The organism is Adlercreutzia shanghongiae (assembly GCF_035830635.1).
Taxonomy (GTDB): Bacteria; Actinomycetota; Coriobacteriia; order Coriobacteriales; family Eggerthellaceae; genus Adlercreutzia; species Adlercreutzia shanghongiae.
This window is the reverse complement of record NZ_JAYMFI010000001.1, coordinates 286,465-343,628: the sequence shown is the minus strand read 5'-3', so window position 1 is coordinate 343,628 and position 57,164 is coordinate 286,465. Positions and strand designations below refer to the sequence as shown.

General features: G+C 62.6%; 50 protein-coding genes and 1 pseudogene (1 of these 51 running past the window's edge). 31 read left to right on the top strand and 20 right to left on the bottom strand.

Going from position 1 to position 57,164, the window contains the following annotated elements; translation table 11 throughout:
• Window positions 1-232: 232 nt before the first annotated feature.
• Complete coding sequence (locus tag VJ923_RS01560; RefSeq protein WP_326437824.1) at window positions 233-1,738, top strand: helix-turn-helix transcriptional regulator; 1,506 nt, start codon at window positions 233-235, stop codon at window positions 1,736-1,738.
• A 289-nt stretch (window positions 1,739-2,027) separates the two neighbouring features.
• On the opposite strand, the gene VJ923_RS01555 is transcribed toward VJ923_RS01560, so the two are convergent.
• Entirely contained in the window at window positions 2,028-2,231 is a 204-nt protein-coding gene (locus VJ923_RS01555; protein WP_326437822.1) for a hypothetical protein, read from the bottom strand.
• A 160-nt stretch (window positions 2,232-2,391) separates the two neighbouring features.
• Between VJ923_RS01555 and VJ923_RS01550 the strand changes: the two genes are divergently transcribed.
• The gene (locus VJ923_RS01550; RefSeq protein WP_394355960.1) at window positions 2,392-2,988 is read left to right on the top strand and encodes an ATP-binding protein; all 597 of its coding nucleotides are present in this window, start codon (window positions 2,392-2,394) and stop codon (window positions 2,986-2,988) included.
• Window positions 2,871-3,290, top strand: a pseudogene (locus VJ923_RS12245) (DUF4143 domain-containing protein); the annotation flags it as partial. The gene VJ923_RS01550 and the pseudogene VJ923_RS12245, both read left to right, overlap by 118 nt.
• A gap of 333 nt (window positions 3,291-3,623) precedes the next feature.
• Here VJ923_RS12245 and VJ923_RS01545 read toward each other — a convergent pair.
• Complete coding sequence (locus VJ923_RS01545) at window positions 3,624-6,278, bottom strand: DEAD/DEAH box helicase (protein ID WP_326437820.1); 2,655 nt, start codon at window positions 6,276-6,278, stop codon at window positions 3,624-3,626.
• Between the two features lie 136 nt (window positions 6,279-6,414).
• Here VJ923_RS01545 and VJ923_RS01540 point away from each other — a divergent pair, with 136 nt between their 5' ends.
• A complete protein-coding gene (locus VJ923_RS01540; protein ID WP_326437819.1) occupies window positions 6,415-7,770 on the top strand; it encodes a Na+/H+ antiporter NhaC family protein in 1,356 nt (451 codons plus the stop codon).
• A 77-nt stretch (window positions 7,771-7,847) separates the two neighbouring features.
• Here VJ923_RS01540 and VJ923_RS01535 read toward each other — a convergent pair whose 3' ends face one another.
• Window positions 7,848-8,609 (bottom strand): DNA/RNA nuclease SfsA, encoded by a 762-nt coding sequence (locus VJ923_RS01535; RefSeq protein WP_326437817.1) that lies wholly within the window; start codon window positions 8,607-8,609, stop codon window positions 7,848-7,850.
• A gap of 8 nt (window positions 8,610-8,617) precedes the next feature.
• Window positions 8,618-9,556, bottom strand: a complete 939-nt coding sequence (locus VJ923_RS01530) for a gamma-glutamyl-gamma-aminobutyrate hydrolase family protein (RefSeq protein WP_326437815.1) — start codon at window positions 9,554-9,556, stop codon at window positions 8,618-8,620.
• A gap of 178 nt (window positions 9,557-9,734) precedes the next feature.
• On the opposite strand from VJ923_RS01530, the gene VJ923_RS01525 reads away from it, so the two are divergent.
• Entirely contained in the window at window positions 9,735-10,880 is a 1,146-nt protein-coding gene (locus VJ923_RS01525) for an aldo/keto reductase (protein ID WP_326437813.1), read from the top strand.
• Between the two features lie 181 nt (window positions 10,881-11,061).
• Window positions 11,062-12,576, top strand: a complete 1,515-nt coding sequence (locus tag VJ923_RS01520) for a flavocytochrome c (RefSeq protein WP_326437811.1) — start codon at window positions 11,062-11,064, stop codon at window positions 12,574-12,576.
• A gap of 365 nt (window positions 12,577-12,941) precedes the next feature.
• Here VJ923_RS01520 and VJ923_RS01515 read toward each other — a convergent pair whose 3' ends face one another.
• Both VJ923_RS01515 and VJ923_RS01510 read right to left on the bottom strand, forming a co-directional pair.
• Window positions 12,942-14,246, bottom strand: coding sequence for an ATP-binding protein (locus tag VJ923_RS01515; RefSeq protein ID WP_326437809.1), 1,305 nt, complete (start codon window positions 14,244-14,246; stop codon window positions 12,942-12,944).
• A 108-nt stretch (window positions 14,247-14,354) separates the two neighbouring features.
• Window positions 14,355-15,245, bottom strand: a complete 891-nt coding sequence (locus VJ923_RS01510) for a LysR family transcriptional regulator (RefSeq protein ID WP_326437807.1) — start codon at window positions 15,243-15,245, stop codon at window positions 14,355-14,357.
• Between the two features lie 131 nt (window positions 15,246-15,376).
• Here VJ923_RS01510 and VJ923_RS01505 point away from each other — a divergent pair, with 131 nt between their 5' ends.
• Genes VJ923_RS01505 through VJ923_RS01495 form a run of 3 tightly spaced genes read left to right on the top strand, consistent with a single transcriptional unit; the run spans window position 15,377 to window position 19,773 of the window.
• Window positions 15,377-18,271, top strand: a complete 2,895-nt coding sequence (locus tag VJ923_RS01505) for a molybdopterin-containing oxidoreductase family protein (protein WP_326437805.1) — start codon at window positions 15,377-15,379, stop codon at window positions 18,269-18,271.
• Between the two features lie 2 nt (window positions 18,272-18,273).
• Window positions 18,274-18,849 (top strand): 4Fe-4S dicluster domain-containing protein, encoded by a 576-nt coding sequence (locus VJ923_RS01500; RefSeq protein WP_326437803.1) that lies wholly within the window; start codon window positions 18,274-18,276, stop codon window positions 18,847-18,849.
• Between the two features lie 60 nt (window positions 18,850-18,909).
• Window positions 18,910-19,773, top strand: a complete 864-nt coding sequence (locus VJ923_RS01495) for a TorD/DmsD family molecular chaperone (RefSeq protein WP_326437801.1) — start codon at window positions 18,910-18,912, stop codon at window positions 19,771-19,773.
• A 79-nt stretch (window positions 19,774-19,852) separates the two neighbouring features.
• Here the strand turns inward: VJ923_RS01495 and VJ923_RS01490 are convergent, their stop codons facing one another.
• Both VJ923_RS01490 and VJ923_RS01485 read right to left on the bottom strand, forming a co-directional pair.
• Window positions 19,853-21,154: an ATP-binding protein gene (locus tag VJ923_RS01490; RefSeq protein ID WP_326437799.1), complete on the bottom strand. Its 1,302-nt coding sequence runs from the start codon at window positions 21,152-21,154 to the stop codon at window positions 19,853-19,855.
• A 210-nt stretch (window positions 21,155-21,364) separates the two neighbouring features.
• Window positions 21,365-22,258 (bottom strand): LysR family transcriptional regulator, encoded by an 894-nt coding sequence (locus tag VJ923_RS01485; protein ID WP_326437797.1) that lies wholly within the window; start codon window positions 22,256-22,258, stop codon window positions 21,365-21,367.
• 169 nt (window positions 22,259-22,427) lie between these two features.
• Here VJ923_RS01485 and VJ923_RS01480 point away from each other — a divergent pair, with 169 nt between their 5' ends.
• From VJ923_RS01480 to VJ923_RS01470, 3 genes are read left to right on the top strand one after another with little or no spacing between them, the layout of a single operon-like run.
• On the top strand, window positions 22,428-25,202 hold the full coding sequence (locus VJ923_RS01480) for a molybdopterin-dependent oxidoreductase (RefSeq protein WP_326437795.1): 2,775 nt from the start codon (window positions 22,428-22,430) through the stop codon (window positions 25,200-25,202).
• A 14-nt stretch (window positions 25,203-25,216) separates the two neighbouring features.
• Window positions 25,217-25,810: a 4Fe-4S dicluster domain-containing protein gene (locus VJ923_RS01475; protein ID WP_326437793.1), complete on the top strand. Its 594-nt coding sequence runs from the start codon at window positions 25,217-25,219 to the stop codon at window positions 25,808-25,810.
• A 24-nt stretch (window positions 25,811-25,834) separates the two neighbouring features.
• Window positions 25,835-26,485 (top strand): TorD/DmsD family molecular chaperone, encoded by a 651-nt coding sequence (locus VJ923_RS01470; protein ID WP_326437791.1) that lies wholly within the window; start codon window positions 25,835-25,837, stop codon window positions 26,483-26,485.
• Between the two features lie 73 nt (window positions 26,486-26,558).
• Here VJ923_RS01470 and VJ923_RS01465 read toward each other — a convergent pair whose 3' ends face one another.
• On the bottom strand, window positions 26,559-27,437 hold the full coding sequence (locus VJ923_RS01465) for a LysR family transcriptional regulator (protein ID WP_326437789.1): 879 nt from the start codon (window positions 27,435-27,437) through the stop codon (window positions 26,559-26,561).
• Between the two features lie 147 nt (window positions 27,438-27,584).
• Here VJ923_RS01465 and VJ923_RS01460 point away from each other — a divergent pair, with 147 nt between their 5' ends.
• Both VJ923_RS01460 and VJ923_RS01455 read left to right on the top strand, forming a co-directional pair.
• Window positions 27,585-28,568, top strand: a complete 984-nt coding sequence (locus VJ923_RS01460; RefSeq protein ID WP_326437787.1) for an alpha/beta hydrolase — start codon at window positions 27,585-27,587, stop codon at window positions 28,566-28,568.
• 113 nt (window positions 28,569-28,681) lie between these two features.
• A complete protein-coding gene (locus VJ923_RS01455) occupies window positions 28,682-29,269 on the top strand; it encodes a DapH/DapD/GlmU-related protein (RefSeq protein ID WP_326437785.1) in 588 nt (195 codons plus the stop codon).
• A 28-nt stretch (window positions 29,270-29,297) separates the two neighbouring features.
• Here the strand turns inward: VJ923_RS01455 and VJ923_RS01450 are convergent, their stop codons facing one another.
• The 6 genes from VJ923_RS01450 to nrfD form a co-directional block, all read right to left on the bottom strand.
• The gene (locus tag VJ923_RS01450; RefSeq protein ID WP_326437783.1) at window positions 29,298-29,534 is read right to left on the bottom strand and encodes a hypothetical protein; all 237 of its coding nucleotides are present in this window, start codon (window positions 29,532-29,534) and stop codon (window positions 29,298-29,300) included.
• Entirely contained in the window at window positions 29,524-30,084 is a 561-nt protein-coding gene (locus VJ923_RS01445) for a DUF3990 domain-containing protein (protein WP_326437781.1), read from the bottom strand. The genes VJ923_RS01450 and VJ923_RS01445 overlap by 11 nt, the downstream gene beginning before the upstream one ends.
• Window positions 30,078-30,302 (bottom strand): DUF3791 domain-containing protein, encoded by a 225-nt coding sequence (locus tag VJ923_RS01440; RefSeq protein ID WP_326437779.1) that lies wholly within the window; start codon window positions 30,300-30,302, stop codon window positions 30,078-30,080. Before VJ923_RS01440 ends, VJ923_RS01445 begins: the two co-directional genes overlap by 7 nt.
• Window positions 30,303-30,421: 119 nt before the next feature.
• Window positions 30,422-31,375 (bottom strand): slipin family protein, encoded by a 954-nt coding sequence (locus tag VJ923_RS01435; protein WP_326437777.1) that lies wholly within the window; start codon window positions 31,373-31,375, stop codon window positions 30,422-30,424.
• Complete coding sequence (locus tag VJ923_RS01430; protein ID WP_326437775.1) at window positions 31,362-31,922, bottom strand: GntR family transcriptional regulator; 561 nt, start codon at window positions 31,920-31,922, stop codon at window positions 31,362-31,364. Before VJ923_RS01430 ends, VJ923_RS01435 begins: the two co-directional genes overlap by 14 nt.
• Window positions 31,922-32,797: an NrfD/PsrC family molybdoenzyme membrane anchor subunit gene (gene nrfD, locus VJ923_RS01425; protein WP_326437773.1), complete on the bottom strand. Its 876-nt coding sequence runs from the start codon at window positions 32,795-32,797 to the stop codon at window positions 31,922-31,924. The genes VJ923_RS01430 and nrfD overlap by 1 nt, the downstream gene beginning before the upstream one ends.
• 247 nt (window positions 32,798-33,044) lie before the next feature.
• Here nrfD and VJ923_RS01420 point away from each other — a divergent pair, with 247 nt between their 5' ends.
• From VJ923_RS01420 to VJ923_RS01390, 7 genes are all read left to right on the top strand, one after another.
• Window positions 33,045-35,801 (top strand): molybdopterin-containing oxidoreductase family protein, encoded by a 2,757-nt coding sequence (locus VJ923_RS01420; RefSeq protein ID WP_326437770.1) that lies wholly within the window; start codon window positions 33,045-33,047, stop codon window positions 35,799-35,801.
• Between the two features lie 15 nt (window positions 35,802-35,816).
• Window positions 35,817-36,395, top strand: a complete 579-nt coding sequence (locus VJ923_RS01415) for a 4Fe-4S dicluster domain-containing protein (protein WP_326437769.1) — start codon at window positions 35,817-35,819, stop codon at window positions 36,393-36,395.
• A 68-nt stretch (window positions 36,396-36,463) separates the two neighbouring features.
• Window positions 36,464-37,300, top strand: coding sequence for a TorD/DmsD family molecular chaperone (locus VJ923_RS01410; RefSeq protein ID WP_326437767.1), 837 nt, complete (start codon window positions 36,464-36,466; stop codon window positions 37,298-37,300).
• A gap of 732 nt (window positions 37,301-38,032) precedes the next feature.
• Window positions 38,033-39,184 carry an ATP-binding protein gene (locus tag VJ923_RS01405; RefSeq protein ID WP_326437765.1) on the top strand — a complete coding sequence of 384 codons (1,152 nt, stop codon included), beginning with the start codon at window positions 38,033-38,035 and terminating at the stop codon, window positions 39,182-39,184.
• 765 nt (window positions 39,185-39,949) lie between these two features.
• The gene (locus VJ923_RS01400; RefSeq protein WP_326437763.1) at window positions 39,950-41,119 is read left to right on the top strand and encodes an IS110 family RNA-guided transposase; all 1,170 of its coding nucleotides are present in this window, start codon (window positions 39,950-39,952) and stop codon (window positions 41,117-41,119) included.
• Window positions 41,120-41,379: 260 nt separating this feature from the next.
• On the top strand, window positions 41,380-41,691 hold the full coding sequence (locus VJ923_RS01395) for a hypothetical protein (RefSeq protein ID WP_326437761.1): 312 nt from the start codon (window positions 41,380-41,382) through the stop codon (window positions 41,689-41,691).
• Complete coding sequence (locus tag VJ923_RS01390) at window positions 41,688-42,116, top strand: type II toxin-antitoxin system VapC family toxin (RefSeq protein WP_326437759.1); 429 nt, start codon at window positions 41,688-41,690, stop codon at window positions 42,114-42,116. Before VJ923_RS01395 ends, VJ923_RS01390 begins: the two co-directional genes overlap by 4 nt.
• 44 nt (window positions 42,117-42,160) lie before the next feature.
• Here VJ923_RS01390 and VJ923_RS01385 read toward each other — a convergent pair whose 3' ends face one another.
• Entirely contained in the window at window positions 42,161-43,051 is an 891-nt protein-coding gene (locus VJ923_RS01385) for a LysR family transcriptional regulator (protein WP_326437757.1), read from the bottom strand.
• 241 nt (window positions 43,052-43,292) lie between these two features.
• Between VJ923_RS01385 and VJ923_RS01380 the strand changes: the two genes are divergently transcribed.
• The 6 genes from VJ923_RS01380 (at window position 43,293) to VJ923_RS01355 (ending at window position 48,899) form a co-directional block, all read left to right on the top strand.
• Entirely contained in the window at window positions 43,293-46,019 is a 2,727-nt protein-coding gene (locus tag VJ923_RS01380; protein ID WP_326437755.1) for a molybdopterin-dependent oxidoreductase, read from the top strand.
• Between the two features lie 15 nt (window positions 46,020-46,034).
• Entirely contained in the window at window positions 46,035-46,613 is a 579-nt protein-coding gene (locus VJ923_RS01375; protein ID WP_326437753.1) for a 4Fe-4S dicluster domain-containing protein, read from the top strand.
• Window positions 46,613-47,269: a TorD/DmsD family molecular chaperone gene (locus VJ923_RS01370; RefSeq protein WP_326437750.1), complete on the top strand. Its 657-nt coding sequence runs from the start codon at window positions 46,613-46,615 to the stop codon at window positions 47,267-47,269. Before VJ923_RS01375 ends, VJ923_RS01370 begins: the two co-directional genes overlap by 1 nt.
• A 196-nt stretch (window positions 47,270-47,465) precedes the next feature.
• Window positions 47,466-47,879 carry a type II toxin-antitoxin system RelE/ParE family toxin gene (locus VJ923_RS01365; protein WP_326437748.1) on the top strand — a complete coding sequence of 138 codons (414 nt, stop codon included), beginning with the start codon at window positions 47,466-47,468 and terminating at the stop codon, window positions 47,877-47,879.
• A 10-nt stretch (window positions 47,880-47,889) separates the two neighbouring features.
• Complete coding sequence (locus tag VJ923_RS01360; protein ID WP_326437746.1) at window positions 47,890-48,219, top strand: helix-turn-helix domain-containing protein; 330 nt, start codon at window positions 47,890-47,892, stop codon at window positions 48,217-48,219.
• Window positions 48,220-48,344: 125 nt separating this feature from the next.
• Window positions 48,345-48,899, top strand: a complete 555-nt coding sequence (locus VJ923_RS01355) for a DJ-1 family glyoxalase III (RefSeq protein WP_326437744.1) — start codon at window positions 48,345-48,347, stop codon at window positions 48,897-48,899.
• Between the two features lie 38 nt (window positions 48,900-48,937).
• On the opposite strand, the gene VJ923_RS01350 is transcribed toward VJ923_RS01355, so the two are convergent.
• The gene (locus tag VJ923_RS01350) at window positions 48,938-49,633 is read right to left on the bottom strand and encodes a CPBP family glutamic-type intramembrane protease (protein WP_326437742.1); all 696 of its coding nucleotides are present in this window, start codon (window positions 49,631-49,633) and stop codon (window positions 48,938-48,940) included.
• 80 nt (window positions 49,634-49,713) lie between these two features.
• Window positions 49,714-50,040 (bottom strand): heavy metal-binding domain-containing protein, encoded by a 327-nt coding sequence (locus VJ923_RS01345; RefSeq protein ID WP_326437740.1) that lies wholly within the window; start codon window positions 50,038-50,040, stop codon window positions 49,714-49,716.
• Between the two features lie 75 nt (window positions 50,041-50,115).
• Between VJ923_RS01345 and VJ923_RS01340 the strand changes: the two genes are divergently transcribed.
• Entirely contained in the window at window positions 50,116-50,661 is a 546-nt protein-coding gene (locus VJ923_RS01340) for a hypothetical protein (protein WP_326437738.1), read from the top strand.
• 787 nt (window positions 50,662-51,448) lie between these two features.
• Here the strand turns inward: VJ923_RS01340 and VJ923_RS01335 are convergent.
• Both VJ923_RS01335 and VJ923_RS01330 read right to left on the bottom strand, forming a co-directional pair.
• Complete coding sequence (locus VJ923_RS01335; RefSeq protein WP_326437736.1) at window positions 51,449-51,736, bottom strand: hypothetical protein; 288 nt, start codon at window positions 51,734-51,736, stop codon at window positions 51,449-51,451.
• A 7-nt stretch (window positions 51,737-51,743) separates the two neighbouring features.
• Window positions 51,744-52,847, bottom strand: a complete 1,104-nt coding sequence (locus VJ923_RS01330; protein ID WP_326437734.1) for an endonuclease/exonuclease/phosphatase family protein — start codon at window positions 52,845-52,847, stop codon at window positions 51,744-51,746.
• A 325-nt stretch (window positions 52,848-53,172) separates the two neighbouring features.
• Between VJ923_RS01330 and VJ923_RS01325 the strand changes: the two genes are divergently transcribed.
• From VJ923_RS01325 to VJ923_RS01315, 3 genes are all read left to right on the top strand, one after another.
• On the top strand, window positions 53,173-53,811 hold the full coding sequence (locus VJ923_RS01325; protein ID WP_326437732.1) for a TetR/AcrR family transcriptional regulator: 639 nt from the start codon (window positions 53,173-53,175) through the stop codon (window positions 53,809-53,811).
• Between the two features lie 134 nt (window positions 53,812-53,945).
• Window positions 53,946-55,964 carry a glycoside hydrolase family 2 protein gene (locus VJ923_RS01320; RefSeq protein ID WP_326437730.1) on the top strand — a complete coding sequence of 673 codons (2,019 nt, stop codon included), beginning with the start codon at window positions 53,946-53,948 and terminating at the stop codon, window positions 55,962-55,964.
• Window positions 55,939-57,164 carry the 5' portion of a galactokinase gene (locus VJ923_RS01315; protein ID WP_326437728.1) on the top strand. The gene runs 163 nt beyond the window's last position, so 1,226 of the gene's 1,389 nt are visible here — the first part of the coding sequence; the start codon lies at window positions 55,939-55,941; its stop codon lies off the right edge, out of view. The genes VJ923_RS01320 and VJ923_RS01315 overlap by 26 nt, the downstream gene beginning before the upstream one ends.

Genomic DNA, 57,164 nt, shown 5'->3' with positions numbered 1-57,164 from the left:
ATGGCAGGCGCCGGAGGGAAAGTGCGGCGCCTATGGACCAAGCTAGCGCCGCAGCGTCCGCCATGCATCCCCGAATAGGTGCCATTGCTTATCCCCAAAAAGTGCTATTTTGAGAAAAGTCCAGATCAGGCTCATGGGCAAGAAAAGGTGCGGACAAGCTGCCATGGTAGAATGAACCGAGGGAGGCAGCGGGGCGCCGCGGCGTGCTTGCAGGCGGAAGGGTGCGGGAAACATGGCGATACGTGCGGCGAGGGAATTCGCATCGACGAGCTTGATGCTCGTGGGTCCGCTGGCGTTCGTCCAGACCCTCCTGTTCCGTCCGCGCATGCTCACTCCCTATATGTCGGGCGAGGAGCTCGTTGTCCCCATGGAGCTGCAAACGCTTGCGGCGGTTGTGGTATTTGCGGTGGCGTGCGTTCTCTCCGGTCGCCTTGCGCGGCATCCGCGGTTTGCTTCTGTGGTGCTCTGGGGCATCGCAATGCCCGCCGCCAGCGCGGCGTTGGTCGTGTCCGTGCGCTCGCTGTGGGTTCCCGTGGTGGTGGCCGCCGTGTTGGCGGCATCGTGCGGCGTCATGCTGCGCACGACCCTTGCCTGGCACTCGCTCGGTCGCGAGGCCACCTTGGGGGATTACGCCCTCAGCACCATTGTGAGCCTTGGGGCATCCTCGCTTCTCGTGCACGGGGGCTACATGGTGTCGGCAACCGATGCGGACGGCACTGTTGTGCTCGCGGTTATCGTGATGCTCTCGGGCGCGGTGGCCGCGGCGGCGCTGGCAGGCGGTCGGAACAATGCCGCGCCGTCTGCGTCCTCTGCTGAAGAGGGCGACGGCGCTTGCCCTGCGACGTCGCCGGGTACGGGGCGCGATTGGCTGGATGCCGCCCGTGCCGCCCTGCCCGCAGCTCCGGCGGGGCTTATCTGTTCTCTGAGCCTCGGTACGGCCTTGGCCGATCCTTCCGTGGAGGAGGCGGTGCGCTCGCTGACTCCGTTCACGGTGGGCGCCATGGCTGCGGTGGGCTTTCTCGCGGTTCTGGCTTGGCGATGGAATGCTCGCTCGGAAGAGCAGGCGGGCGAAGTTATCTTGTTCATGACGGTTCCCTGCGCACTGGGCGTGCTCGTGTCGATCGTGCTGCACGCGGCGCCGTTCTCGGTAGTCTATGCCGTTGTGGCGTGCTCGAACCTGCTGTTTTTGGCGCTGCTCTGGATCGACATGCTCTACCTCTCGGAGCGCCGGTTCTCCGGCTCGTCGGCATTGCCCGTCGTCGGCCTTGTGGCGTTGCTCGCGGTATTCTGCGCGGGAATGCTCGTGGCGCATCTTGTATCGCCTGCGGTCTATCGGCTGGCGGCTCCTTGCGCCGCGCTCGCTTACCTCATGTACCTGGTGTTCTACTTCCAAAGGGAGCAGGCGCTTCCGGCTCCGGCTGTCCGCGACGCATTCTCCGTCGCCGAGGGACGGAACAGCGATGGGTCGCCGCGCTCCTTCGCCGAGTTGCGCGCCGAGGCGTGCGCGGCCATGGCCGCCGATTTCGTCTTGTCGCCGAAGGAGGGGGAGGTCCTTCCGTTGCTGGTAACGGGGCTTTCCGCGGCGGCCATCGGTAAGCAGCTGTTCATTTCCCACGAGACGGTGAAGACCCATAAGTACCACATCTACCAGAAGTGCGGTGTGCACAATTTCGAGGAGATGCTGGTCCTGTTCGAGCGCTATGCCGATGAGGCGGGCGCCGATGGAGCCGAGGGCTGAGACGGGCCGACGGCATTAAGGGCACGGGCGTCGCCTGCGAACTCGATGCCTCCGAATTGCTTTAGAAATGACGGGTAGCGTAGTTTCTGCACAAGGTTTACGCGGTGCTGAAATTGCTGACCTGGGAAAACTTCTGAGTGCTGCCGCAATCCGCACCCCCAGGACTACGCTAACCGTCGTTTTGCAAGCAGAAAGTGGGTTGGGCTAAACGCCGGCATCGCCCGAGCTGGGAGAGAAGGCTCGGGCGATGCTTTCGGGAATGGGAGGGAGTTGATGTGGTGCGGAGAATCTACAGGTTGTCCTTGATGTGCAGGATGGCGTGGCGGGCGAAGGTGAGGGTTCGTCCCATGGCGTTGCTGATGTAGAGCTCCGGGTAGGTGGCCGCGTAGAAGCTGCCCGAGCAATTGCCGGCGGCGTACAGCCCTCGATGGGCTCGTTGGCCGCGTTCAGCACGCGCATGTCCGGGTCGATTTGCAGGCCGTCGAGCGTGCACAGCAAATGTCCGCCGAACAGATGGCAATCATCCAGTCCTTTTCTTGCTTTTCGTTTCGTGAGAATTAGATAGTTTCATACTTCCCATTTCGTAATGACCATCTGAAAACGAGGAGTTAGAGCATGCTTTTCAAACGGAAAGCCTACGAGGCGCTTTTGGATTGGAAAAAGGGCAACGGGGAATCTTCGATGAGGTGCAGCGCTTCCCCGTGGCTCGCAGCTATATCAAGCAGCTCGTGGCCGATGGCCGTTTCGATTACATGGAGACGGGCTCTCTCATCTCCATCAAGAAGAATGTCGAGGATATCATCATTCCCTCAGAGGAGGACAAGGTCGAGCTTGGTCCGCTCGACTTCGAGGGGTTCCTTTGGGCCACGGGCAACGCCGCCTTGGCCGATCTGATTGTTGGGTGCTTCCAATCCGGGCATCCGCTTCCCGATCCGCTGCATCGGAAGGCGGGTCAGCTGTGGCGCGAGTACATGCTCGTAGGAGGTATGCCCCAATCGATTTCCGCTTATCTTGAGACGAGTGACTTCGCCCAGGTGGATCGCGTAAAACGTCGTATTCTCGGCCTCTATCGCGAAGACATCATGAAGTTCGGGGGAAGCGATGCTTCCCGGGCCACCGCCATTTTTATGCCATTCCCGGGCAACTCGCCAAGCACGAGAAGAAGTTCACGCTTTCCTCGGCCTCGCCCGATGCCCGCTATCGCGAGTATGCCGGTGCTTTCTTCTGGCTCGCCGATGCGCGCATGGTGAACCTATGCGTTAACGTGACTGACCCCCAAGTCGGGCTCGATCTGTCGGCGGAGGAGTCAAACTTCAAGTGCTACCTCGGCGACACGGGACTGCTCTCGACGCTTGCTTTTGGCGATAGGAAAGAGACGAGGGACAACCTGTACCGGCATATACTGTCCGATAAGCTCAATATCAACGAAGGCATGCTCGTCGAGAACGTCGTGGCCCAGCAGTTGAGTGCCAATGGATACAAGTTGCGCTTCCATTCCCGTCGCGACGATACGTCGGCCGCCGATACCATGGAGATCGATTTCCTCATCGTCCGCGAGTACGTCAACGCCGGCTTGAAGCCGCGAATCAGCCCTCTTGAGGTGAAATCGTCGAATCGCTTCAGCACCCGGTCGCTTGACAAGTTCAAGGCGAAGTATGGCAAAAAAGTGAGAACTGAGTACATCTTAAGCCCCCGGCCTTTCTCCAAAGAGAGTGATCGCGTGCAGCTACCCCTCTACATGTCGTTCTGCCTGTGGCAGGTGCCCTCCCTGCGATGCTCGGTTTTCGCCATCGCTGTCACGCCCGTTTCGCTGGGGGACAGGCTGCGCCGACCTCTTTCTCCGCCAGTGCCAGGCCCGACTCGTGAAGGCGAGGACTCCCAAGTTCTACTCCGCCAGGTCCTCCACGAAGCCGACGCGGTAGTTCTTGAAGATGACTTCGCCCTCTTCCTGGGTGGCGTCCAGATCCACATCGGCCTCGATGCGGAAGTCGCCGGCGCCGTCCTCGTCCAGGAAGATTTGGCGCACATGCCACAGGTGCTCTTCCCGCTCCGGGCCCTCGTCGATGACCAGGTAGGCGGCGCTGCGCGCATCGCCGTCGATGCGGATCTCGCTGTGCTCGGCGAAGTAGTCGTCCAAAGCCGCGTCCCAGCGGCGCTCGCCGTATCCCCATTCCTCGTCCAGGTTGCCCAGCTCGCGGGTGCGCTCGAGCGCGGCCAGGCGCACGCGGGCGAACAGCGCGTTTCTCACCATGACCTCCATGCCGTGACGGTCGGCCACCACGGCGTCGGGTGCCTGCGGGGGCGCGCCGGCCCCGGGCAGCTCGCCGGCGCTCTCCCACGCGTCCACCAGCGACGAGTCGGTGGTGCGCACCATGAAGCCGAGCCAGGCGATGATGTCGCGCAGGCGCACGTCCAGGGTGTCGGGCGGCAGGGTGCGCACGAGCACGCGGAAGGCATCCGACAGGTAGCGCAGAAGCGTCCCCTCCGACTTCGCGATGCCGTAGCGGCCGATGTAGGTCTTGAAGTCGCTCGCCGTCTCCACCATGTCGCGCAGCACGCTCTTGGGCAGAAGCTCGTAGTCGCGCGCCCACGGCACGCCCTGGCAGTACAGCTCGAAGGCGTGGGCGAGAAGCTCTTCCAAGGGCTTGGGGTAGGTGATTTCGGCGAGGCGTTCCAAGCGCTCCTCGTACTCCACGCCGTCGGCCTTCATGGCGGCCATGGCCGCGTCGCGGGCCTTGCGCTCTTGGGCCCGCAGCACCTTTGCGGGGTTTTCCAGCGTTGCTTCCACCAGCGAGATGACGTCCAGCGCGTAGGTGCCGCTTTCCGGATCCAGCAGGTCCAGCGCCGCCAACAAGAACGGCGAAAGAGGCTGGTCCAGCGCGAAGTCCTCGGGTAGATCCACGGTGAGCACGTAGCTCGGCTCGCCGGCTTCGTCCTCTTCGCGCACCACCACGCCCGCTTCCAGAAGCGTCGCGAAAATCTCATCGGCCCGAGCGTTCAGCTTGACTTTCTCCTCAGGCGTCTGGGCCGAGTCGGCGATGAGCTCGTGCACGTTCTTCCAGGCGTCGCCTCCGCGCGATACCACGGAAAGCACCATGGAGTGCGTGATGCGCATGCGGGGCGTCAGCTTCTCGGGCGGCTTCTCGATGAGGTGCTCGAAGGTCTGCTTGTTCCAGCTGACGAAGCCCTCGGGCGGCTGCTTCTTCTTAATCTTCCGCAGCTTCTTCGGATCGTCGCCGGCTTTCAAGACGGCCTTGTGGTTCTCGATCTCGTGCTCGGGGGCTAATGCGATCACCATGCCCTCGGTGTCGAACCCGGCGCGGCCCGCGCGCCCCACGATCTGATGGAACTCGCGGCTGCGCAGACGGCGCATCTTTTGGCCGTCGAACTTCGTGAGCTGGGTGAGCACCACGGTATGGATGGGCACGTTGATGCCCACGCCCAGCGTATCGGTGCCGCAGATGACCGGCAGCAGCCCCTGCTGGGCCAATCGCTCCACCAGCAGGCGGTAGCGCGGCAGCATGCCCGCGTGATGCACGCCCACGCCTGAGGCGAGCAGGCGCTGCAAAATCTTTCCGAAGGGCGTGGTGAACTTCGTGCCCTTCATAGCCTCCTTGATGGCCTCGCGCTGGGCCTTGTCCGACACGCCGTAGCTGGCGAGGGACCGGGCGTTTTTCAGCGCCTCGTCTTGGGAGAAGTGCACGATGTACATCGGCGCCTCGTCGGCGCGCAGCCCCAGCTCGACGGTGGCCTCTAGGGTCTCGAAGGTGTACTCGTAGGAAAGCGGCACCGGGCGCGGGGCGTGCGCGACGCAATCGACGGGGCGGCCGGTGCGCTCTTCCAGGGCGCTTGCGATGTCGGTGACGTCGCCGAGCGTGGCGCTCATGAGCAGAAACTGGGCGCGGGGCAGCGTGAGCAGCGGGACCTGCCAAGCCCAGCCGCGGTCGGGATCGGCGTAGAAGTGGAACTCGTCCATGATGACGCAGGCCACCTTCGACGCGGGACCCTCGCGCAACGCCTGGTTCGCGAGAATCTCCGCCGTGCAACAGATGACCGGCGCCTCGGTGTTGATGGTGGAATCTCCCGTGATCATGCCCACGTTATCGCGGCCGAGTACATCCACCATGGCGAAGAACTTCTCGGACACGAGCGCCTTGATGGGCGCGGTGTAGTAGGCGGTACGTCCCGTGGCCACGGCCATGAAGCACAGGCCCAGCGCCACCATGGACTTGCCCGAGCCGGTCGGCGTGCCCAGGATGACCGAGTCGCCCACGGCCAGATCCATCAGGGCGTCTTCCTGGTGGGGCCACAGTTCGAGTCCGCGCGAGTCCACCCATTCCAAAAACACTTCTAGCGCTTCTGAGGGCGTGAGCAGCTCTCCCTCGCCGGTCTCGGCCCAGGGAAGGCGCCAGCCGAGCGAGCCGGGGGCGAAGGGGTCGTCGGGCGCGGCGCCGAAGCCGTCGTCTGTTGCGTTGGCAGGCTCCCCGAAGTCCTCGGGCAGCTCGTAGGTTTCCGTTGCGGGCGCGGTGGCAGGTTCCATGGCGTTCCTATCGTTGGTGTCTTAAGCCCATTATAGAGAAGGCGGGGCGGCACCGGGCGCGGCCTTCCAAAACACTGATATACTAGCGTTTCGCCTTTGGGCGGTTTTCGAAAACAACGAAGGAGTTTGGGACGTTATGGCGGATAAAAAGGGAAATGTGGCGGCGCTTTTGCCCATCGGCGTGTTTCTTGTGCTCTATCTGGGGCTCGGCATCATGTTCGAGTACGGCATGGGCATCTCCATGGGGTTCTACAACATCCCTATCGTGGTCATCTTCCTCATTGCGCTTCTGGTGGCGTGCTTTCAGAACCGCAAACTGCCCTTCGATGACAAGCTCGTGATTATGGGGCGCGGCATTGGCGACAAGACCATCGTCACCATGATTCTCATCTTCATGGCGGCCGGCGTGTTCGTCGGCACTGTGGGGCGCGACTCGGCGGAATCGGTGGCCTATCTCATGTTGTCGGTTATCCCGGCCGAGTACTCGGTGGCCGTGCTCTTCGCGGTGAGCTGTTTTGTGTCCCTTTCCATGGGCACCTCGGTGGGCACTATCACGCTCATCACGCCCATTGCCGTGGCGGTGTCCGCGGCCTCGGGCTTCTCCATGCCGCTGTGCGTGGCCTCGGTCATGGGCGGCGCCATGTTCGGCGACAACCTGTCGTTCATCTCCGACACCACCATTGCCGCCTGTCAAGGCCAGGGGTGCCAGATGAAGGACAAGTTCCGCGAGAACTTCAAGATCGCCCTGCCCGCGGCCATTGTGACGCTGGTGATCATCCTCGTGCTGTCCTTCGGCACCGACATCTCCGGCACGGTGCAAAACGACTACAACCTGCTCGAGCTCATCCCGTACCTCATTGTGCTCGTGGGCGGTATCGTGGGCATCAACGTGTTCGTCGTGCTACTGCTCGGCATCATCTCCGGCTCCATCATCGTGGTGGCCGAGGGGGCCGTGGCCGCCACCGACCTGCTCGGCAACATGGGCACGGGCGCGTCCGGCATGTTCGAGACCACCATGGTGGCTGTGCTGGTGAGCGCCATCTGCGCGCTCATCCGTGAGAACGGCGGCTTCGTGGCGCTCTTGAACGGCATCAAGCGCGCCTTCCGCGGCCGCAAGGGCGGCATGCTGGGCATGGGGCTTCTCGTGGGCGCCATGGACATCGCCACGGCCAACAACACCGTGGCCATCGTCATGGCCAACCCCATCGCCCATGAGATGGCCGAGACCTACGACATCTCCCGCCGCAAGACGGCGTCTCTTCTGGACACGTTCTCCTGCGTCTTCCAGGGAGTCATTCCCTATGGCGCTCAAATGCTCGTGGCCATTTCCGCCTGCACCGAGCTCGGTTTTGAGATTTCGGCGTTCCAAATCATGCCGTTTTTGTTCTATCCGTTCTTGCTGCTGGCCAGCTCGCTCGTGTTCATCTTCCTCGTGCCCGACAACCGCGGCTATGTGCCCAACCACACGGCCGCAGAGGCGGAAGAGGCGTAGGAGCCCGATAACAAAGATGCGCGGAAGCGGCGGGCTGGGCTCGCCGCTTTTTTATGGGGGAGGGGGCTTGGCGGCGCCTACCACCTTTCCAACTCGTAATAGCGCTTGAGGGCCACGCCTTCGGGCGTGACTTCGAAGTCGGCCTGCCATAGCTCCACGCCGGCGGCGCGGCAGGCGTCCACGGTGGCGAGCACTTCCTCGTAGGTGGTGCCGTGGTAGTAGCGGAAGCCGAAGTTGTCGTAGTAGAGGCAGTACAGGATGACGGCCCGCTCGTGGTTTGCCAGCGAGGCGGCCAACTCGCGCAGGTGGCGCATGGCGCGCTCGGTGGAGCTGAAGGGAACCTCGGGCAGGCGCGGCACGTAGGCGGGAATCTCGGTCTGCATCTGCACGAGGGGCGTCTTCACTTCCAGGTACAAATCGTCGTTCACGAGGAAATCGAGGCGCGACGAACCCAGGGGTACCTCGCGGCGCACGCTGGCAACAGGCCCGGTGATGGCCGCAAAGGCGCCTTCGCGCAGGTAGTGCTCCACGTAGCGGTTCGAGGCGTTCTGGTTGATGCCGATCCACTGCTTGGCCGCATCATGGGGCTGCTGCAGGGAATAGGCCTCCACGGTCAGCGGCATCTTGCGCTTGGAGTTGTGCGAGTCGGACACCAGGCAGGGGCGGCCGGTCAAATCGAGACCGCCGATGCGCGACACTGCCGGACAATGGCAGCGCACTACCTCGCCGCCGCCGAAATCCACGTCCATGATGAAGCGGTTTGGTCGCGTGAGAATGACGCCCTCGCGCAATGGCTCGGGGAAGCGCAGCGGCGGGACGTCGACGGCGAGGACGCTCATGGCGGGCGCTAGGCCTCGGCTTTGGCGCGGGATGCCGCGGCCAGGGCATTGAACAGGCCGCAATGGCGGTCGAGGTATTCCGGGTGCCATTGCACGCCCAAGAAGAAGGGCTTGGCGGGATCTTCCACGGCCTCAACCACACGGTCGTCGGAGCGGGCGGCCACAAGGAGGCAGGGAGCCACGTGGTCGATTCCCTGGTGGTGCATGGAGTTCACATCGAAGGCCCCGGTGGCGCCCACGACCGATTCAAGCAGGCTGCCCTGGGCGATGGTCACCTGGTGGGTGAGTCCGTAGTAGGGCGGCTGCTGGCGGTGGCGCTTTTCGGTGACGCCGCAGTTGTACAGGTCGCGGTAGAGGCTGCCGCCCAAAGTGACGTTCATCACCTGCATGCCGCGGCAGATGCCCAGTGTGGGCAGGTTGCGCTCGTGGGCGAGGCGGGCAAGCTCCAGCTCGAAGCCGTCGCGGTCCTCGCAGACAGCGAGCAGGCCGTCCAGGCAGGGGATGGGTGGACGGCCCGTGGCGGGCAGCACATCGCGGCCATCCAGGGACTCCACCACCTCCACCGACGAGGTGCCGTCCATCGCTTCTTGGAAGGTGCGGTCGGACACGTAGTGTCCGCAGAAGGGCACCTCGGCGCCGGTGGAGCGGCAGCGAGATGAGCAGCCGCAGCTCAGGCCCTCAAGATCATCGATGCCCATCTCGTCGCGGTTGGCGTTGGGGGCGGGCACGTAGTAGCGCGGGTGGATATCGCCGCCGCCGGAGATGACGAGTCCATCGAGCATGTCGATGACGCGGCGGGCGTGTTCGCGGTTCGCATCGGCCCCGCCCTCGATAGGCGTGAGCAGCACAGGCACCGCCCCCGTGGCGGCGACGCGGTTGATGTACTCCACGTTCACGCGCTGGAAGCCGTCGGCCTCGTTGAGCGTCGTTGTAATTCCGATAATCACAGGGGGTGTTCCTTCTTGCTCGTTTCGCATCTTCCGAAAATACCACCCTGAGTGGTGCGCTTCAACCGCCATCGGCCAAGCATGCGCAAAAGGTACGCCGAAAGGGGCGTTCCATTGACTTGGAGTTCGCTCTAAGTGTTTAATGGGCACAGGCAGGATTCCAAGGAGAGGAGCGTCTGTGGAGTATCGCGAGTTGGGCCGCACGGGCCTGAAGGCGAGTGTCATCGGGTTCGGGGCCGAGTGGATCGGCAAGATGGAGCAGGCCGAGGTGAACGCCATGGCCGCCCGCGGAGCGGCGGCGGGCGTGAACATCGTGGACTGCTGGATGAGCGACCCGGCGGTGCGCTCGGCTCTCGGCGAGGCGCTGGAGCCCACGCGCGCGCAGTGGATCATCCAGGGGCACGTGGGCAGCACCTGGCAGGATGGCCAGTACGTGCGCACGCGCGACCTGTCCCAGGCGCCCCCCGCCTTCGAGGACCTGCTCGCGCGCCTGCGCACCGACCATGTGGAAATCGGCATGATCCATTACGTGGATTCCTGCGACGAGTTCCGCTCCATCATGGCCGGCGACTTCATCGGCTACATGCGCGAGCTTAAGGCTGCGGGCAAAATCGGCCACATCGGGCTTTCCACCCACAATCCCGAGGTGGCCCTGCTGGCGGTGGACGAGCCGGAGATCGAGGTCATCATGTTCTCGCTGAACCCGGCCTTCGACATGATGCCCGCCTCGGAGAATTTGGACGACCTGTTCGGCGACTACGAGAATGTGTCCGGCGACGGCATCGAGCCTGCGCGCGCCCGCCTGTACGCCCGGGCCGAGGCGGCCGGCACCGCTATCACGGTGATGAAGGGCTACGCGGGCGGCCGTTTGCTGTCGGCCGCCTCGTCGCCCTTCGGCGTGGCGCTCACGCCCGTGCAGTGCATCCACTACGCGCTCACGCGGCCGGCCGTGGCCAGCGTCATGGTGGGCGTGGAAACGGTGGAGCAGCTGGACGAGGCCCTGGGCTACGAGGGCGCCTCGGCCTCCGAGCGTGACTACGCCAGCGTGCTGGCCGGCGCGCCCAAGCATGCCTACATGGGCCAGTGCACCTACTGCGGCCACTGCGCGCCGTGCGCCGTGGGCATCAACATCGCGCTCGCGAACAAGTTCGCCGACCTGGCGGTTATGGCCGACGAGGTGCCCGCATCGGTGGCGGCCCACTACAAGGCCATGCCTGCCACCGCCGCCGCCTGCATCGCCTGCGGCCAGTGCGAGCCCCGCTGCCCCTTCGGCGTGCCCATCGTCGAGCGCATGGGGGCGACCGAGCGGCTCTTCGGCTGCTAGACGATGACCGCGCGGTGACGGTTTCGCTTCGTTGCCATCGAGGTCATGACGGTCTGCCCGCGCGGTCTCAACGCTTGGTGAACAACTCATCTATCAGGTGTTTTCCCAACTAAAGTAGTTCCAGATCAAAGGACCTTGAAGGCTCTGATGCGCACAAGGCGTAATCGAGAAAGGAACTACCATGGCTGGGAATGCGAAAACATCGTCAGTGGCGGGAAGTGCTATTAACGGTGCCTCCGGTGCGCCGCGTCTGACGCGACGCGGTTTTCTGACAAGTGCCGGAGCCCTTGGCATACTGGGTCTGGCCGGCTGCGCGCCGCAAAACATCAGCTCGCCCGCCGATCGAGATCCGGTGGAGAACAACGACTACGATGTGGTCATCGTGGGTGCCGGCGGCGCGGGCCTGTCGGCGGCCATCGCGGCCCACGATGCGGGCGTTGAAAACGTCGTCGTGCTGGAGAAGATGGGCGTGAACGGCGGCAACACCAACTACTCGTCCAGCGGCATGAACGCATCCGAGACCAAGTTCCAGAAGGAGCAGGGCATCGAGGACAGCACCGACCTGTTCATCCAGGAAACGTTGGACGGCGGCCACAACGCCGGCGACGAGGAGCTGGTCACTTTCATGTGCGAGAATTCCGCCGGCGCCATTGACTGGCTGGACGGCCTGGGCATCACGCTGGACAACATCGGCCAGACCGGCGGCATGTCCGTCAAGCGCTGCCATCGTCCCACCGACGGCTCGGCCGTGGGCGCGACGCTCGTGCCCGGCTTGGTGGCAGCTGCTGCCGAGCGCGGTATTCCCATTCGCAACTTGTGCGAGGTCACCGAGCTCGTGACCGACGACGGTGCCGTAGTGGGCGTGGTGGCCAACGACAACAATACCCCCACCGTCTACAACGCCAAGGCCGTCATCCTTGCGGCGGGCGGCCTGGGTTCCAACCCCGAGATGATCGCCCAGTACCGCCCCGATCTGAAGGACTTCGTCAGCACGAACCAGCCCGGTGCCACCGGCGACGGCTATCGGCTCGCCGAGAAGGTGGGCGCCGAGCTCGTGCAGATGGACCAGATCCAGATTCACCCGACCGTGGAGCAGACGACCCATTCACTTGTGGCCGAGGGCATTCGCGGCTCGGGCGCTATCCTCGTCAACAGCGAGGGCAAGCGCTTCTTCGACGAGATGTCCACCCGCGACAAGGTGTCGGCTGCCGAGCTCGCCCAGCCGAACGGCGATGTGTGGTGCGTGTTCGACCAGCAGGTCTACGACGCGAACAAGGCCGTGACGAAGCTGGAGAAGCAAGGTCTCGTGACCGAGGCCGACTCGGTGGCCGGCCTGGCCGAGGCCATCGGGGTAGATGCGGCCGCCCTTGAGGCCACCATCGCGGCCTACGATGCCGTGGCCGGCGGTGCGGCCGACGAGTTCGGGCGCACCCAAGGCTGCATCGTGTTCGCTGACGGTCCCATGTACGCCATCAAGGTAGCGCCGGGCATTCACCATGAGATGGGCGGCATCAAGATCAATGTAAACAACGAGGCGCTCGACGCCGACGGCAACCCCATCCCCGGCCTGTACGCGGCCGGCGAGGTCACGGGCGGCATCCACGGTAACAACCGCATCGGCGGCAACGCCGTGTGCGACATCGAGGTGTTCGGCAAGAACGTCGGCGAAGTGGTGGCGTCGCGCGTGGTGGCGTAGAGCGCGCCAACGGGCTTTCCGCTGAGGGGCATTAACGTTCTCCCGCGCTTGTAAAACTCCTCAATTGTCGGCCTTCCGCGCGCTGAACAAGGGGCCCAGTCAATGAGCCGCCTCCCTTTCTGGACACGTGAACTGGGATGCGGTTAAGCACTGGGCCCCTCTTCGGTTTAATCCCGCAGCGCGCTTGCCTCGAGCACGAACGCAGTTAAACGCACTTTTGTATGGCTATCTTCCGCCGAAGATGGACTTCGGGGCAGTTCTGCATGGATTGCAAGAAGATAACCGCACTTTTGCACGGTTTGGGGAGGGCGGGGTACGTGCTGGTAGCGTTTGCTCGGATGATGTCGAGCTACGGGCACGGCCCTTTAGGCTGTGAGTGAGCGTATGGGAATAACGTAGATGCCCTCCTCGACAACGCGAGCGTATTTTCCAATGCCGACGATAACGGCCATGAATGATGGAAGCTTCGTCTGGGAGCGCGGGTTCTCACAAAGCTTTTTTCGAAGTCGCTTGAGGTTTTCAACGGCAGCGTCGACTTTGCTTTCGCTCGTTTTTATCTCGAAGGCGGCCCAGCGCCCATCTGCCAGCTCCACGATTGCGTCAGCTTCGAGCCCAGAGTCGTCGCGATAGTATCGGACGGGAACAGGGCGTGCGAGTTCGTGAGCTCGTGCATATACGGTGAGGTCGCGCATGCAGAGGTTTTCGAACACAAGCCCGAAGGTTTGCCAATCTTCCATAAGCGCTTGTGGAGACATGCCCAGCGCGGCTATTGCCAAAGAAGGGTCGGCCAGGTAGCGCTTGGGTTTGACCTGAAGACGTTTTTTTGAACGTGAGGGCGGTTCCCAGCCGGGCACTTCCATGGTGAGGTAAATTCGATTGAGGAAGCTAAGGTAATCGCCAATTTGTCGATCGGTAAGATTGGACCCGGTTGCTCCCAAGGCATCCTCTTTGATGGTGCCATACGTGGCGGCTTGTCCCAAATTGCGAGCTAGGGAAGCGATGACGCGTTCGGTGACGTAGGGGTCGAGGCCATGGCTGGGCGCGCTCTCGTGGCAAATTGCAGAAAGGTACTCGCGGGCAACTACTTGAGCGTCCATCGGAGCAAGGTCAACCGCCTCGGGCCAGCCTCCTCTGCAGGCAATTTCAACGAGTTGCTCGGTGTCGCTATCAACAATCTCGGTAGAGAGCGGCATTTCGAAGAGTTGGGCGAGTGAGGCAGCTTTGCTTGATTCGCCAGACTCGGATAGGGTCATGGGAGACATTTTGATGCGTCCGATTCTCCCGGCTCCGCTGTGGCGCTTCTCCGCTTCATTGGTCGCATCATCCCGACCGGGAGGAGTTGACGAGCTCGTGAGAATCCACCCTCCACGCGCTGAACGTGCTTCGTCGACACGGTGACGAACGAGATTCCAGATAGAAGGAACGCGCTGCCATTCGTCAATGACGTGGGGTTTCTCTCCCAGGAGCATAAGAGAGGGATCGTCTTGGGCGAGTGCCAGCTCTTCATCGACATAGCTGATGGAAGCGCCATGCTGCCTGGCTGTCCATGTTTTTCCGCACCATTTCGTGCCTTCTATTTCGACAGCACCGAAGATGCGCAGGTAGCGTTCGATCTGCTCATCAACAAGGCGCGGAAGATAGCCCTGCGGTTTAACCGATGACTGGCCCATGGCAACCTCCCTTTTTGTAGTACTACCAAAATCCGAATTAGATTTTACCAAAATCCGAATTTGTCCTTTGGTCCTTGGTGCCGGGTTTAAGGGCAGGAAAGACTTTGCTTAATCGCCTCCTATTTCCTCACAGACCTCTTTTAGGGTGTCCAGGAATGCTTGGGCTTGGCGAGTGGGCAGCGTTTTGCGCCAGACGATTCCCTGGGTGGATTCCAGGGTAGGGGACAGCGGCACGAAGGCGAGGTCGCTTATTTTGTTGGCTTCGAAAAGGCCGCGGTAGGTAAACGCGCTTCCCAGGCCCGCCCGCACGAGGAACTTCGCATTCAGCGGCAGGTTGTAGACCGCGCGCACGTCCATCTCATCGGCCAGCTCACCGAACCATTGGCCTAGCACGCCCACCTTCACGCCTTGGCGCGAGCTGATAAGCGGCTGTCCAATCAGATCCTCGGGAGAGACCGCCTCAAGCGAAGCCAGGGGATTGTCTCGCCGCACGAGCAGGCCCCAGGTGTCTTTGTGGGGCAGGTGCATGGTGTGCATGTCCACGTGGCTGCGCATCTCGCATTCCAAAAAGAAGTCGTAGAAGCCGCGGACGAAGTTATCCATGAGGTCGGCGGAGGTGCCGCTGTAGATTTCGAAAGTGATGCCCGGGTAGGCGGCGCTCGTGCGCTTCATGGCCTCGGCGATAAGCTCCATGGCCTGGGTCTCGCCGGCGGCGATGTGCACCTTGCCGGCGATGGAGTGGGTGGGGAGCGCGATTTCCTCCTCGGCCTTGTCGGCCAGGGCAAGGATGGACTCGGCGTAGCGGCGCAGGATAACGCCCTGCTCGGTCAGCTCGATGCCCTTGCGATTGCGTTGGTAGAGAGCATGCCCCAGCTCGTCTTCCAAGGCGGCCAGCTGGCGCGAGAGCGTGGGCTGGGTGACGTGCAGCGATTTTGCCGCCGCGGTGATAGAGCCCTCCCGAACTACGGTGGTGAAATAGCGCAGCGTTCTCAGTTCCATGGATCCCCCCGATTTCCCCATGCCTTCCAGGCATTTGCAAGATTACATTATAAGCATTACCTATGGAACGCGCATCCTCCGTATGATTCGGGCTGTCAGGAGAAGACAAGAGAAAGAGGAGGGTGATGTTCATGTCTCTGTTGGACAAGAGCTTGAAGCGTCGCGATTTCTTGAAGGCGAGTGCTGCCGCCATGGCAGCCACGGCCGCCGTGGGAGCTGCGGGCTGCGCGCCCCAGGCCGGCACGGACATGGCCGCCACGGGCGAGGGCGCCGGCGCGGCGACCCACCAGGTGGCCAGCGATGCCGCCATCATCGAGGGCAAAGGCGAGTGGATGCCCATCCACTGCCACCAGAACTGCAACCAGATGTGCCTGAACATGGGCTACGTGGTGGATGGCGTGGTCGTTCGCCAGAAGACCGACGACTCCCACGCCGACAGCTTCGACTGCCCCCAGCAGCGTTCCTGCCTGCGCGGGCATTCCCTGCGCCAGCAGGTGTACAACGCCGATCGCATCAAGTACCCCATGAAGCGCAAGATGTGGCAGCCCGGCGGCGGGGATGCCGCCCACGGCGAGCTGCGCGGGCGTGACGAGTGGGAGCGCATCAGCTGGGACGAGGCGCTCACCTACGTGACCGATGAGCTCAAGCGCGTCTACGCCGAGTACGGCCAGGATGCCGTCATCTGCAACGCCTGGCGCTGGGCTCCCGGCTCCGCCATGTTCCCGGTCATTGGCGGCGCGGTGTACAACACCGAGTGCGAGTCCTTCGGCTGCTGGGCCTTCCAAACGGAGGCTTTGGGCCTGTACTCCTGGGGCGACCATCCCGATATCATGATGGCCCCCGACAAGTACGACCTGCCCAACGCCGACACCATTGTGCTCTACGGCTGCAACCCCGCCTGGGCCCAGCACTCCTCCATGTACTGGCTGAAGAACGCCCAGAAATCCGGCGTGGACTTCGTGTTCGTCGGCCCCGACTACAACGCCACCGCCGCCGCCATGGACGCCCGCTGGATTCGCGTGCGCCCCGGTACCGATACCGCCTTCCTTTTGGCCGTCGCCTACGAGATGGTGCGCCTCGATGAGGAGCGCGGCGACATCATCGACTGGGATTTCGTGAACGAGCGCACCGTGGGCTTCACGCCCGAGACCATGCCGGCCGACGCCACCACCGACGAGAACTTCCGCGACTACCTGCTCGGCGCCTACGACAACACCCCGAAGACCCCGGAGTGGGCCACGGAGATCTGCGGCACGCCGGTCGAGGACATCACCTGGTACGCCGAGATGGCCGGCAAGAACAACGCCGTCATCTTCCTGCACAGCTACGCCGCGTCCCGCTACCTGGGTGCCGAGAACCTCTCCCAGGCCTTCATGACCGTGTCGGCTCTGGGCGGCCATTACGGCAAGTCCGGCCACGGCGCGGCGGCCATCTACACGTGGGACGCGGGCGACTCGGGCTACCGTATGATTCAGCACGCTGGCGGTGACTGGGGCTGTGTGGACAACCTCGTGGGCTCGCCTGCAGCCACCGGTCCCAACCGCAACATCGAGGGCAACTCCTGGTGGAGCTCGCTGGCCGAGGGGAAGTACCTGTCTTCTTCGGAAGGCCCCTACGACTTGGGCTCTAGCGATGTGGTGGGCGATCCGACGAAGCTGCGCTCCAACACGCCTACCTACCACGAGGCCCGCGAGATGCCGGTGAACCCGCGCCTGCTCATCTCCACGAACTCGAACTTCATGCAGACCCGCGGCAATCTGCCCACGGCCATCAAGGTCATGCGCGCCGCCGACACGGTGGTCTCCTTCGAGATCAAGCTCTCGCTGACGGCCCAGTTCGCCGACATCATCCTGCCGGTGTGCACCCACTGGGAGGGCAACGACGACGAGTCCTGGGGCGAGCTGTCCTGGCCGAGCGCCTTCGGCGACGGCAACGGCCAGAAGCAGCGCAAGGACGCCCTGCTTGCCTGGCGTCCGCTCATCAAGCCGCTCTACGAGGCGCGCGAGGAGAAGCGCGTGTTCCGCGAGATCATCGAGCGCATGGGGTTCAATCCGGATGACGCCTACCCGAAGAGCAACTACGACCAGTGGCTCGGCTACTTCCTCGGCATGCGCGTGCTGAACGAGGACGCGACGAAATGGGAGCCGGTCATCACCTGGACCGACGCCGACAACGAGAAGTACCATGCGAGCTACCCCACCCAGGAGGGCAAGGTCGGCTTCGACCAGTTCATGGCCGACGGCTGCTATGTGGTCCAGCGCTCCGAAGGCGATAAGCGCAACTACGTGGGCTATCGCGACGACAAGCTGGGCATCGGCGAGGACGGCGAGTCCGTCGTCGTGACCGATACCGCCTGGCCGCGCCCGTCAGTTTCCGGCAAGCTGGAGATCTACTGCCAGTTCAAGGCCGACAACGTGAACCGCATCGGCCTCGCCGACGAGCCCATCAAGCCCTACGCGAACTACTTCGTGCCTCGCCGTGGCTACCAAGAGACCTTCGCGAACTGGGAGACCAAGGAGAAGGGCGCCTACCCGCTGCAGGCCTACACGCCGCACTACATGCGTCGCGCCCATACCTGCTACGACAACATGGTGTGGACCCAGGAGGCCTTCCGCAACCCGGTGTTCATGAACGCCGAGGACGCGGCCGAGCGCGGCATTAAGGCCGGCGACACCGTGCGCTGCTTCAACGATTTCGGCAGCATGCTGCGCATCGCCCAGCCCATGCAGGGCATGATGCCGGGCACGGTTGGCATTCCCCACGGCGTGCACTCGGTGTTCGACGAGACCGACCCCGACCATATCATCGACCGCGGCGGGAGCGAGCAGATGCTCTCCGACGGCATGCAGTCGAACTACTTCCCCCAGGTGGACGGCTACAACAGCCTGCTCATCGAGATTGAGAAATACGACGGCGATCCTCTGGAAGAGGACTTCGAGCGCGGCCCGTTCTTGGCTGCCGGCGTGGACGCCGCAAGTTCGCCCGCCTACGTGGTGCCGGGCGCCGAAGAGGGACAGGAGGCTTAATCATGAGCTTGGGATTCTATGTTGATTTGGCCAGCTGCATCGGCTGTAAGACCTGCCAGGTCGCCTGCAAGGACCGCCGCGATATCCAGGTTGCCGGTCCGCGCCTGCGCCGGGTGGACACCTTCGAGTGCGGCACCTACCCCGAGGTGGGCATGTTCCACCTGAACATCTCCTGCAACCACTGCGAGAGCCCGGCCTGTGTGGCAAACTGTCCCACCGGCGCCATGTACAAGGACGAGGACGGCACCGTGCAGCACGACGACGAGGCCTGCATCGGCTGCCAGACCTGTGTGAACAGCTGCCCCTACGGTGCGCCGCAGTTCATCGAGGAGGACAAGATCGTCCAGAAGTGCGACACCTGCCGTGCTCTGCGCGAGGCGGGGCACGAGCCGGTGTGTGTGGAGGCCTGCCCCATGCGCGCCATCGAGTTCGGCGAGATGGACGAGCTGCGCGCCGCCCATCCCGATGCCGTGAGCGAGCTGCCCTGCACGGAGGCCGCGGCCACCACGAGCCCGAACCTGCTCATCGGCGCGAGCCGTGCAGCACTGCTGGAAACGTTCAACCCGGTCGTCCTGTAGCCAGAAGCACATCCGGGGCGGGCCTTGTCGCCCGCCCCACATCAGAGGAGGGAGCCAACCATGACCGACGCCGTGAACCTTCGCCGCGAATCCATCGATTTGGAGGCACTGCTATTGTGCCGCGAGTACCTTTACGCGCTGTTCCACAAGCTCTTCGGCGGCACGCCGGACGAGGCAATGCTGGCACTTGCGCTTTCGGAGACGACGCGGGATGTGGTGGAGGAGTTCTCCGGCGAGGATCCCTCCATGCGGGGCCTCGGGCGCTTTCTGCAGGATTTGGGCGAGTGCGTCGACCAGTCGGTGCTGCTCGACCAGGCCCGCGACGAGTACACGCGCCTGTTCATCGGCCCGGGCGAGCTGCCCTGCCAGCCCATCGAGTCGCCTTACTTGACCCATGATGCGGCGCTCTTTCAGGAGAACACCCTGGCCGTGAGGGCGCTTTACCGCGAGCGCGGGCTTGAGCTCAAGCGCCTCATGCGCGTTCCCGACGATCACATCGCCACAATGTGCGGTTTTATGGCCCACGAGGCGGGAAGCGCGCTCACCGAGCTGCGAGCTGGGCATACAGAAGCGCTTGCAGCGTCTTTGCGCGACCAAGAGGCTTTCGTTCGCGGCCACATGCTCAGCTGGGTGGACGACTTCGCCCGCTGCGCCCGCCGTTCCAAGACGGCAGTGCTCTACCCTCAGATGATCGAGGCCCTGGCTGCCTTTGTCCGCAACGACGCCGTGCTGCTCTCCGAGTCCGCTTTCTGGGCCGAGGAGGCCATCGCGGCCAACGGAGAGGTTGTCCCGGGCGGCCTCGGTGCGATGCCCGGCAGCCCCGAGACGGCCGTCTTCGCCGAGGTGTCCGAAGCCATCACCGTTCTCAACCGCGTATGCCCCTTTGGTATCGAGGACCACGAGCTGGTGGCCGCCAAGGCCTAAGATTGGCGCGCAATAAAATGTACCCTCCCTCTTAGGGGCGGCATTTGGGCCGCCCCTATTCTATAGCTGCCCGTGCGAATCACAGCCAAAGCCCCGTGTTCCCCATCAAGTAGAGGGGGACGTTGGTGAGCCAGTCCTGCTCGCGGTAGTCGGAGAGGGAGAAGCGTCGGGCCTTAACCTCCGGGTACTTCTCCTTGAAGCTGCGCAGGCTCTTGGCGCGCAGGTTCTCTTCGGCCTTCACCTCGATGGCGTAGATGCCGCTTGCCGACTGCGTGAGGAAATCCAGCTCTCCGCGGGAGTTCTCGGCAGACCAATAGTAGGGGGTAAGCTTGCAGCTCGCTATAAGCTCTTGGCACGCGTACTGCTCGGTAAGAGCCCCTTTGAATTCCTCGAACAGGGCGTTGCCCTCGATGACGCTCCTGCTGTCCAGCTCGCTCATGGCGCCGAGTAGGCCCACATCCAGCAGGAACACTTTGAATGCGCCCGGATCGCGATAGGCCTTGAGGGGTACCCCCGGTTTGGCCACGCGAGGAACTTGGTAAATGAGGCCGGCCTGCCTGAGCCACGTGAGGGCGCTTTCGAATTCCTTTGCTCGAGCACCCTTTGCAAGGCGACCGAAGATGAACTTCTTGTTCTCCTGGGACAGGTGGGCGACGATCGAGTCCCAAACCGCGAACACCCGCTCGGCTTCACGCGGGGCGATGTGCTTGGAAAAATCGCGCTCGTAGTCTGCGAGGATTCGCCTCTGAACAGCGCGGGCGGCATCGTAATCTTGATGTTCAAGAAATACGCTGACTGCCTCTGGCATCCCCCCAACGAAATAATAGGTTTTCAGAAGCGCAATTGCCCGCGATTTAAACATTTGAATGAGCGCCGGATTCGGGCTCTGCATTGAAGCGAGGAGCTCTTTTCCCTCCGAAGCCAAGGCGAATTCCTCAAAGGAGAGGGGGTAGAGGTCGAGCGTTTCCACTTTCCCTACGGGAAAACCCGTTCCGCTTTGGAGGAGGATTCCCAACAGAGAGCCAGCGGCTATGATCGAGAAGCCGCGCGGATCCTCGTCGAAGTACTTGAGCGCCGTGAGCGCCTTGGGGTTTTCTTGAACCTCGTCGAACACGATGAGCGTTGATTCGGGGTCTATGGTGATGCCGGTTTGCAGCTGGAGGCCGGCGAGAAGAGTGTCGATATCGTACCCCGCGTCGAACAGCTCACGCATGGGCGAGTTATTGTCCATGTTCACGTAGGCGACGCTCTCGTAATGGCGCCTTCCGAATTCTTTGATGAGCCAGGTCTTTCCGACTTGGCGTGCCCCGTTGATGATAAGGGGTTTCCTGCGGGGATTCTCTCGCCATGCTTCGAGATCGCGCATGAGAAAACGCTCCATAGACACCTCCCTTGCTCAGTGCACGACACAAGTATACAAAAACAAGGACGTAAAAGTGCGAAAATTCGCAAAAATAAGGACGTAAAAATGTTAAAACTCACACAAATCAGGATGTAATTGAAATATGGGTACTGAATCGTCCTCTTCAACCGTCAAATGCCCCTTGTCTTTCGCTTGCGCGTGCATGTCCCGCAGGACACCAAGGAAGACCTAAATTTGACGGGTTTGGGCTATGGCGTTGGCGAAATCGGCCATGGCCTCGCTGGGGTGTTTGGAATACACCAGCCCGTAGGGCATGCGCCAAGGCCAGTCAACTGGTACGGTGGCCATGGAGGGGTGCGCGTCGGCCCAGACGTGATAGACAGGCAGAAGGTATCCGGCTTGCTCGCAGGTGTTGAACGTGGTGATGTCGTAGTGGGTAGAGCTTCCCACGATGGATATGCCGGGGTGGATCTCTTTAATTTCGCTGCGCAGAGAGCTCACGATGGGGGAGTCGCCGCCAGGGACCATCATGATGGTCTCGCCATCCAGATCGTCCCAGCTGATGAGCTCGCGTGTAGCGAGCGGATGGGAGCGAGGGACGGCGAGGCAATAGGGCATCTCGTCCAGCAGGAGGATATTCGTTGTGGCGCGCCAACGCTCGGAGTCGCAAGGGGCCACGAAGCAGTCGATGCGCCGCCCCAGATCGTCGACCACCTCGTTGAGGCTTGTCGTATCGTCGTCGAAGGGGATGATCTCCAAAGAGATGGCGGGCTTGTCGGGTCCGAGGGAGTCCCACAGGTCGAGGAGGGGGCGGCAAGGACGTAGCACCGAGGTCCCCACGCGCACGACGCGGCGCTCTCCCTCGCTGGTTGCTCGGGTTTTCGCCAGCGTGCGGTCTGCCAAATAGGCGAGCTTGCGGGCCCCTTCGAAGAAGATCTCGCCGGCCGTCGTGGGCTTGACGCCGCGGGTGGTGCGCTCGAGGAGCTGCACGCCTACCTCGGCCTCCAAGCCGTCCATCTGCGCCTTCACCGATACCTTGGAAAGAAACAGTACGCGGGCGGCTTTGGCGATGGAACCGCTTTCAACCACCTGAATAAATGTTGTGACCCGCTTGTCGAGCATAGGCTCCCCTTCCCCTCGGCCGCAGTATAGGACTTGGGAGAGCGTTAGTCCAGAACTAACGCTAAAGTCGCTTTTCAGTCTCTTCTGGTTTGCTTCCGGCGGCCGCACAATGCCCCTAGAGAGAACCGCTGCGAAAAGCAGAGCAGTGGTAACGAGAGAAGGAGGACCCATGGAGGAGATGGCAAGCAAGGGAACGCTGACGCGCCGTTCGTTCGTGGCGGCGGCCTCGGCTGGCGCGGCGGCATTGGCTGCCGGTTGCGCGCCCGAGCAGAAAATGGCCGAAACGGGTGACACCGAGGCCCATGAGTACACCGTCGACGCCGAGCTGGCCAAAGACGCGGCCGGGGCGTGGAGGCCGGTGCAGTGCTGGCTTTCCTGCGGTGGCAAGTGCCTGCTGCAGGCTTACGTGGTGGATGGCATTATCACCCGCATCAAGACCGACGACACCCATGAGGAATCGCTCGAGATGTTCCAGCAGCGTGGCTGCGTGCGCGGCCGCAGCCAGCGTGCCGCCCATGCGTCGGCGGAACGCCTGAAGTACCCCATGAAGCGCAAGAGCTGGATGCCTGGCGGCGGCGACAACGTAAATGGCGAGCTGCGCGGCGCAGACGAGTGGGAGCGTATCAGCTGGGACGAGGCCTACGACCTCATCGCCGAGGAGATGCGTCGTATCTACGACACCTACGGTGGGCGTAGCGTGCTTCACATGAGCTTCGGCCGCACGTGCATGCGCAACTTCCTTTTGGCCCCCATGGGCGGCTACGCCACCTTCGAGTTCTGCGACTCCTACGGCACGTACCTGATGTACAGCGGAAACATGGGCACGTACTTCAACCACGGCGAGCCCGGCGGATACGGCAGCAACGACCGTCTCGACCTGCTGAACGCCGACTATATCATCTTCCAGGGCGGCAACCCTGCTTGGGCTTCGGGCGGCAGCCCCATGTACCACTTCTGGCGCGCCAAGGAGGCCGGCGCTGAGTTTGTCTATGTGGGACCCGAGTGCAACCTGACCGCCACCACCTTGGAGGCGAAGTGGATTCCCGTGCGCCCCGGCACCGACACCGCCTTCCTCTTGGGCGTGGCCTACGAGATGCTGCGTCTGGACGAGGAGCGCGGCGACATCGTCGACTGGGATTTCCTCAAACGATGCACTGTGGGCTTCGACGATACCATGATGCCCGCCGATGCTACTACCAGCGAGAATATTAAGGACTACATCCTGGGCGACTACGACGGTACGCCGAAGACGCCGGAGTGGGCTGCTGAAATCTGCGGCGCTGAGCCGGCCGATATCGCTTGGCTCGCCGAGGTGATGGGAAAGAACAACGCCGTTACCTGGCTGTACGGCTACGGCGCGTCCCGTTGCAACGGCGCTGAGAACCTGCTGCAGATTCAGGAAACGGTGTGCTGCATGGGCGGCCATCACGGCAAGCCCGGTCATTCCGGTGCTCCGCAGTACCACTTCTTCGCGGGCAACGATGGCCCCGACTTGGTGGTGCTGGGCGATCCGTATCCGGCGGGCAAGGCGGTGGAGCCGCCGGCGAACCCCGTGGACGACGTTATTCTGCACAACTACGTGTGGCAGGCTGTGAACACGGGCAAGTACACCTGGTTCGGCAGCGTGGTGGATTACGGCAACGGCAACTCCGCCATCCAGCAGGCCGAGGAGCGCGAGATTGACATCCGCATGATCGTGAACGATTTCGGCAACCCGCTTACGGTGCGCTGCAACACCAATGAGGGCATCAAGGCCTTCCGCAAGGTGGATTTCGTGCTTGACCTGGCGCTGGTGTTCAACCCCACGGCCCAGTACTCCGACATCGTGCTTCCCGTGCTGACCAACTGGGAAGATCCCAACGGCGACGACTACCATCTGGGCCAGCAAAACCGCGACATCGCGCTGTGGCAGCAATTCGGTGTGGTGAACCCCTACTTCGAAGGTAAGTCCGACCGCGAGATCGTATACGACCTGGGCAAGCGCCTCGGTTTGGATTCTGATGCGTACTTCCCGTACACCGGCGCGGAGCAGCACTTGTACCGTCTCATCAACGCCACGGTGATTAAGCCCGACGAGGGCACGAACGCCGGCGCCAAGGCCGCCTCGATGACTCCTGGCACGGGGGATGCCGTTGAGGGCAACGACGTGATGATGCCGCTGGTGACCATCACCCAAGAGGACATCGACAAGCACGGCATCCGCGATGTGGAACCGCAGGAGGGCTTGGTCTCCCTCGACGAGATGATCGAGAAGGGCATCTATCAGGTGCGCCGCGAGGTGGGCGACAACCTCGGTTACATTGCCTACGAGGACTTCGTGCGCGATCCCGAGGCCAAACCCCGCAGCTCCGCATCGGGCAAGATCGAGTTGTACTGCCAGGCCAAGGCCGATATCTTCCCGAAGCTCGGTTGGCAGGACGAAAACGATCCGGTGAAGCCCTACGCCAACTACCTTCGCCCGCTCTACGGCTACGAGGATTCCTTTGCTAACTGGGACGCCAAGGAGAAGGGCGCCTATCCCATTCAGGTGTTCAACGGCCATTACCTGCGTCGCTCTCACAGCTCCTTCGACTCGAACAGCTACCTGCGCGAGGCCTTCGCGAACCCCGTGTTCATAAGCACCGCCGACGCTGCCGAGCGCGGCATCGAGACTGGCGACTGGGTGCGCGTGTTCAACGATGCCGGCTCCATCATCCGTCAGGCCTCGGTGGTCGAAACCATGATGCCGGGCGTGGCGAACACCATGCACGGTTCGTGGATCGAGATGGACGACGAGGGCAACTCCGTGAATGGCGGTACCAACCTGCTTATCGATTCCACCACGTCGGCCGGTGCGCAGCAGGGTTACAACACGCGCCTGTGCCAGATTGAGAGGTGCCCTAAGCAGGACTACTTGGCTGACGTCGAGCGCCCGGTTGTGCTGCCCTCCGGCATCGAAGATTAAGAGAGGATACGATCATGACTCTGGGATTCTACTTCAACGAGCGTGCTTGCAGCGGCTGCCGTGCCTGCCAGACGGCCTGCAAAGACCGCAACGATCTTGCTGCCGGCGAACTGTACCGCCACGTGGGAACGTATCAGACGGGCACCTTCCCCAACGCCACCATGTACCACTACTCCAAGACCTGCAATCACTGCGATAACCCGGCTTGTGTGGAAGCCTGCCCCACCGGCGCCATGTACAAGGATGCCGACGGCACTGTGCAGCATGATGACGAGCTGTGCATCGGCTGTGGGAGCTGCGCCAACAACTGCCCCTACGAAGTGCCCATCGTGAAGGAGGCCGAGAAGCTGGCCGGCAAGTGCGACTCGTGCAAGCCCTTCCGCGATGCGGGCCTGAATCCGGTGTGCGTCGACGCGTGCAATATGCGCGCCCTGGAGTTCGGCGATCTGGACGAGCTGCGTGCCAAGCACGAGGGCGAAGGCCAGATGGTGGGCGAGCTCGTGCGCGACATGCCCATCCTGCCGTCGTCGGAGCAAACCGGGCCGAACACGCTCATTAACCCGAAGCCCGCGGCGCTCGCCGACGACTTCGTGGAAGTGCTGCTGTAGGAAACGCTGGGGAAGGGGATTGCGATGAGCGAGAACATGCTGGCGGCACGCCACTACCTGTACCGAACGTTCCAGTGCCTTTTGGGCAACGATCCGCGAAGCGATGGGTGGGCCGAGCTGGATGCGGAACTTGTTGAGGAAGCTTGCGCTATCGCTGGCACTGACGGGGCAAAGCTTGCCCGCTTGCTTGGCGAGACCTGCGGTTCCAAAGCGCGCCGCGAGCAGCTGGCAAGCGAGTACGCCGCAACGCTCGTGGGCCCCGGAGCGCTTCCGTCGCCTCCCTGGGAATCGGCGCAGCTGTCCAGCGACGGAGGCCTGTTCACGCCGGTGACGCTTACGGTGCGCAACGCCTATCGCGCCCAAGGGCTCCTTCCCCAGCAGTATCCCTCCGTGGCCGATGACCACATCGCCTTGGAGTGCGGTTTTCTAGCCGAGCTGGCCGGTCGGACTCTTAGCGCCTGCAAAGCCTATGACGCCGAGCGTTGTACCGAGGCTTTGGAGGCGAGCCGGTCGTTCATTAAGGCCCATCCGCTGCGTTGGACACCGTGTTTCGCTGAGAAGCTGAGCAGCGAGAAGGCGCCTTTCTATCGAACGGTGGCCGAGTCGCTCGTCGACTTTCTGAAAGTTGACGCATCATGGCTGGACGAACGGGCGCTGTCGAGAGCGGCGGCCTAAACCATACCCTCCCTCTTTGGGGCGATCGTCTTTTGGCGGTCGCCCTTTGTAGGACGGGGGTCTATTGTGGTCTCTATCCCCCAAACGCCTCGCACACTTGGCGGCGGAAGCGTTCGGCGATGGGGGTGAGGGCGCGGCCGCGCCTCCAGGTGAAGTAGAGGTCGGTGTGCAGGGGCGGCTCCAGCGGGCGGAACACCAGGCCGCTGCCCGGGCCCGTGTTCACGATGTTGTCGAAGGCGAGCAGGTAGCCCAGCCCCTCGCGGGCGAAGATGGCGCCGTTGTAGGCCAGGCCGAAGGAGGCCTCGCGGGTGAGCCCGCTCATGGCGCGGCCCGCCCAGCGGGGAATGTCGTGCGCCCACGACTGGTCGGAGCAGAACAGCGGCAGCCCCTTCAAGTCGGCGGGCGTTACAACCTTCTTCTTCGCCAGGGCCGCGCTTTTCGCCATGACGACGCCCCAGCGCTCGTGGTCGGGGAACTTCACGAACTCGTAGCGGGTGCGGTCGGGCAGCTCGGCCAGCACCACGAAGTCCATGATGCCGGCGTCCAGCTTGTCCAGTACCTGGCGCGTGGTGCCGCTGTCTACGTGGTAGGTCACTTGCGGGCAGCTTTCGCGCAGGCGGGCGATCTCGCGGGCGAGGTACTTGATCTGGAAGGACTCGGCCAGGCCGAAGTGCAGCACGCCGCCGGTGATGTTGTCCAGCGCGGTGAACTCCTCCTTCACCTTGTCCGCCATGGCCACCAGCCCCTCCGCTCGCTCGCGCAGCAGACGCCCCTCCTCGGTAAGCGCGATGCCGAAGCCCTGGCGCACGAACAGCTTCTGGCCCAGCTCCGTTTCCAGGGCCTTGATCTGCTTGGAAAGGGTGGGCTGGGTGAGGTGCAGCTTCTCGGCCGCCCGGGTCATGTTCTCCTCTTCGGCCACGACGAGAAACGATCTGAGTTCGCGCAGTTCCATGGGTGCCCCAAAACATTCGAATAGAGAATAGTAGATATGAAATTATACCATTAGCGGAATGAAAGCGAGCGTCGCATACTGAGTGCTGCAAACAGAAGGCGGCCCGCATTCGAAGGCCGCCGCGAACCTAAGAGCGAAGGAGCCTCCATGACCGCACTTGAGCTGACCCCTATTTGGGACAAGGTGTTCCCCGAAAGCGACAAGGTGGAGCACGGCAAGATCATCTTCCACAACCGCTACGGCATCGAGCTGGCGGCCGACGTGTACAAGCCGAAGGGGGCGACCGGCAAGCTGCCCGCCATCGCGGTGTCGGGCCCCTTCGGCGCCGTGAAGGAGCAGAGCTCGGGCCTGTACGCGCAGACGCTGGCCGAGCGCGGCTTCCTCACCATCGCCTTCGACCCGTCGTTCACCGGCGAATCCGGTGGAAGCCCCCGCTACATGGCCTCGCCCGACATCAACACCGAGGATTTCATGGCCTCGGTCGACTACCTTATGAACCGCGACGACGTGGATCCCGAGCGCGTGGGCATTCTGGGCATCTGCGGCTGGGGCGGCATGGCCGTGAGCGCCGCGTCGTGCGACCCGCGCATCAAGGCCACGGTAGCTTCCACCATGTACAACATGAGCCGCGTGAACGCCAACGGCTATTTCGACGCCGACGACTCCGCCGAGAAGCGCAACGAGGCCCGCGCCGCCATGGCCGCCCGCCGCACGGCCGAGTACGCCTCGCGCGACTACGCCCGCGCCGGCGGCGTGGTCGATCCGCTGCCCGACGACGCGCCGCAGTTCGTGCGCGGCTACCACGCCTACTACAAGACGCCCCGCGGCTACCACGCCCGCTCGCTGAACTCCAACGACGGCTGGACCGCCATCGGCTGCGAGTCGTTCGTGAACTTCCCGACGAACGTGTACGCCGACGAGATTGAGAACGCCGTCATGATCGTGCACGGCGACAAGGCCCACTCCTTCTACTTCGGAAAGGACACCTACGACCAGCTGGCCCACGGCGTGAACCCCGCGAACAAGGAGCTCGTGGTGGTGGAGGGCGCCAACCACACCGACCTGTACGACCAAGTAGACATCATCCCCTGGGACACCATCGTCGATTTCTATCAGAAGTATCTGGCGTAGGCGCGCGACGGCGTGTCGGAGAAGTATCTGGCGTAAGCGCGCGAAGGCGCGGCCGCGGCAAGTGAGGGACGGGGCGTCTTGCGGGCGCCCCGCTTTGTTGGAAGGGAATTGGCATGGAGCTTGACGAGTATCTGGAGCGCCTGCGGGCGGGCGAGCGCGTGACGGGGCAGACGGAGATGCACCGCATGATGCACGGTGTGAGCCAGGAGGCCATTCGCATCTGCATGGAGATGAACAACGCCTATCACACACCCGAGGAGCTGGCCGCGCTCATGGCCGAGCTGACCGGACGGCCCGTTCCCGAGGGTTTCGGCCTGTTTCCGCCCTTCAACAGCGATTGCGGCAAGAACATCTTCCTCGGGCGTGATGTGTTCATCAACAGCGGGTGCAAATTCCAGGATCAGGGCGGCATCTACATTGGGGACCATGCGTACATCGGGCACAACGTGGTGCTGGCCACGCTGAACCACGATTTGAATCCGGCTCGCCGCGCCGACATGGATCCGGCGCCCATCCGCATCGGCGATAACGTGTGGATCGGCGCGAACTCCACGGTGCTGCCCGGGGTTACCATCGGGGACGGCGCCGTGGTGGCCGCCGGCGCTGTTGTGACGCGCGATGTGCCAGCAATGACCGTCGTCGGCGGCGTGCCGGCGCGCGTCATCAGGCAGATTGAGGTGGCGGAAGGGGAGAGGGCGTAGTTGGCATGTGGTCGCTTCGAGTAGCCCGCTAGCCCCTTTTCCTCTCCTGCTCCCACACAAAACGGAGGTTGTCGGGGCCTTCGGCCCATTGGCGCGAGGAGAAGTCGAACAGCAGCTCGTAGGTGCGCGACGAGGCGAAGGCATCCAGCGCATCATCGAAGGGAGTGCCGGTGTCGTCGCACCAGTCTTCCAGCATGGTTCGCATCACCACGACGGCGCATGCCTCGCGCTGCTCGTCGGTCACGGCCTCCTCGTCAAATCCCATAGGGCTCGCTCCCCTCGAGCGTAAGGCATTCAACGGCTCTAGGCGTTAAGAAGCAATATTGATCTTCCAGGCGATTCGGCAAGAGCAGGGCTATGGCGATGTTATCGGCTTCGGGCGTTCCTGGTTCTCCGAAGGCTCCCGATACGTAGAGCTGCAACGTACGCGCCGTGCGATCGTTGGCGATCTTGCCGACGATGACGTCGAAATCTTTGTAGCCGTCAACGAGCTCGGGGAAGAGGTCGCCACGGCGGTTGGCCGCTACGAAATGAAGCCAGTCAGCGTTTGCCTCAGCGAATACGTGGATGCTCAGATCCGGGCGAAGTTTCATCCGGTAGGTCGAAATGAAACCGACCCCCGAGTTATCGGAAAAGTTCTCAGCCTGGTGCTTTTTGATCGATAGGGGCACGAAGTTCCTCGCCTGATCATAGGACGACGTCAGATAGAAGCCCTGGCCGAAATCCCTGCCCGGTGCGCACTTCTCTAAATCGATCTCGTCGATGGAAGTGTAACTGCCATGGTAGAGGATGAGGTCGTCTCGCAAAGCTAGCATAGCGAATACCCTTTTGCGATGAGGTAAGTTTCAACGTCATCGAGGGCACGCTCGTAGCTGCTCAGGTGCAGCAAGTCGTAGAGCTCCGTCACGTAGTCGTAAACGCTTGCCTCGCTGAAAAGCTGGGTGACGTGAGCCGCGGGCATGCGCCAACGTTTCTGAGCGAGGCGCAGAAGCCAGCACTTCATATCGGCGATATCGGACTGTCGTGGCGACACGGTCTCTCCTCGGGCGTTGCGGTTCCGGCAATCCCATTATAGCGGCTTCGCTGCAAAGTTGCGGGAACGTCACCTTCCGACGATTTCGTTTCAGCTAAAGCAGAAGCAATGCAAGTGCTCTACTTCTCCGTCATGTCCGTAAACCCGTCGGCGTAGGCGGTGGGAACGACGAGCGAGGACTTCGACTCCTTCATGGACTCGTTCACCAGGTGCATCTGGCGCAGCTTGAAGGCCATCTCGTCTTCGTGGTACAGCTCGGTGGCCTCCAGCAGCATGGCGGCGATATCCTTCTCCACCTCGGCCAGCACCACCCGCGCGTCGCGTTCGCGCTCGGCTCGCGCCTCGGCGGCCATGGACTCCTGCAGCTCCTTCGGGATGACGATGTCGCGGATCTCCACGAACAGGATGGACACGCCCCAGGTGCTCGTCTTCTCCTCGATGGCGCGGCGCAGCTCGTCGTCCAGCTGTACGCGTCGCATGGCCACGTCGGCCACATTCTTGCGCCCGATGGCGTCTCGCAGGGCCGTCTGGGCGGCCATGGCCACGGAATCGTAGTAGTCCTCCACCTCCAAACAGGCCTTTTTCGCGTCCCATACCGTCCAGAACACGGCGGCGTCCACGTTGATGGGCACCAAATCGGCGGTGAGTGTCTCCTCGGCGCCGAAGCCGGTGAGCATGATGCGAAGATCGGCTCGCAGGGCAATGTGGTCGATAAAGGGAACGGTGAAGTAGAGGCCCGGCCCCGCCGTACGGCTGTAGTTGCCGAAGCGCAGGATGACCACGCGCTCCCAGTGGGGGGCGATGCGCACGGCGAAGATGGCGAGCACGGCCAAAGCGATGGCGAGGCAGATGATCCAGATGTCGATGCTACCGGTTATGACGAGGCCGGCAGCTCCCACGACGAGGAACGTCGTCACGAAGAGCGCCGCCGAGAAGACGATGGGCGCGTTCTCGTCGGTGTGCTTGGTCTTGGGGGAGTTGTAGCGCTCGATGACGGGACGGTCGAAGGCGCGGTCGAAATCGCGATGGGCGGGAGTGTCCCTGCGGGCGCGGCCCTTCCTAATGCTTGCCATCGTAGTAGCTCCTCTTCTCGGCGGCGGTGCTGGCGGCTGCATCGGCCATGGACTGCACGATGCCGGCGACGCGCTTCTGGATGTCGCGGAAGCTCAGGCCCAGGGCGCGGTACTCTTCCACGCACTGCTCGGTCATGGCGTCCACGGCGCTTTCCGGCGAGTCGTCCACGGTCACGTTCTTCTGCACGTACATGCCCCGGCCGCGCACAGATACGATGAGTCCGCTCGTTTCCAGGTCGCGATAGGCCTTGGTCACCGTGTTGTAGTTAATCTTCCCCTCGGCCGACAGGCTCCGCAGGCTCGGCAACTGCTCGCCGGCCTTGAAGTAGCCGGTGCGGATGAGGTGTGCCAGGCGGTTGCGCAGCTGCACCCACAGCGGCAGGTCCGACGATTCGTCGATGACGAAGACGGGCTCATCGCCGACAGGGGCCGGCGTCTCGGCGGCAAGGGGCCTCTCTCGGCCCTCGGGCGGCGCCTCGCGAACGGAGTCGGTTCGGTTCGGCTCCACATCGACGAATTTGGCATCGGTCAGTTCAGCTGTGCTCATTAATGCACCCCACAGACGATAACGGTCCAACGAAGACAAAATGCGCCGATGAGGCACACGAAGTCCGAAACGGGAATGGCCCGCTGCTCCTTGCGAAGCAGGGCATAGGATTCAAGGGCGAAGGGGACGACGATGCCGAGTCCTGCAGCGCCGACAAGCGCCGTGGGGAGCACGGCTTCGGAAAGCAGCGCGGAAAGCGATGAGGCGGCATAGGGGTTTGCCCAGGTCGCGCCTGTAAACGCCACCATGAAGACGAGCTCGACGGCGAGGCATGCAAGGTGGGCTTTCTGCAAGGGTCTTACGGCGTGGAGGAGCTTCGTCTCGCTTTGGGCGAAGTAGTCGACAAGCAGGACGGCGGAAAGGCCCGATGAGAGGGCAGAACAGAAAAACAGCCCCACAAGGAAGAACGTGTGCCAAAAGGCAATGCCGACGTTGCTGTAAAGGAACACGCCGGTATACCCCATCACGGCTATGGCGAGCAGGGCGCAGAGGCAATCGAGGACGCGTTTGACGCGTCCCGAGAAGAAGCGGAGGTGGAACAGGTTAACGAGGGTCAAAAGCAGGCCGACGCCAAGAAGCGCCGCGAGGACGCAGGCTCCGAAGGTGAGCACGGTGGGCCGCGCCGCAGTGAAGATCGTAAGGGCGCGCTCCGGGTAGTCGAGATCCCACAGCAGGCAGAGCATGGCCGCGGCAAGGGCGGCGGTCGCAACGGCGTAGGCGCGTCCGCGCAGGATGCGGAATTCACGGCGCGCTGGCGCAGAGCGATGGGGGAGCGCGCGGTGCAGGGTGAGACTCCAGGCGGCCATGACCAAGAAGGTGCCTCCGGCGGCTCCTCCCAGGAACAAGTAAGCTATGACCAGTGTTCCGTAGACCATGTCCTCGACTATCGCATGCGATGGGCGCGCGTCTGCGCTTGTTGAAAGTATCATAGCTCAAATGCGTTCGCGCGCGAACCACTGAATTGCAAAAGTGATTCAGAAAACCTCTTGACTGATATACTGAATCGCTATAGCATATCAGTAGAGCGGGAAGAGGGGACAAATCCTAGGCTGTTGCCTTTGGCCCGTTGCATCTAGTAACGTGATTTCTGTCACGCGTTGCGCGAGACGAGAGGGGAATCAAATGGCATTACTCGAGAAGAAAGTCGGGCGCCGCAATTTCCTGAAGGGCAGTGCCGCGGCTGCGGCAGCTTTGGCTGCGGCGGGTATCGCGGGATGCGCGCCCAACGGCAAATCCGGCGACGAACTGAGTGATACGGGAGAGGGCGGAAGCGCCCATGTTGTCGCGTCTGACATTGATATTCTGGAAGAGCGTGGGCAATGGGTGCCGATGTGCTGCAATGAGAACTGCGGCGGCGGCTGTGTGAACCGGGGCTACTTGGTGGATGGCGTCATCGTGCGTCAGGCTACCGATGATACGCATGAAGACACAGACGGTCGCCCTCAGCAACGAAGCTGTCCTCGCGGCCGCTCTCTGCGCCAGCAGCTGTACAATGCCGATCGTCTGAAGTACCCCATGAAGCGCAAGAGTTGGCAGCCGGGCGGCGGCGAGAACTCCCATGGCGAGTTGCGCGGCAAGGATGAATGGGAGCGTGTTAGCTGGGACGACGCGCTCGATCTGATCGCTGGCGAACTGAAGCGCGTGTATGCCGACTACGGCCCTCAGGCGGTCATGTGCAATTCTTGGCGCTGGCAGCCAGCTTCAAACTTGTTGCGCGCTATGGGCGGCGCCATCATGGAGTCGAACACCGAGTCGTTCGGTACCTGGGTGTTCAAACCGCAGTGCTTGGGGCTGAACGTCGTATGGGGCGACCACGCCGACCTCGCCACGGTAAACGATCGCTACGACATGCGCAACGCCGAGTACATCGTCTTTTTGGGAGCCAACACCGTGTGGTGCAACGGCATTACGCCGAACTACTATTTCAAGCTGGCCCAAGAGGCGGGTGCGAAGTTCGTGTATATCAACACGAGCCGCAATGCCTCGGTGGCAGCTTTCGACGGTCGCTGGATCCCCGCTCGCCCGGGTACGGACACAGCTCTCCTCCTGGCCGTGATGTACGAGATGATGCGGCTCGATGAAGAGCGCGGCGACATTATCGACTGGGACTTCCTCAACACCTACTGCGTGGGCTTCGATCTCGATCATATGCCCGAAGACGCCGAGCTCAACGAGTGCATCAGCGAGTATGTCAAGGGCGTTTACGACGGCATCCCCAAGACGCCCGAATGGGCTTCCGAAATCTGCGGCACGCCGGTTGAGGACATCACGTTCCTTGCCGAAATTATGGGCAAGAACAACAAGACGATGTTCCTGCACAGTTACGCCGCCTCTCGCGTGAACGGCGCCGAGAATCTGCCCCAAGCGTTTCTCACGGTAGGCGCCATGGGCGGCCATATGGGCAAGAGCGGCCATGCCTGCGGTGCTTCGTACTCCTTCGATACCGCCGATTCAGGTCCGTGGCTGTACGAGTATGCCGATGTGCGCGGGAACACTCGTCTTCCCGATCCGTATGAGAACAATTGCATTGAGGGTCCCATGTGGTGGAAGTCCGTGCTCGACGGAAAGTACGTATCCACGTGCGTGACGGGCCATCGTGAGAATACCGAGTCGGCTCTGACGTTCCACAAGGCCAAGGAAATGCCCCTCGATCCCCATATCTTGTTTGGGTTCGGGCAGAACTTCGCGCAGACGCGCCAGGACCTCAATGATTTCCTGAAGGCTATCAAGGTGTTCGATATGGTGGTGGCGTGCGACATCAAAAGCACGCTAACGGTGCAGTACGCCGATTTTGCCCTGCCGGCTCTGACGGCTTGGGAGTGCAACGACGATCCCGATGACGGGCCGGTCGATTGGCCGCTGTACCGCAACGGCGACAAGTTGTCGCGCCGTGACTTGATTCGCGCCAACTGGCCTTGCGTAAAGCCCGTGGGGGAGGCCCGTTCCGACGTGTGGATTCTCCGTGCTCTCACGGAAAAGGTCGGTCTGAATGTGGAGGACGTGTTCCCGTACGAGTTCAAGACCACCTTCTTCGACAATCTTGTGGGGTGCCAGTTCCTGGACAAAGACGGCGTTACCTACAAGCGTCTTCTAACTTGGACGGCCGAGGACTCCGAGAAGTGGGGCGTCGACAATCCTCCACAAGAGGGGGAGATGACTCTCGAGGAGTTTATCCATGCCGGTTGCTATGTGATCGAGCGCGAGCCTGGTGACAATTACAGCTTCATCGGCTACAAGGACTATGTGGATGATCCTGTCGCCAACCCGCGACCGTCGCGCAGCGGCAAGCTGGAACTGTATTGCCAGCTTAAGGCCGACAACTTCAACGTCATGGAAATCAATCCCGAGCCGATCAAGCCCTATGCTAACTACATTGTCCCGATTGATGGCTACGAGGCATCCTTCGCGGATTGGGAGAACAAGGTAAAGGGCGAGTATCCTATTCAGATGTACAACCATCACTACCTGCGACGTTCCCATACCAGCTTCGACAATAGCGCGTGGTTGCAGGAGGCGTTTGTCAATCCCGTGTTCATCAACGCAGACGATGCCGCTGAGCGTGGCATTGCCGATGGAGACACCGTGCTTGTTCGCAGCGCTTATGGCAAGACGGTGCGCAATGCCTGCGTCTTGAGCTCGATCATGCCCGGTACGGCCGCCTTGCCTCATGGGGCTCACAGCGTAATCGACGATTCTGATCCAGACGACGTGATTGATTTGGGCGGCAACGAGCAAATTCTGTACGGACCTGTGCAAAGCAACTATTTCCCGCACTTGGGCGGCTACAACAGCTTGCTCGTGGAACTGGAAAAATATGACGGCGAGCCGTTGCAGGAAGATTACGAGCGTGACCCGTTCATTCTCGGCGACGAGGCTTAGTAAGGGGGACTTAAGATGAGCTTGGGATTTTATTTCGACGGCACTCGTTGCGTGGGATGCAAGGCGTGCCAGATTGCCTGCAAGGATCGGCAGGACCTTCAAATTGCTGGACCTCGTACGAGACGTGTCACATCCCATGAGACGGGATCGTACCCGAATCCAGGTCTCTTTCATACAAGCGTCTCTTGTAATCATTGCGAGAGCCCAGCGTGTGTTGCAAATTGCCCGACAGGCGCAATGCACAAAGCGGAAGACGGAACGGTTCAGCATGACGACGATGCGTGCATCGGGTGCAAGACGTGCGTGGGTTCGTGTCCGTATGAAGCGCCTCAATATGTCGAAGCAGAGAATCTTGTTGTAAAGTGCGACAGTTGCAAGCCCTTGCGCGAGGCGGGCATCAATCCGGTCTGTGTGGCTGCCTGCGCCATGAGGGCGTTGGACTTCGGCGAAATCGATGACCTCAAGGGTAAATACGGCAGCGATCTGGTCAGCGAGTTGCCTTGCATGCCAAAGGCCGCGGCGACAAATCCGAATTTGGTAATGAAAGCCAAAGAGGAGGCGATGGCATCAGACAGTCGTGTTGTGCGGCTTTAGTTCAAGTCTAGGCTTCGATTGAGTTAGCGGGGCGTGCTGCGGCGCGCCCCTCGTGAAGGAGGGACGCCATGGGGGAGATGCGGGACGAAGCGCTGGCGCTTGATGCGCTAATGCTGTCGCGTGCTTATATGTACCGATTGCTCGGATTGCTGTTTGGCGGCGAGCCTAATCGCGAGTTCATTGAAACGCTCGTGGACCAGAATACCCGGGATGTGCTTGACGAGTATAGAGAAGAAAGCCCTGCCATCGATGAGCTGGCGGGCTATCTGGCCAATCTCGGGGTCTCTTTTAGCGACGAGTCGATTGATCGCGCCAGGAGCGAGTTTACACGCGTCTTTGTGGGGCCGTCGACCCTTCCGGCATTGCCCTGGGGCTCCCCGTACGAAAGCGGCGATCCGGTCATGTTTCAAAAGGGGACGCTAAAGGTGCGCGAAATCTATCGATTGCAAGGCTACCGACCGGCCCGTTTGCAGCATGTTCCCGATGACCATATCGCTCTGGAGTGCAATTTCATGGCGCGCTTGGCCTTTGGTCTTGCTGGTTCCTTCGAAGATGCTGACTTTGCGACGGTGCGAGAAGGGCTTGTGTCGCAAAAGTCGTTTCTGGGGCAGTGCATGACTGGATGGATCGCGCGTTATGCCGTGGAGCTAAAAGATTCTGGAAAAGCGCCGTTCTATGGTCGCCTCGTTGAGGCGGCTGCCGAGTTTGTTCGGCTGGACGACGTTTTCCTCGGAGAAGCCCTTCAATGGTTGAAAGATGTGGCTGAAATCTGGCAGCCCTCTGATTTGAAGCAGGCGTTAGAGGCTGCTTCGCAGTCGCTTGCAAGTATTCGCGAGGCCCTGCAGAGACTTTTTGCGTTGAAGCTGGAGCACTCAGAAGAATTCGAGCTCGTTAGAGCTTCGTGAAACCGAGCAACGAGCCCTTTTTCTCAGCGCCCGCCAAGCAACCCTCCCTGCTTGGCGGGCCTTCTTCGATTGAGCTTTCCGCTCGGGGAAAAAGCGTGTTCGATATCCAGCGCCTGTTGGGGCTCTGGTCAATAGAGAAAAAGCCCTCGCCTTTTGAGGGGATGGGCGAATTGAGGAACGGATCCCCCTTTCGGACCCTCGCACCTCAAAGCCCCTCGCGGGCCACGTCGGCCCAACACCGTAGCTGAAGAACTCGGAATCGTGCGTTTGGTCCCGAATCGATCTCCCGGCTTCTGGGCTGGAATCGCGCGTTTTGGTCCCGAATCGCCTTAGTTCCCGGAACCAGGCTCTTTTCGGATCGCGGCTGGCGCCGGTGGATGCGCTGCGGCGCGGGTAGCGTGGAGGTGGCGCTGGCCGCCGCGTTCGATGGCCCGGCAGTTCGTGTGGCCTACGGAGTGAAGCCCAAGACCGCTACTCTGCTGCCGACGATGTGGCAGCGGGCTTGATCTCGAAATAGGCTGCGGTCTTGTCGCTGCTTCGAGTTGACAATCTTGCGGCAGAGTACTGGATAATCTTGCAATGAAATACTGGATAAACTTGTAGTGGCATACTAGATAATCTTGTAGTTGATAATAGGATAATCTGGTAGTAATGAATCGAATAATTTGGTACTCTATACGGGAAAGCCCATATCAGCAAGGATATTTTTTCTTGTAAAGGCCAGGTGGTGCTATGATTCCGCGTTCTGTTGCGGAGACGTTGCGCAGAAATTTGCAGCAGTTTCCCATTGTTTCCCTTACAGGTCCGCGTCAGAGTGGCAAGACGACGCTTTTGAGAAACGAGTTTCCGGAGTACTCCTATGTTTCCTTGGAAGACCCCGACGCTCGCGCCTTTGCTCAGGACGACCCCCGATCCTTTCTCGCCCTTCACGGACCTCGTACCATTCTGGATGAGGCTCAGCGAGTTCCCGAGCTGTTCTCCTATCTTCAGGGCGCGGTAGATGAGACGGGCGAATCCGGGCAGTACATCGTCTCCGGTTCGCAGAACTTCCTTCTGATGGAGGCGATTTCGCAATCGCTCGCTGGACGGGTCGCGGTAAGACACCTGCTGCCGCTGTCTTACCGTGAGGTGAAGGAGGCGTGGGGGCACGGGCCAACGACGGAGGAATGGGTCGTTCGCGGCGGCTACCCGCGTCTCCACGACGTGCCGATGAATCCTGACGAGTACTATCCCAGCTACGTTCAGACCTATCTCGACCGGGATGTACGCCGTGAAATGGGCGTAGTGAAGCTCGCCGAGTTCAATCGTTTCATCGGGCTGTGCGCGGCACGAATCGGGAACCTCGTAAATGTCCAATCCATGGCGACGGAGTGCGGCATTAATGTGCGGACAGCCAAAGAATGGCTCTCCTTGCTAGAGCAGAGCTTCATCATCCATCTGCTGCGTCCTTACCACCGCAACTTCGGAAAGAGGCTTGTTAAAACACCCAAGCTCTATTTTAGCGACACGGGTCTCGCGTGTTCTCTTCTGGGAATTGAAACACCCGAGGAATTTCTGATGAGCGATTTTAAGGGGGCGCTGTTCGAGAATGCCGTCATATCCGAGCTGACGAAGGCCTCTTACGCAGCGGGAAAGATGCCAGAGTTTTATTTCTGGAGGGACTCATCTGGTCGCGAGATCGATCTGCTCATTGAAAAGGGTGGTGCCATCCAGCGGGCCATCGAGATGAAGGCCTCGTCGACCTACCGTCCGAAGTTCTTCGCGACGCTCGATGGGCTGGGGGATGTGCTGGGAGTTCCGCCAGAGGCGCGCGAGATTGTGTACACGGGGGTCGAAGCTGTGGAAACGAAACACGGTCTGCTGCGGCCCTTCTCCGCCTTGTAGGGCGAGGGGGCTGCAGGCTTCGACATCGCCATTGTTCCCGATGCCGCGGCTTCGGGCATGCTCGTTAAATAGCGACCTCAAAATGTTTGCGAATCGGGGAGGGCGTAGGCCGTCCTGCCCCGTTTCGCGCTTCACGTCCCTCGAGAAAGGGGCGCTTGCCATGAGCATGTTGCCCCGGCCGAGCCCCCTCGTAAACGACGTTTCCGCCGACGATGGTTTGAGCGGCCATGGCGGGGATGCCTCCGTGTTGGCTGCTATGCGCGCAGCTCGTCGAGAAGACGATCGAGAACGTGTTGTCCGGTGCGGGAGAGATACTTGTTCTTGTGTCACACCAAAAGCTCGCAGTCGCGCCGCTCGTTGGACAGGGGGCAACAACGACGGGCGCGTCTTCGGGGGCAGCTCTGTTTTGCGGGAGAGGGGATGGTCCCTGCGCACGATGCACGTGAGTTCATGAGCCTGTGATTATTGGCGCCGTGGCGGGGCCGCCCCATTACAGTAAGAGCCGTCCGATAAGGGCGGCTCTCTTTATCTTCTATAGCGAGGAGGCTACGATGGGGGCGGCCCTTGCGGGCTGCTGGCCGGCCGCGCCGGATGGCCCTCTGCCCCTGCCTCTCCAGAAGGCCGGGGGGTGTTGCCACCGGCGCCGCCAGGCCGCGGGCGGACGACTGATAGAGATCTGCCGGGCGCGCGGCGCCACGGCCGGGTAATGTGGGTGTCGCGGGCCTGCGGCGGGACCGGCCGGCCGACCTTCGGAGAGGATACATCATGGAAGAGAACGGCACAACCGCCGCGGTCCTGGGCCTCGACGTCGGCAAGGCGTCGCACTGGGCCTGCGGCATCGACCCCGCGGGGCGCGTGGTCCTGAGCGAGCGGGTCGCCAACAGGGCGGCCGACGTGGACGCCCTGCTGGCGCGCGCGGGCTCGGGGGCGCTGGTGGTGGTCGACCAGAAGCGCAACATCGGCGCGCTGGTCGTCGCGAGGGCCCGCGCCGCCGGCAACCCGGTCGCCTACCTGCCGGGATCGGCCGAGAAGGCCCTGCGCGACGCCGAGGCCGGCGTGGCCAAGACCGACCGCATAGACGCCGAGGTGATCGCTCGGGCAGCGCTGGGCATGCCGCACACGCTCAGGCCCCTCGCCGAGGAGGCGCCCCGGGCGGCGGCCGCGCGGCTGCTCGCGTCCCAGCTCGACTTCTGCACCAGGTCGAGGACGCAGGCGAAGAACCGGCTGCGCGCGGTGCTGCTCGAGGCCGATCCGGCGCTGGAGGCGGCGGTCGAACCCTCCAGCGCCTGGCAGATGGCCGTGTTCGCCGAGATCGGGGGGCCGGGCGAGGTCGCCGCGGCCGGCCTCAGGCGCTTCAGAGCGGTGGCCGAGAGGGCGCACGGCGCGGCCAGGGCGGCGAGCGCGGCCCTGTGGGAGGCCGCGGCGGGCGCCGCCGCGACGGCCACGGAGGCCGGCGACGCGCTCGTGCGCATGCTGGCCCGCGACATCCTCGCGCTGGGCGCGGAGATGGAGGAGCTGCAGTCGCTGATGGCGGCGGAGCTCGGCGACGACGAGACCTACCGGTGCCTGCTCACGGTGCCCGGCATCGGCCCGAAGACGGCCGCGGCCCTGGTGGCGGCCGTCGACATCTCCCTGTTCCCCAGCTGCGACAAGCTCGCGAGCTACTGCGGGGTGGCCCCGGCCGACAGCCAGTCCGGCACCAGCGTGAGGTCGACCAGGCCGCAGCGGGGCGGGAGCAAGCCGCTGAAGAACCTCCTGATCTTCTCCTGCAACTCGCTCGTCGGCACGAAGAACCGCTTCGGGCGCTACTACGACGAGTGCCGCGCGAGGAAGATGAGGCACAACGCGGCGCTGAAGGCCGTCGCCCGAAAGCGCCTCAGGGTCATCTACTCCATCATGAGGGATCCGAGGCCCTACAAGGAGCCGGGCGCCTAGGAGAGAGGCGTTCTCGCAGGCCCCGTGGGGGCCTGGGCAAGTGCGCCTTGGCGCCGCTGGAAGAGACGGGTCCAAACGGGGTTGACAAAACTATAGAGACACCCCCCATCTCGCGGCAGATGTCGGCGTCGGTTCCGCTTGTGGCCGCGTGATGAGGCGAGAATGCGAAACGACGAGGGGCTTTTACGATTCCGCTATAGCGTCACTATATTGCATTACCATAATGCATCAGGTATGATGGGCGCGTCAAGGAGGTTGAAATGGCTCAGGCTACCATCAATGCGCGCTTGAATGCGGCGGTTAAGGAGCGGGGCGATAAGGTGCTTCGCGACAACGGAATATCGACGACCGAGGCAATCCGCGGGCTGTGGTCGTCTATGGCGCGGACGCGCGAGGTTCCCAGCTTCCTGGTGCAGGAATGCCGGCGGGACGAGGCCGCACAGCGCAGACGCAAGCGCGAAATTGCGCGCAGTCTCGTGGGGCTGGCAGGTGGGGGCTCCTCTCTCGACGATGACGAGCTTTCCGCAATGAGGTTCCAGGCCATGCTGTCTCGATACGAGGCGCTGTCATGAAGGTCCTTTTCGACACGAACGTGTGGCTCGACATCATTTTGAGCCGAGAGGGCTTTTGGGAAGCTTCCCTGACGGCGCTTTACGACTGCATCGACGAGGACGACGATCTCTGCGTGGCCGCCACTTCTCTGAAGGACGTCTTCTTTCTCGTGGAGCGCCTGAAAGACGCCGATGCCGCCTACGAGTCGGTTGAGCGCATGCTCGAGCTCGCTCGTCTCCTTGCTGTCGACGAAGCAGTCTGCCGACGCGCCCTCCCTCTGGAGCGCCCGGACTACGAGGACGGCATCATAGCGGCAGCGGCCGAGATCGAGCAGATCGAGTGCATCGTCACGAGGGACGACGGCGCCTTCCGCAACTTGGGCATTCATCGCGTGAGCCCCCTCGAGTTCATCAAGGAGCGCGGTACGGAGGTTGTGGCTCTGTAGGAGAGAGCGCATCGCCAGGCCTCAGACTGGCCTACCTCGACTCTCTATGCGCGCAATTCGTCCAGCAGGTGGTCGAAAACGTATTGGGCGGCGCGGGAGAAGCGCTTGTCCTTGCGCCAGACGAGGAACTCGCTTCCCTCGGGGGCGTCGACGAGGGGGATAACGACAGCGGGGGATTCGGGCGAGGGCGTGTAGAGCCCCTCGTAATTGAGCATGAGGTCAGCAAGCCCTGCTTCTACCATGGCGACGCCGTTGAAGGGGAGGTTGTAGGTGGCCGTTACGTTCAGCTGTTGAAGCATATCGTCTCCCCATGCCCGAAGAACGCTGGAGTTCATGGCCTGCCGCGAGGCTGCCAGGCGTCCCGTCGTCAGATCGACAGGACTGAGTTCCGCTTTCTGCGACAGCGGGTGATCCTTTCTGACGATGCATACGAGCCGGTTTTTCGTCGTCAGTTCCAACGAGTCGCATTCGTTGCGCCCTTCGTAGAGTCGTTCGTACTGAAAAACGAAATCAAAGTAGCCGTTGTTGAGCTGGTGGAGAAGATCCATTGCGTTTCCCGTAGTGATATGGACGCGGATCCCCGGATGGTTCTCGGCGATATCGGCAATGATGCGAAAAACAAGGCGCAGGTTCTTCGATTCCCCGCAGCCGATGAACACGTCGCCTTCGATCGCGGAGGTGCTTTCTGCGAATTGCGCCACGGCTTCGTCGGCCATATCGAGAATGCGTGTTGCATGGCGGAAAAAGGACTCACCGTCGGCGGTCAAGGCTAACCGTTTTTTCGAGCGAATGAGCAATTGAGTGCCGATCTCTTGTTCCAGCTCGCTCATCTGGCGCGAGAGGGTCGGCTGTGTGATGTAGAGCTTCGCTGCCGCGTTGGTGATGCTTCCCTCGCGGGCGATAGCGACGAAATATCTCAGCTGTCTCAATTCCATGGCTTCCCCCGCCCTCGCGCGTCTGTTCCCGTGCTGGAAAGACAGCTCCAATATACCCCATCTTAGATAGCCTGTCGGTAGTGGAAATATGCCGGAAAGGCATGTTGCGTCATCGAAACCAAGTATTTGCTCCCCGCGTCTGCCGTGTGGATACTTCGCTTTGGAGAGACGGAGCGGGCAAAGAGGGGATCCGGAACTATCTTGCCGCTTCGCATACTGCCTAGGTGTGAGGAGACAGATTATGGAAATGACGACAGGTGGAACGGGATCGCTTTCGCGCCGCGCATTTGTCGGCGCCGCCGCAGCGGCGACGGCCATCATGGCTGCCGGGTGCGCCCCCGAGAGCAAGCTTGCCGGTACGGGCGATACCGAGCCGCGGAACTATCAAGTCGATGCGGAATTCGATGAGAACCAGCCCGGCGAGTGGAAGCCGGTGCCCTGCTGGCTTTTGTGCGGCGGCCGCTGCCAGCTGAAGGCCTACGTGGTCGACGGCGTGGTAACGCGCGTCAAGACCGACGACAATCGCGAGGACACGCTGGAGGAGTTCCAGAACCGAGCCTGCCCGCGCGGCCGCTCCCAGCGCAAGCACGTCTTCGCGGCCGACCGCATCAAGTACCCCATGAAGCGCAAGAGCTGGAACCCGGGCGGCACCGAAGTGAACGGCGAGCTGCGCGGGGTGGACGAATGGGAGCGCATCTCCTGGGACGAGGCTCTGGACATCACGGCATCCGAGATGAAGCGCATCTACGACGCCTACGGGCCCGAGGCCTGCTTCTACTCGGGCATCAGCTTCTGCCTCTTCCCGCAGAAGGTGCTCCCGCTCATGGGGGGCTACTCCAATTTCGCGGGCTGCACGTCCTACGGGCACTGGATGCTCTGCTCGGGTGATTTGGGCATCAGCACCGAGGCCGGCGAGCCGGGCGTCATGGGCGCCAACGACCGCCTGGATATGCTGAAGGCCGAGACCATCGTGCTCCACGGCCTGAACCCGGCCTGGAGCTCGGGCGGCTCGCCCGCATTCCACTTCTGGCGCGCGAAGGAGGCTGGCGCCGAGTTCATCTTCATCGGACCTGAGTATAACGTCTCGGCATCGATGCTCGACGCCCGCTGGATTCCCTGCCGCCCCAACACCGACGTCGCGTTCCTCCTGGCCGTCGCCTACGAGATGCTTCGCCTCGACAAGGAGAAGGGCGACATCGTGGACTGGGACTTCATCGACCGGTGCACCGTCGGCTTCGACAAGGACCGGCTTCCCGCCGACGCGCGCTCCGAGGAGAACATCTACGATTACCTCATGGGCAACATCGACGGAGTGGCTAAAACGCCTGAATGGGCGAGCGCCATCTGCGGAACTCCCGTCGAGGACATCACGTGGTACGCGGAGAAGATCGGCAAGAACCACGCGGTGACGACGCTCTACGCCTGGGCGACGGGCCGAAACACGGCGGGCGAGAGCATGCCCCAGGCCGCGCTGACTGTCGGCTGCCTGGGCGGTCATTTCGGCAAGCCCGGCCATGCCACCAACCCTACGGAGATCTACTACGCCGGCAACGAGGGTAACAAGCTGGTGAGCGCCGGCGCCATGCGCGATGTGGCGGTGAGCGAGGCCGTTGCGGGCAATCCCGCCGAGAACGGCTCCACGGTGGCCATCCCCTTGGCGTCGCTGTGGAAGGACATCAACAAGGGGTCCTACACCGATATCGGCAACTGCGACTGGGTCAACTGCACGACGGCGGGCATGAAGGAGCCGGAAGAGAAACCGGTGAACATCAAGATGATCATGTCGCAGTGCTCGCAGTTCCTGACCACGATGGTCGACGTCAACGAGGGCATCAAGGCCTTCCGCAGCGCCGAGTTCGTGCTCTCTATGTCACAGCATTTCACGACGTCTTCCCAGTACGCCGACATCGTGTTGCCTTCCACGACGCCCTGGGAGGGCCCCGGCTACGATCAGAGCTTCCTTCAGCTGACGTACAACTTCGCCAACCGCGAGACCATGTACTTCGCCAGCTGGGCCGTGGCTCCCTTGTTCGAGGCGCGTTCGGATCGCGACATCTGCCACGACCTGCTCGATCGCTTGGGCTTCAACGGCGATGACGTGTTCCCCTACTCGGAGGAGCAGCGTGAGTTCGACCGCATCAACGGCGCGACGTTCATCGACGAGGACGGCGTGACGTCCCGTCCCCTGGTTACCATCACGCAGGAGAAGCTCGATGAGCTGGGGCTCGACGGCACGGTGCAGGAGGGCGTTATCGACTACGACGAGCTGGTGAAGCGCGGGCTGTACCATGTGCCGCGCAGCGAGGGCGACAACCGCGGCTATATCGCTTATGCCGATTTCGTGGCCGACCCCGAGGCCAACCCGCGTCCCTTCAGCACCTCGGGCAAGTTCGAGCTGTACTGCCAGACGAAGGCCGACGGCTACAACCGCATGGGCATCTACAAAGAGGAGATCAAGCCCTATGCTTGCTACCGAGTGGGCGAGGGATGCTACCAGGACTCCTTCACCGATTTCGAGGGCGGCGTGAAGGGCGAGTTCCCGCTGCAGCTTTACACGCCGCACTACCTGCGTCGCGCCCATGCCGGATTCGACTCCGTGGGCTGGCTGCGCCAAGCGTTCGAGAATCCCGTCTACATGAACCCGCTCGATGCGGCCGATCGCGGTGTGAGCGATGGCGACTGGGTGCTCGTCCGCTCGAAGGCCGGCGGTGTGCTGCGTCAGGTGTCGACGATGGAGACGCTCATGCCGGGCGTGGTGGGCATTCCCCATGGATCTTGGCAGGAGATGGATCCCGAGACGGGCTACTCCAAGAGCGGCTGCGAAAACGTGCTGTGCCCGACCAGCTACGAGAGCGGTCTTATGAACGGCTACAACAGCACGCTGGTCGAGATTGAGCGCTACGAGGATCAAGATCTGCTGGCCGACAAGGATCGCCCGGTGGTGCTCCCGGCCGGTATCGAGGAATAGGACAGGAGGATTATCATGGCTCTCGGTTTTTACTTCCGCGAATCTGCTTGCACGGGGTGCAGGGTTTGCCAAATTGCCTGCCAGGATCGCAACGACCTGCCGGTCAACGTGGCCGTGCGAAAGGTGGCCACCTTCACCAGCGGCAGCTATCCCCAGGCCCAGTTCTACCATTACTCGGCCGCCTGCAACCATTGCGCCGACCCGGCTTGCGCCGCCGCCTGCCCGACAGGTGCCACGCAGAAGTCCGATGACGGCACGGTGTACCGCGACAAAGAGACGTGCATCGGCTGCGGCTCGTGCGTGAGCGCGTGCCCCTACGGGCATCCCATGGTCGACGAGGAGGCCGGCGTGTCGGTTCGCTGCGACTCGTGCAAGGCGTTTCGCGACAACGGCGAGAATCCTGTCTGCGTGGACGCCTGCCCCATGAGGGCGCTCGAGTTCGGGGATATCGAGGAGCTGCGCGCGAAGCACGAGGGCGAGAACCTGGTGGTCGAGCTGCCGATCCTCCCTTCCGCCGACGAGACGGGCCCGGCGCTGCTGATCGATGCGAAGCAGTGCGCGCTTGCGGCTGACTACAAGGAGACGATGATCTAATGGCGGCGGGCGAGGATGTCGCGGCGCTGCTGTCCGCGAGGATGTACCTCTACACGTTGGGTCAGCGGGTTTTCGGCGGAGAGCCGACGGCCGATCTGACCGATGCGGTAGACCCCTCGCTGATGGCGTCCGCTTGCGAGGCGGCGGGGATCGATCCTGGTCTTGGCTTGCGGGTGTGCGAGTCGGGGAATGCCGCGCTGCGGGACATCGAGGCGGCGACAGGGGTGTACATGCGCCTTTTCGTCGGCCCTGGAAAGCTGGCCGCGCCTCCGTGGGAATCGGTGTATCGCAGTCGCTCGAAGGCCCTCTTCCAGACCGAGACCCTCGATGTGCGCAACGCCTATCGCGTGGCCGGCTACCTGCCAGAAGGCTATCCCCATGTGGCTGATGACCATCTTGCCCTGGAGCTGGGATTTCTGGCGGCTCTGGCCCGTCAGATGGTTGATCGGCGGGCAAGCGGCGAGCCCTACGACGATGCGACGGCCTCATCGCGGACGTTCATCGACGAGCATCTGGGCCGGTGGCTGAGCCGCTACCGCGACGATCTGGCCCGCGGCGCAGCTGGCGCGGGGGCCGCTGGAGAGTGGTACATGGCGCTTGTCGAGCTGATAGAGGCTCTTGCCGCCGCCGATCTGCGGCGCGACAGGTGGATCTGAGAAAATTTCGTCCCTCCTCTTGCCCCTCGTGCCCCGCGACATTTGTCGTTGCGGGGCACGAGGGGCTTTTGCGACTCCGATGTGCGTGCTGATGCTTGACTATACAAACATATGTACTATAATCAAACAAATGTTTGATTAGGTTGGGAGATCCCTAACTCTTCCTTGAGGACAGCCGTTCCGCAAAGGAGGGGAGATGGGCGAAAAATCTCATGGGCATAATCCTGATATACCGATTGACTTATACAAGGAAAACCGTATAAAATCGTGGCAAGTCGATATGGCTTACATCGAAGATTGGCTCGATACGCTCGACGACGAATCGGTAGCGCTTGTCCTTGCGGCCGTTGGTGTGCTTCGGGAGCAGGGACCGCTTCTGAAGCGTCCTCTCGTGGGGGCTATCGAGGGATCTCGCTTTAAGAACATGAAGGAGCTGCGGCCGGGTTCGGCGGGCGTCTCGGAGATCAGGATTCTCTTCGCATTTGACCCGCGGCGGCACGCGATCCTGCTTCTTGGCGGGGATAAGCGCGGTCAGTGGCGCGCATGGTATAAGCGCGCTATCCCTGAAGCTGATCGGCGATTTGCGGAGCATTTGGAGACAATGAGATAAAGGAGGGGATATGAGTCTGAGCCCTGAGGAGTACATGGTAAAACGTGGTATTTCACATGAGGCAGTTGAGCGAAAACGGGAGGAGCTGCAAGCTCGCATCGAGGCATACGAGTTGGCTGAGATTAGAAAGATGGCCGGATTGACCCAGACCGAAGTGGGGAATCGTATGGGTGTAAGTCAGAAGCGCATTTCGGAAATCGAGCACGGTTCCATTGAGTCGGTGCGGGCTGGGACGCTCAAGCGCTATGCGGCGGCTCTCGGAGGGCGCCTCCATATTCAGCTAGAGTGTGCGTTGCCGAACGGCGAGATGCGTATCGTGGAGATGCCGGTTCTCGCGTAGCGCCCTTGGGGAGGAACTGCGCCCTCTCTTCTCGTCTGTAACATTCGGCGGGTGCAGGCGGGGCGGCCGTCGCGGCCTGCGCTAGAATGGTGAATGTCTTACGAAAACGGACGAAAGGACCAGTCATGGCGAAGTCTGCGGTGATGTTTCTGGCGAACGGGTGCGAGCCCTTGGAGGTGGTGGCGCCGGTGGATGCACTTCGCCGCGGAGGCGTGGACGTGGTACTGGCCGCCGTATCCGACGATTTGGCGGTGCGCGCGGCCCATGGGGTGAAGCTCGAGGCCGACGTCCCGCTCTCCGCGCTCGATCTAACGGGCTTCGATGCCGCCATTGTGCCCGGCGGCTCGGTGGGCGTGGACAACCTCGGAAAGAGTGCGCGCGTGGTAGCCGAGCTGCGCCGCCGCATGGAGGCGGGCGAGTACGTGGCCGCCATCTGCGCCGGCCCCATGGTGCTCGCCAACGCGGGGCTTCTGAACGGCCGTGCCGCGGTGTGCTATCCCGGCTGCGAGGAAGGCTGGCCGGCGGGCGTCTACCAGCCCCACGAGAGCGTGTTCGTCGACGGCAACCTCATCACTGCCACGGGCCCGGGCGCGGCGTTGCCCTTCGGCCTCCAGATCCTGCGCACGCTTGCCGGCGACGAGGTGGCCGACGACGTCGCCTCGGGCATGCTCGTCAAATAGCAATCTCGCCAACGCCTGCAGGCTGGGATGTTGAGCCCCTATTCGCCTTTCAGTGCGCGCTCCATTTCCTCTTCGACGGCGTTTACGGGCGCCTCTCCGTGGAAATAGTCGGGATCGCGCAGCATTTTGCGCGCTTCGAGGGAGACGTTGCCGATATCGTACAGGGCATGGGCGACGATGACGGCGGTGAGCATGCCCGTGGCGACATACACGGCACCGAGCATAACGCCGAGAAGGCCCACCAGCCCAAGAGCGCAGGGGCTGCGGTACTGCACGTGCATGATGGCGAACACGGCCGAGGATGCGGCTACGGCAATAACGGCGGCAGCGGGAAAGCCCAGCGCCGGCTCGGCGATGAACATGATGACGCCGGTGGCCGCATAACGGAATCCAGCCTCTTCCACGCAACCGACGCCCACCATAACGCACGTCACCTTCCAAAGGGCAAGGCGGGGAATCTCCCCGTTCAGCCCCTGCCGTATCGCGTAGATATCTTCGCGCACGTCGGGTCGGTGCCAGAAAACCTTTTCGGCAGTGAAGGCGACAGCGAGCATCGCGGCCGCCAAAACGATGCCGACAGCCACGGAGATGGGCCAGCCGACTGCCAAAGCTTGGGCGAGGTCGGCGGCCCATCCGTTCGTGAGCGCTTCGAAAAGCGGCGTGCCGCGCAAGAGCGCGAGGATGATGCAGCACGCAATGGCGATAAGGCACGTCAGCAGCACCGAAGCAACCATAATCTGGGTAAGCTTCGCATCCTCTTCTTCCGGAAGAGGGTATTGCTCGCGTGCTTTCGAAAGCCAGCTCAAAGGGAAACCTAGGCGATCGCCTCGACGGTGACGGCGGTGCCCGAGGCGCTTACCATGAGCATGTTGCCCTGGCCGAGCACTTCGTAATCGACATCCACCCCGACGATGGCGTGGGCGCCCAGGGCGGCGGCACGCTGCTCCATCTCGGCGATGGCCTGGGTGCGTGCCTGCATGAGCTCCTCCTCGTAGCCCTCGGAGCGGCCGCCCACGATGTTGCGGATACCCGCGCCGAAGTCGCGCAGGAAGTTGATGCCGGTGATGACCTCGCCGAAGACGATGCCGTAGTAACCGGTGATGCGGTAGCCCTCGACGGTCGGGGTCGTGGTGGTGATCATTGGGCGCCTCCTTAAGCGTTGCGCTTCGCGGTTCGAAGATGATGTGCAGTATAGCGGAACGGCGCGAAGGTGGTCGTGCTGGAGAAAGCCGGCGCCATCGCCGCCGCCCGTGAGGCCATCGGCGCGCTGAACTCCAAGCTTGCGCTCGATCATCAGGAGGACGTCCCCACGCTGATGAACCACGCCGCCATGACCCAGTCCGGCGACATCTTTCTGCCCGGCAGCCAGCCGTTCCTGCACGTGAACATCAACGGCGAACGCTTCATGAACGAGGACCAGTGCTACCCCATGAGCTACGCCGGCGGCGCGCGGCAGCCCGGCCACCTCAGCTGGATCGTGTGGGACGGCAACTACTGGGAGGACATCGCCCAGTTCGACACCTGCGGCTGCTCCTGTCTGTATCTGGCACCCTCGGGCACCGCGTTCAACGCCGACGTGTATGACTGCGAGGCACTGACTAAGGAGCACCTGGATTCCTTTTGGCTCGATCCGCGCCTGGAGTCCGGCATGTTGAAGAAGGCCGACACCTTGGAAGAGCTCGCCGATATGATGGAGTTCGACGCCGACCAGAAGGCCACCTTCGCCCGCATCGCTGCCAAGCACGCCCTCGGCGTGGAGTAGCGCCGAGCGGGGTGGAACCCGTTCTCGCCGTGGAGTAGCGCCCGACGAGGCGGACAATAAGCGGCATCCCCCGAGAAGCCGCCGCTTCCGCCGATGCGATCGCTTTTCCCGAGCCTGCCATCCCTCCCTCTTGCAGGCGCACCTTCAGGGCTCCCCTCCGGGGGAGCCCGTTTCGCGTTTGCGGGTTGTGGCGAATTGCTTGCAAATCGACGGGTAGCGTAGTTTCTTGAGGGCGGTTTCGGAATTTTGAACCCGACGGCTTGACATTTTCCCAGGTCAGAAGATTCCTGTTGCGACTCGGTCGGCTGAACGACTACGCTACCCGTCGATTTCAAAGCAATCCGGGCCTTGGGCACCTCGATAGAGGGGGATGGTCTAGCCGCGCACGAGGTCGATGAGCTCTTGGCGCGAGTGCACGCCGATCTTGGCGTAGAAGCACTGTCGATTTCTTGGAGAGCTTCCGCCTGAGCCGCAGGCGCTTCGACGGGCGACTCGCGGCGAGAACCACGGGCTCCCGCACCCACGACCCCGTTTCCGCTCTGCAGAGCCACCGGCAGCGGTCGATGGAGGCTGGCCTGGTCGTTCAACACGAACATCGTGATGGTCACGAGCACCGGGCACATCCATCGGTAGAGAAACGAGAGCGAGATGCGTCGCAGGCCCGGCACGGCCGAGAGGGCGACGAGGGCCATCATAAGAGCGCTGAACACGAGAATGCCCTGGAGGACGGCGCCATTGGTGCGGTTCTCGCAGAGCATGCCCGCCATGCTGACGATAGAGAACACCGTCAGAATGCCGAAGCCCGTGCGTCCAAGGCCTGCCAAGGGGTGGCGCGTACCATGCTGGCTGCCGCGAGCCCCTCGGCTTTATCGCGGGGAATGACCGCGTAGTACTCGCCCCACATGACCCACATAAGCGCGCTGCCGATGCCCGTGGCCAGCGAGCCGGTGCTGTCGCTCAGCCCTGCGCTGATGCCCCCGGCGGCCGAGGTGTAGAAGACGCAGAACACCCAAGCGAGCAGAAAGGCCCAGCCCAGATGCGTCAGCGGAGGAAGTTTGAAGCAGCCGTCTTCCACGGTATTCCTACTTCAGCTTGAACGTCAGGGCGACGGGATTGTGATCCGAGTAGGCGAAGTCCAGATCGACGGTCGCGCAGTCGAGGCACTCGATGTTGTCGGAGTAGATGAAGGTGTCCATCACCCAGCGGTCGTTGGTGCCATCGTAGGGTCGGCCCGCGTCGCGACAGGTGGCGGCGTCGGGGAAGGCGGCGGTGCCGGTCTCGTCCAGCTTCGCCTTCGCGGCCACGGTGAAGCCCTCGGGCACGCCGGCGAAGTCGTAAGGCTTGGCCCAGCTCTCCACCGCTTGCGTGGCGTTTCCGTATACCTCGCCCGATACGCCGATCATATCGTGGTTGTAGTCGCCTCCGGCGATGACGTAGTTGCCGGAGGCCCGCTCGGCTACCATATCCTGGTAGAGCTTCTCGCGCTGGGCGGCCATGATGGAGGCGTCGGCGCCGTAGGCCGACAGGTGCACGTTCATGAGCGCGAGCTCCTTTTCGCCCACGGGCACGCGCACGATGGAGTAGCAGCGGTCCAGGTCGAGAAATTTGCTGAAGCTCTCGGATATGGGCAGGCTCTTGCGCACGGGGTCGGCCACGGGCAGGCGCGAGAAGGTGGCAAGCCCCGCGCGGTTGGCGCCGTGGGGTGCATAAAGCGGCCAAGCGAGGAAGGCCGAGTCGTAGTTCTCGCAGAACACCGACCAATCGCTGGGGAACTGGGTGCGCAGAAGCTCGTACTCGTCTATATGATGGCTGCGGGTGCCGTCCACGTCCACCTCTTGGAACAAGACGAAGTCTGGCGTAAGCGCCCGCAGGGCCTCGGCCGAGCCGATGATGTCCTCGCGCACCACCTCGGGACTTGAGGCCACCGATCCGGTACCTCCGTCCATGAAAAAGTCGAAGTCGCGGTTATAGGCGCCGAAGCCGAGGTTGGCGGTGATGACGGTGAGCTCGCTATCGGGGGACACTGTGGGGGCGTTCTCGTCGGCGGCCAAAGGCGCGTCAATGGCAAGCGCCAGATTGTCTTCCAACCGGTCGTAGCTGACCATGACGTAGGCGACGTAGACGACGGCGGCAACCAGCACCGCGCCGATGAGCGCGAGCAGAATCGTAATTATGCGCTTGGCCACAGAGGCTCCTTTGGTCGAGGGGAAAACGGCGTGCCGCCATTGTACTTCACGGCGCTATACGGGCCGATGTGGATTACCCTAGCTTAACCCTATCGTTAGACATTCGCATTAGATGAGCAATACGCTCAACGATAACCCCGAATCTGAAAACTCTGTAGCCGCTTAATGACGGCGCGGTAACAGAGCGCTGACACGACGGCGACGAAGAAGGACTAAGTCCTAAGGTGAACCCATCGGTTTGCACAGGCTTACGCATTTTCCCCTTGGCACCCTTCATCTCGGCCGGCGTCGTTTTCTCGGGTGCTCCCACAGACAGGAGGCCCTCATGCAGTCGAACAAGAAGAACACGCGCGGTATTGCGACTCGTGAGGTGCTTCGCAGCAACGATACCGCCAAGCGCTCCGCCGAAATCGTCGTGGCCGCCCGCGAGCTGTACGAGGAGAAGGGCCTGGCCCACACCTCCATCCAGGACATCACCAACCACGTGGGGGTCACCCGCTCGCTGTTTTACCATTACTTCCAGAACAAGGAGGAAGTGACGAGCGCGGTGCTCGACCAGTACATCACCGACTTTCTGGAGGCCATGCAGCACTGGCACGAGAGCCGCGTCACCCAGGCCACCGACGAGTCGCTACATTCCATGGTGAAAATCATGCGCATGGTGCTCTTCGAGAAGAATACGTTCCGCATGGCGCTTTCCACCCAGGAGAACGCGGCGCTGTATTTGGATTTCCTCAATCGCTTCGCCGCCCAGGGCGCCGAGTTCATGGTGGCCCATCCTGTGGTCGACCATACCAAGTACGGCGAGCAGTCCGACCATTTGTACGAGACGTTCTACGTGCTCATCGTGGGACTGGTGAGCTATCTGCGCTCTCATCCCGATGCCGATGACGAGGTGCTCATCGATGTGGTCACGCGCATGCTCAACATCGAGCAGGCGGGAGAGGTTCGCGAAGTGGCCTAGGCGCTGACCGGGCGTGCCGAATCGGTGACGTTTGGGGTGCCTCAGCGTTATTTGGCTATCATAGTGCCTGTAGGAAAACGGGCCCGTCCGCTTGCGCGGGCGGGCCCGTGCTGATGCGAGGGGAAGGAGCGGCCATGGATTTCAAACGCCTCGTGGCGAGCGCGCCCCGCGATCATGACCCGGGCGAGCAGCGGCCGTTGTTCACGGTTTGGGGCGAGTCCCTCGACCCGGCAACGGTGCGTGCCGAGCACCCGCGCCCCCAGTTTGCCCGCAATCGGTTCGTGTCGCTCAACGGCTGGTGGGACTACGCGTTCATGCCCATGGGCGCCCATCGCACCGTGCGCCCCCCAGACGAGTTCGACGGACGCATCTTGGTGCCCTTCTCACCCGAGGCGCTGCTCTCGGGCGTGGGCCGTCAGCTGCAGCCCGACGAGCTGCTCTGGTACGTGCGGCGCGTGGCCCTTCCCCTGCTCCGTTCCGATGAGCGATGCATTCTGCACTTCGAGGCGGTGGATTTCGCCTGCGCCTGCTGCGTGAACGGCCGGGTGGTGGGCACCCACGAGGGCGGCTACCTGCCGTTTTCCTTCGACATTACCGATGCGATTTCCTCCCAATGTGTGGAAGGGGAGGAAGATGTTGGAGACGAGGGCGCGAGCGCGGGCCGCAGGGGATGCTGCGGTACGTGCGCCGACGGCGCGGGCGAGCTTTCTCGCGCTGGGGGCTGCGAGTTCGTGTTGGCCCTGTGCGTGCGCGACCCGAGCGATGCGGGCACCCAGCCTCGCGGCAAGCAGAAGCTCAAGCGCGGCGGCATTTGGTACACGGCCCAAAGCGGCATCTGGCAGCCGGTGTGGTTGGAGGTGGTGCCGGCCCGGCGCGTGCTGGCGCTGGAGCTGCATCCCGACGCGGAGGCCGGCCTGCTCGCCGCCGATGTCGATGTGAGCGGCGAGGCGGGCCTGGTGCGCGTTTATGTCTCCGACGCGGCGGGGCGCCAGGTGGCAGCTGGCGCTGCTGCCGCCGAAGAGGGCTCGGTGCCCGTGGGACGGGAATCTTCGGGCGAGGCGGGCCCGGCGCGGCGCGTGCGCGTGACGCTTGATGCGGGCGCGGTGCGTCGCTGGAGCCCCGACGATCCCTATCTGTACGATGTCACCGTGCGCTATGGCGCCGATGTCGTGTACAGCTACACCGCTTTCCGCACGGTGGAGGTGCGCGCCGATGCCGCCGGGCGCTTCCGTTTCTTCCTGAACGGCGAGCCGGTGCTGCTGCGCGGTGTGCTTGATCAGGGCTATTGGTCCGACGGGCTCATGACCGCGCCCTCCGACGAGGCCCTCGCCTTCGATATTCGCGTCATGAAAGAGGCGGGTTTCAACCTGCTGCGCAAGCATCTGAAAGTGGAGGCCGACCGCTGGTACTACCATTGCGACAGGCTCGGCATGCTCGTGTGGCAGGACATGGTCAGCGGCGGGGGGTCCTACGACGACTGGGAGACGAGCTACAAGCCGACGTTGTGGCGCGGCAGCTGGGACGGCTACGAGGATACCTCGGTGTCTCACCAGCGCAGACTCGGATCAGATGATGGCGCCTTCCAGCGCCAGTGGATGCGCGAGTGCCGCGGCACTGTGGCCCATCTGCGCAATCACCCCTCGGTGGGTGCCTGGGTGCTGTTCAACGAGGGCTGGGGCCAGTTCGACGCTTTGGCCTGCGCCGAGGAGATTCACCTGATAGACCCGACGCGCCCCATCGATGCGACGAGCGGTTGGTACGATCAGCGAGCCGGCGACTTCCAAAGCGTTCACAACTACTTCCGCCCGTTGGAGGTGTATCGCGATGCGCGCACGCTGGCCGGCTACGCGCGGCTGCGCGGTGGGCGGGCCTTCGCGCTCTCCGAGTTTGGCGGGGTTGTACACGCCGTGGCCGACCACAGCTCCTTTGCCAGCGCCTATGGCTACGGTGCAAAAGATACGCTGGCGGACTGGCGCGCGGAAGTGCGGCGTGCGCTGGAGGCAGCCGCGGCTCTGGAGGGCGAGGGGCTTTCCGCCTTCGTGTACACGCAGCTGTCGGATGTGGAGGAGGAATGCAACGGCCTCCTCACCTACGACCGGCGAATCAACAAGTTGAAGGAGACCGACCATGAGCGCGATAACGCCGAGAACTGACGCCGATGCCGAGCGCAAGCTGGCGCATTTGCGCGAGCGTTTTGCCAAGGCGTTTCCCGAGGTGGCGGGTGTTGTATCGCTGCCGGACGAGACGCGTGGGTGCGGCTCGGCGGCCAGCTGCGCAGATGCCGAAGACGCCCGGGCGTTTCCGCCTGTCATCGCCCACGGAGCCTTCGTGCTCGCTTCTGCTCCGGGGCGGCTGGAAGTGGCCGGCAACCACGTGGACCACCAGGGCGGCCGCGTTATCTCCGCGGCCATCGGCGAGCGCACCTGGGGGCTGGCGGCGGAAAATGGCACGAAGCATGTGCGCGTGACCATGGACGGCTTCGGCACCGACGAGATTAATTTGAGCGATCCGGACTGGCGCAGCCCCCATCCTGTGGAACGGGAGTCTTCCTGCGCCCTCATCCGCGGCATGCTGGCTCAGTTCGAAGCGGGCGGAGGCGCGTTGCGCGGGTTCGATATCGCTATCTGCTCGGAGGTGCCGCCAGGATGCGGGCTGTCCTCGTCGGCGGCGTTCGAGGTCGTGATGGGGGCGGCGCTCGAGGGGCTGTTCGGCCCCGGGCCGTTCCGCGCGACCGGCGAAGATAATGCGGTCTCTAACCCCTTCATCCCTCTGAACGCGGTGGCCCTCGCCTTAGCCGGTGTCGAGGCCGAGCAGCGCTACTTCGGCAAGCCTTGCGGCGCCCAAGACCAGCTGGCCAGCGCCTGCGGCGGGACGTCGCTGCTCGATTTCGCATCCAAAGTGCCCGAGGTAACTGCGCTGGATTTCGACGCGGGCAAGTCCGGGTACGCCGTGGTGCTCATCGATTCGCGGCAGGACCATTCCGTTCACACCGAGGAGTTCGCCGCTATTCCCGCCGATATGCGCATGGTGGCCAACGAGCTTGGCGTCACGCGCCTGGGCGATACGACGGTGGAGGCGCTGTTTGGTCGCCTGCGAGAAATACGCGCAGAGCTGGGGGATCGCCGTGCCATGCGTGCTCTGCATTTCTTCGACGAGGTCGCCCGCGTCGATATGCAGCGCGAGGCCCTCGAGGCTGGGGACTTCCCCTTGTTCTTGAAGTGCGTGCGTCTGTCGGGCGCCTCGTCGGCCCAGTTCCTGCAGAACGTGTCGTTGCGTGACCCCGGGTCGGAAACGCGTCAGCCGGCTATGGTTATTCAGGGGCTCTGCGCGCACCTGCTCTGCGAAGAGGGCGC

Coding starts and splice junctions, on each gene's coding strand:
- VJ923_RS01560 (WP_326437824.1), top strand. CDS start 233: ATGGCGATACGTGCGGCGAGGGAATTCGCATCGACGAGCTTGATGCTC.
- VJ923_RS01545 (WP_326437820.1), bottom strand. CDS start 6,278: ATGGAACCTGCCACCGCGCCCGCAACGGAAACCTACGAGCTGCCCGAG.
- VJ923_RS01540 (WP_326437819.1), top strand. CDS start 6,415: ATGGCGGATAAAAAGGGAAATGTGGCGGCGCTTTTGCCCATCGGCGTG.
- VJ923_RS01535 (WP_326437817.1), bottom strand. CDS start 8,609: ATGAGCGTCCTCGCCGTCGACGTCCCGCCGCTGCGCTTCCCCGAGCCA.
- VJ923_RS01520 (WP_326437811.1), top strand. CDS start 11,062: ATGGCTGGGAATGCGAAAACATCGTCAGTGGCGGGAAGTGCTATTAAC.
- VJ923_RS01515 (WP_326437809.1), bottom strand. CDS start 14,246: ATGGGCCAGTCATCGGTTAAACCGCAGGGCTATCTTCCGCGCCTTGTT.
- VJ923_RS01510 (WP_326437807.1), bottom strand. CDS start 15,245: ATGGAACTGAGAACGCTGCGCTATTTCACCACCGTAGTTCGGGAGGGC.
- VJ923_RS01505 (WP_326437805.1), top strand. CDS start 15,377: ATGTCTCTGTTGGACAAGAGCTTGAAGCGTCGCGATTTCTTGAAGGCG.
- VJ923_RS01500 (WP_326437803.1), top strand. CDS start 18,274: ATGAGCTTGGGATTCTATGTTGATTTGGCCAGCTGCATCGGCTGTAAG.
- VJ923_RS01495 (WP_326437801.1), top strand. CDS start 18,910: ATGACCGACGCCGTGAACCTTCGCCGCGAATCCATCGATTTGGAGGCA.
- VJ923_RS01490 (WP_326437799.1), bottom strand. CDS start 21,154: ATGGAGCGTTTTCTCATGCGCGATCTCGAAGCATGGCGAGAGAATCCC.
- VJ923_RS01485 (WP_326437797.1), bottom strand. CDS start 22,258: ATGCTCGACAAGCGGGTCACAACATTTATTCAGGTGGTTGAAAGCGGT.
- VJ923_RS01480 (WP_326437795.1), top strand. CDS start 22,428: ATGGAGGAGATGGCAAGCAAGGGAACGCTGACGCGCCGTTCGTTCGTG.
- VJ923_RS01475 (WP_326437793.1), top strand. CDS start 25,217: ATGACTCTGGGATTCTACTTCAACGAGCGTGCTTGCAGCGGCTGCCGT.
- VJ923_RS01470 (WP_326437791.1), top strand. CDS start 25,835: ATGAGCGAGAACATGCTGGCGGCACGCCACTACCTGTACCGAACGTTC.
- VJ923_RS01465 (WP_326437789.1), bottom strand. CDS start 27,437: ATGGAACTGCGCGAACTCAGATCGTTTCTCGTCGTGGCCGAAGAGGAG.
- VJ923_RS01460 (WP_326437787.1), top strand. CDS start 27,585: ATGACCGCACTTGAGCTGACCCCTATTTGGGACAAGGTGTTCCCCGAA.
- VJ923_RS01455 (WP_326437785.1), top strand. CDS start 28,682: ATGGAGCTTGACGAGTATCTGGAGCGCCTGCGGGCGGGCGAGCGCGTG.
- VJ923_RS01450 (WP_326437783.1), bottom strand. CDS start 29,534: ATGGGATTTGACGAGGAGGCCGTGACCGACGAGCAGCGCGAGGCATGC.
- VJ923_RS01445 (WP_326437781.1), bottom strand. CDS start 30,084: ATGCTAGCTTTGCGAGACGACCTCATCCTCTACCATGGCAGTTACACT.
- VJ923_RS01435 (WP_326437777.1), bottom strand. CDS start 31,375: ATGGCAAGCATTAGGAAGGGCCGCGCCCGCAGGGACACTCCCGCCCAT.
- VJ923_RS01430 (WP_326437775.1), bottom strand. CDS start 31,922: ATGAGCACAGCTGAACTGACCGATGCCAAATTCGTCGATGTGGAGCCG.
- nrfD (WP_326437773.1), bottom strand. CDS start 32,797: ATGGTCTACGGAACACTGGTCATAGCTTACTTGTTCCTGGGAGGAGCC.
- VJ923_RS01420 (WP_326437770.1), top strand. CDS start 33,045: ATGGCATTACTCGAGAAGAAAGTCGGGCGCCGCAATTTCCTGAAGGGC.
- VJ923_RS01415 (WP_326437769.1), top strand. CDS start 35,817: ATGAGCTTGGGATTTTATTTCGACGGCACTCGTTGCGTGGGATGCAAG.
- VJ923_RS01410 (WP_326437767.1), top strand. CDS start 36,464: ATGGGGGAGATGCGGGACGAAGCGCTGGCGCTTGATGCGCTAATGCTG.
- VJ923_RS01405 (WP_326437765.1), top strand. CDS start 38,033: ATGATTCCGCGTTCTGTTGCGGAGACGTTGCGCAGAAATTTGCAGCAG.
- VJ923_RS01400 (WP_326437763.1), top strand. CDS start 39,950: ATGGAAGAGAACGGCACAACCGCCGCGGTCCTGGGCCTCGACGTCGGC.
- VJ923_RS01395 (WP_326437761.1), top strand. CDS start 41,380: ATGGCTCAGGCTACCATCAATGCGCGCTTGAATGCGGCGGTTAAGGAG.
- VJ923_RS01390 (WP_326437759.1), top strand. CDS start 41,688: ATGAAGGTCCTTTTCGACACGAACGTGTGGCTCGACATCATTTTGAGC.
- VJ923_RS01385 (WP_326437757.1), bottom strand. CDS start 43,051: ATGGAATTGAGACAGCTGAGATATTTCGTCGCTATCGCCCGCGAGGGA.
- VJ923_RS01380 (WP_326437755.1), top strand. CDS start 43,293: ATGGAAATGACGACAGGTGGAACGGGATCGCTTTCGCGCCGCGCATTT.
- VJ923_RS01375 (WP_326437753.1), top strand. CDS start 46,035: ATGGCTCTCGGTTTTTACTTCCGCGAATCTGCTTGCACGGGGTGCAGG.
- VJ923_RS01370 (WP_326437750.1), top strand. CDS start 46,613: ATGGCGGCGGGCGAGGATGTCGCGGCGCTGCTGTCCGCGAGGATGTAC.
- VJ923_RS01365 (WP_326437748.1), top strand. CDS start 47,466: ATGGGCGAAAAATCTCATGGGCATAATCCTGATATACCGATTGACTTA.
- VJ923_RS01360 (WP_326437746.1), top strand. CDS start 47,890: ATGAGTCTGAGCCCTGAGGAGTACATGGTAAAACGTGGTATTTCACAT.
- VJ923_RS01355 (WP_326437744.1), top strand. CDS start 48,345: ATGGCGAAGTCTGCGGTGATGTTTCTGGCGAACGGGTGCGAGCCCTTG.
- VJ923_RS01350 (WP_326437742.1), bottom strand. CDS start 49,633: ATGGTTGCTTCGGTGCTGCTGACGTGCCTTATCGCCATTGCGTGCTGC.
- VJ923_RS01345 (WP_326437740.1), bottom strand. CDS start 50,040: ATGATCACCACCACGACCCCGACCGTCGAGGGCTACCGCATCACCGGT.
- VJ923_RS01325 (WP_326437732.1), top strand. CDS start 53,173: ATGCAGTCGAACAAGAAGAACACGCGCGGTATTGCGACTCGTGAGGTG.
- VJ923_RS01320 (WP_326437730.1), top strand. CDS start 53,946: ATGGATTTCAAACGCCTCGTGGCGAGCGCGCCCCGCGATCATGACCCG.